Genomic DNA, 55,969 nt, shown 5'->3' on the forward strand with positions numbered 1-55,969 from the left:
GAGCCCGCTGCCGTCATCGCATGGTCAGCTTGGAGACGATGCCATCAGGCCATCGCCAACCAAGCCCACAAGCGTAAGGCGCAACTGTAATGCTAACCCGTCCACCGAGCCGGGGCAACTCCCACCGGCGGGTCCCCCCAGTCGGTGGGGACAGAATGGCGGAGTCCCTGACGGAGGGCACGACAACGGAGCTTTCCCGTTCCGCACCCTCGATCGAAGGGAGGCACGCCCTCCGTTGGAGGTGGGAACTCTTGGAAGGCTCCCGAGTTGGGCTTTGTTGCGATGCAACATTGTCCTGCAAGTGTGACGCACCGACAGGTTGGGAGGATGCGATGACCATCACGCAATTGCTTCAAAACAGTCCCGCTAAGGCAAACGAGCTGTTCGCCAAACTGTCCGACACCTCCAGCGGCGCGGTGAAAACCCGCGAGAAGCTGCTGTCTGAGTTGAAGGAAGAGTTGGAAGTTCAAGCGCGTCTGGAAGAGCAGCATCTCTTTCCAGTCCTAAAGAAACACAAAGAAACCAAGGACTTGGTGGCGGACGCAATCAACGACAACAAGCAGGTCCGCGCGCTGCTGACCGACCTGGAGCGTACGCCCAAGGACGATGAGGGCTTCGCTCAAAAGGTTACGGCACTGAAGAAGGTCTTTCAGCAGCACGTTCGAGACGAACGTAAGGAGTTGTTGCCGGCCGTGCGAAACGCGCTGAGCGAGGAAGAGGCGAAGGCGGTCACCGAGAAGCTGGAGGCCGGTCGGGCCAGGATCGAAGAAGCCAAGCGCGACGAAGCCGAAGAACGTCGCGCCGCCGCACGCCGCGAACGCGAGGAGGCGGAGCGCGTGGAGGCTGAAGCGGAGGCCGAAAGGCAACGCATCCGTGAAGCGAGTGCCGCGCTGACGCGCCCAGCGGAGGCGATGACGGAAGGCAGCGTGCAGGCGCTGACGACCAGCGGGACGATGGCGCGGGCCGGAGCCGAGGCCGCTACGGAAGCTTCGCGCCAAGCGGCGGGCCTCATCGGCCAAGCGGCCCAACAGACGACCTCAACCATGGCTCGCACGGCCAGAAGCTACGCCGATGCGGCGCTGCCGTCTCGCGGCGCCATCCAGACCATGGCCGCCCTGCCGATGGCGACCGCCGATGCCACCCGTGAAGTGGTTGATGCCTGGATGGACTGGATGAACAAGTCTGTTGAAACGAGCAAACGGGCGTCTCAGGCCTTCGCGCATAGCATCACCCCGATGCAGATCGCCGAGGTGCAGAGCCGATATGTGCAGGAGAACATGCAGGCCATGATGGAAGTGGGCGAGCGGTTGAGCCAGATCGCCATGCGAGCCATGCAAGGCATGACGCGCAACGCTCATGACGCTGGGGAGCGGGCACAAGAAAAGGGTAACGGTCTGCGCTCACGGCGATAGGCGCGCAGACTATCACGGCGGCTTTCCAACGGGGGCGAGCCGCCGTGTAAGGCAAAGCTGTTTGGCGAGACGGCTCACGGTATCCCAAATTTGAAGCGGGGCTCAGCGTCTCGCTATTCCCCCATCCACTACGGGCCGGAACTGGATCACTTTCGCCATCACCCCCGGTCCGCCGTGCGGCACGAAGAACCGGGTGGCACCGGAGATCATCTCCTGGATGACCCCCACCTTCTTCATATCCTGATAATAGTCCCCCACGATGGTCCCTTCATTTCGATGCGTGCCTCGCCGGAGACCTTGGCCCGCACCACCCGCCAGCCGTTGGCGAGTTGGAGGTCATGCCCGGCCAGCACCGTCTCGATGGCCTCCTTCGGTGGTGCCGTAGTCGAACAGCAGGTCGGGGCAGGTGGCGAGCACCACCTCGACGTTGGCGGTGTCGCCGCGCCCGGTCAGCCTCCCGAGTTCCGGTAACGTCGCGTAGCGCTTCGGCATGAAGGCCGCCTCGGCCTTGGAGTTCGCCCGTGGCCAGCCGAGCATCATGTCGAGCGCCAGGGTGTAGAGCAGGATGGCGGCGGGCGGGCCGGCGGCGAACACGCGGCCCACCCGCTCCGGCACCGCCACGACGCGTCCGACGTCGTCTCACATCTCGCGCGCTGTGGCCGGCGCCGCGGACAGCGTGGCGAGGACGACGAGCAGGCAGACCCATGGACGCATCCAGCGCACCCAAGCCCCGACCTTCTCCATGCGTCCTCCGATCACAGTCATGTCTTCAGCGATAAGCGACGGAGCTGCGCCGCGTCATGGCTTTGCGAAGCCGTAGCGCTCGAGCACCGCCTGGCCGGCCGGCGCGAGGATATATTCGGCGAACGCCTCCCCGCGCGCCGCGTCCGCCACCTTGACAACGGTGAGCCCGTACTCGGCCCCGACAGCCAACTCCGCCGGCACCGCCACGATCCTCAACGCCGGCACTTCCGCCGCCGCGAGGCGGGCGTTGGTGCAGTATGTGAGGAACAGATCGGCCTGCCGCTGCTCCATGACCCAGGCGTACGGGTTGCGGCCCTCCGGCGGCTTGGCCGAATCCGGCCCACCGGTGAGCTTGAGCGCCTTGCCGTCGAGCGTGGTCAGGCTGCCCGGCCGCACGGCGTCGGCCTTGCGGAACAACTCCCAGGAGTAGTCACCGGCGGGGTCGGCCTTCGGTGTCGACGTGCCGACGCGCACCTTCGTGTCGAGCAGGCGCTCCAGCAGCGTCGCCGGGGTCACGTTCATGTCGGGCTGGGCCAACGCGCAGAGCTGGTTGCGGGCGAATAGGCGCACCGGGCCGGACTTGCCGGCCATGCTGAGCGCTCTGGGATGCTCCATGTTGGCCGAGGCGAAGACGTCACCGGGCTCCCCCTTCTCCAGCCGCTCCTTAAGCAGGCCGGACGGGCCGAAGGTGGCCTCGACCGGGACGCCTTTGGCAGCCTGGTACTCCTTCGCCAGTTCGGTGAAGGCAGCCTTCAGGCTGCCGGCGGCGTAGAGCTTCACGGCGTCCGCGGCGGCGGCATCGCCACCGAACAGCACGCCGAGGGCGACGGCGGCCACCGCGCCCCTCCGCTTCGTCCGATGCTCCATGATCGTCCCCCCTTAGGCGCCGGGCTCGTTGGCGTTGGGGAAGAACAGCGGCTCGCCACCGATCTTGTAGGACGCGATGGCGCCCTGGCCCTCCGGCGAGCGCAACCAGTCGATGAACGACTGCCCCTCGGTCTTCTTAACGTGCGGGAACTTCGCCGGGTTCACCAGCATGACGCCGTACTGGTTGAACAGGCGCTTGTCGCCCTCGGCGACGACCTCGAGATCGCCGCGGTTCTTGAAGCTTAGCCACGTGCCGCGGTCGGCCAGCGTGTAGGCATTCATCGCAGCAGCAGCGTTCAACGTCGGCCCCATCCCTTGACCCAGCGCCTTGTACCAGTCGCCCGACTTCGGCTCGACGCCGGCGGCTTTCCACAGGCCGAGTTCGGTCTTGTTGGTGCCGCTGTCGTCACCGCGCGAGGCGAAGGGAGCCTTGGTCTCGGCAAGCTTCTTCAAGGCCGCGGTGATGTCCTTGCCGCCCTTCACACCAGCCGGGTCGGCCTTCGGACCGATCAAGGCGAAATCGTTGTACATGACGGGGAAGCGCTGCACCCCGAAGCCCTCGGCGACAAACGCCTCCTCCGACGGTTTGTGGTGGACGAACAGCACGTCGGCGTCGCCGCGCTTGGCCTGGTCGATAGCCTGCCCGGTGCCCTTGACGACGACCCGCACCTCGGTTCCGGTCTTCGCCTTGAACAGCGGCAGGATGTGCTTGAACAGCCCCGAGTCCTCGGTCGAGGTGGTCGAGGCGACGGTGATGAACCGGTCCTCGGCATCTGCCGGTGCCGCAGTCGTCATGACGGCCGCAAGAATGGCGACCGTCGCCAGAATCGATCGGCGGGATAGCAGGGACATGACGGCGAATTCCTCCCAGGTGTTATGACAATTTCACCATAACGGGGATCCCATCGCGCCCAAAGCGATCATTCGCACGTCGCGCCTATGCGGAGGCCGCGGCGCAAGCCATGAGATAGCCGATCGGCCTCAACGTTCCAGCCGGACCATGGCCTGCGCTCGCGCTACCTCACTTCCCAATGATCACGTCCGAGGCCTTGATGATCGCGACGACATCGTCCCCCGTCGAGAAAGCGAGATCCTCGATGGTTTCGGTCGTCACGGTCGAGGTGATGATCATGCCGTTGCCCACGTCGATCTTCACCTTCGACGACACCAGCCCTTTTTCGATACCGGCCACTTTGCCTTTGAGCTGATTGCGTGCGCTTAGTTTCATGTCCCCCCTCCCTCGGAAGCGCGAACGTTGGGTCATGAGGTCGTTCGGGATGGAGAGCGATCAAGGGCGCCAAGCCCGTCCACTGGACGATGGTGGCTCTTGGCGACAGGCGGCCATCCTCATCGGGCGAAGCCCTTCAACAGCTGAACCGGACGATAGGACTGTATTGCTTGTAGCTCTCTCCTGCTACCAGCTTCGCCCGTTTCGACGGGCATCGAGTTGCAGCGGAGCTTTGGTCGCTCCTCATCCCGCGGGGATAGTCATGCCGGTGGACGACCGGCCCGCTGCATTCAGTTCTGCCCGCTTCGGCGGGCGCCGAGTTGCGGCGGAGGGACGGTCGGTGACTCCAGACACCGGCCCTGGCGGATTGGACACCCGCCCCGCCGCAAACCTACCCCTCGACGGGGGACAGTGCTGATGGTCTGAAGGTAGCCGCCACAGAGAGGGTGGCGGTGAAGGTCGGGCCGGAGCTGAGCCCCCGGCTTTCCCGAGTGCTGCCGCGCTGGGCACCGGAGGAGGCGGATTACAGCGCGGGAGGCGGGGCGGCGCCGATAGCCGGACGAGCGTCCGACACCGCCCATAGCTGCCTTGGCTGAATGGCGAGGCAGCGGGCTTCCGACCCGCATAAGGTGGGTTCGATTCCCCCAGGCCGCTCCATTGCGTGGTCATCTGCGCAAACTGTCTCTGGCTGTCTTGTATGGTGTGCGTTAGAGACTTGGGTCGATGACCGCAAATCGGAGGTCTTGTGCCGTCGCGTCCAGGACGAGGATGCTGTCTCCGCCTCCGAGAGCGATGTGCACGCTTCCTCCCAACTCGATGACGTGCTCCGCCCGCCATGCCACCGTACCGATGTCCTGCTCGAATCCCTTCAGAATGATGACGTCCAGCAGCGGGTCGAAGGCGGTCAGCACATCAGCGCCGCTGCCTGGGGCAAAGAAGAACTGGTCGCTTTCGCCGTCCCGCTCGGCAAGCAGCACATCATCGCCAACGCCGCCATCCACGATGTCGCGCCCAGCACCCGACACGAGGACATCCCGCCCGGACATGCCATAAAGGCGATCGGCGCCTTCCGCCCCGTCGATGAAATCTGCGCCGGCCCCGCCGTTTAGCCGGTCGTCCCCGGCACCGGCCAAGATGCGATCATCACCACCCAATCCATGAATCCGGTCCGCACCATCTCCGCCTAGCAACGTGTCGTTGCCTTCAGATCCTCGGTGGATACCGTCCGGTGCTGCGATGACACCGAGCAGCTTGGCCGTGTGATCCCAATAGTCGTTTGCTATTCCAGGGGGAAGCTCCGCGAGTACGATGGTGCCGTCCGTCGTGCCGTCGGACAGGAAGAATCGATCGGTCTTGGCGGCGTAATCACGATCGAACCCCAGCATGTGGCCATCAAGATCCCCGAGGAGCTTGTCGCCGAAGGCTCCCCCCGACGTGTTATGCACCTTGTGTGTGCCTTCGGGCGTGCCATCGGTCACCCACAGAGCAGCCGGATCGGCTCCGCTCTGATCCGTCAGGAAGAAGGCCCGGTCACCGGCAATCTCAATGTCCTGGTACATCCAATCATTCTGATGGAGCTCGGCGGTCCCGCCAGGTATTCCATCGCTCGCCAGCAGGCGTTGCGAGCCCGACCAATAGCTTTCGTCCAAGAAGAGAAGGCGATCTCCATCATCGCCGGGCGGTCCCTTATCGAGCCATCCGAGCGGGTTGGCGAGTTCCTGGCTCGGCAGAAAGCTCACCTTGCCAGTAGCCTCTTCCAAAATACCAATCAGCGAGGCAGAACCTTGTTCCACCCGGTAGGTATCCAGGTCGGTCGTGAACACCACATGGCCGTTGCGCACGCCGGCGATCCGCTCAAGGTCCCAACCCTGCATAGTCAGGTCGCCAAGGTAGCGCGTGCCCTCGGGCGTGCCATCGGTGATCCAGAATGTTGAATGACGGACGGCGGTAGGCCATTCCATGCTCCCGGTCCAGTCGATGACATTTGTGACTGACACCACAAGCCCCTCAGGCGAGGGGGAATAGCGGACGGCCCCGCTGTCGGGGATGAGGTTCGCAAAGGCCGTCGCGGTGCCGTTGGGATTGACGAAGGTAAGCTTGGAAGGCCAGGACGCCGCCCCCTCGTGAAAGGCAACCCCACCGTCATTCATGCTGACCAGTGTGATGCCGTAGGACCAGGAGGGGAGCGGCGTCATCTCATGGAAGAGGACAGTTCCGGCGGCGGTGCCATCGGAGCTCCAGATCCCATCCTGAGTGTCACCGTCTGCGTGCAGGTAGATCCGGCCGTGTGCAGCGGTCAACGCCGATGGGGAAGACCCATGTATCCCCTGCATGACGTCGGCAACCATTCGGGCCCCCCCCGCGGTTCCGTCGCTTACCCACAGCTCACGGCCGTGAATCCCGTCATCCGCAGTGAAGAACAGTCGGTCGCCGACCACAGTCAGATCGTCCGGGGCGCCTGATGCGGCGCCGGCCGCGGCGTCGAACATCCGGGTCCCGCTGCTGGTGCCATCCGTGACCCAGAGTTCGCGTCCGTGCAGGCCGTCGTCGGCGGTGAAGAATATCTTACCGCCGGCGACGACGGCGTCTTGAGGGGCGCTCCCCTCCTCGCCGGATCTGATGTCGGCAATAAGGCGCGTTCCCGACGGCGTGCCGTCGGTGACCCAAAGTTCAGCGCCTGTGTTTTGCATTGTGGCTGTGAAAACAGCGATCTTCGTTAGTGACATGCCCCCTCCAATCGGATGAAGCATTGACCAAAAAATCGCGCATCGCAGAATGACAATTTTAGGATGAGCGGAATCCAAGCGTATTCAGAATATTTTATTATCACTATCTTGATAATTTTATACTGCATATGGGGATTGATGTTATTTGCTTCCATTGAAAACACAGAAGCGTGTAATGGTATGAAGATACTCTGGTCATGCCACTCGTCATCTTAAATGATGGATCCAAGTATCGCATCGCCGAGCTATATTAGGGCGCTTCTGCAAACCGGTGGCGGGTTGTGGATGCATTGGCCTGGAAGGCCCATTAGCGGTTGAGCGCCACTGTTAGCCTACGGGCTTTCCTTAAAATTCAGTATGCGCAAGTAGGCCATTATTACACCTACCAAAGCGAGAAAATCTGCTGAATCCTAGCGGGGATAGATGGTAGCTACGGCGAGGGGAGGAATGGGCAACTCATCAGTTGAAAGCGTCAGGTGGATGCTGTGCCTCGGGGTCCTGGCCGCCTTGCAGGGGATGGCTGGCTATGCGGTAGCAGCGAGTCAAAGTCAGTCTTTCACGTTTGAGAACTACAAGGGGCAAGACAACGATACAGCAAAGAAGCTTGCAGGAAGCGAGCTATCAAGCCGCTTTCCAACCGGATCAAAGCTTGATGATGCAATTAAAATCCTAAATGAAGCTGGCGCAGAATGCCGAATTTTAGAAAAGTATCCGGATTTTATATATTGTACCTATGAACATGCTGATGCTGGTTTGAGAGGTATGTTTGTAACGGTCGAGTGGAAGGTGCTCGTTTATTTCGATAAGGCGACCAGCACGACGACGCGCATAGAGGTCAACCGAGGACTCACCGGGCTGTGACCCGATTGCTCCTCATAAGGTTCTGTTGCAAAGTCTGGCCTGGGATGATCGCGCCTCCGGTTCAGCAACTTCAGACGGCAACACCGAACCGGCTGGCGATGAAGGTCGCCTGGGCGGGCATATCGTTGGCGGGAATGGCGGCGACCTGCCCCTTGCGCACCATCGCCAGGATCTCGTAGCCAGCGATCGTCCGGCGCGCGGTGTGGAAGCCCTTGAACCCGAGCCCCGGCCGCACCAAGCGTTATGCGGCGGTGATCCTGTTCAACGATGTTGTTCAGGTACTTGACTTGGCGCAGCTTGGTGAACTGCCAGAGCTCGCCGCTCTTCTTCATCGCCTTGGTCGCGTTCGGATACGCGGCGTTCTTGTCCACGGTCACGGTGCGCGGGTTCACCGTGTGCGCCTGCTTCAGCGCCTTGCGGAAGAAGCGCCGGGCGGCGGCGGCATCGCGCTTGGCGCTGAGCAGGAAGTCGATGGTCTGCCCGCGCGCATCGACGGCGCGGTACAGGTACATCCACCGGCCCTTCACCTTCACGTACGTCTCGTCCACCCGCCAGGAGCCGGCCGTCGTGCGCAGGTGCGGCCGGAGGCGCTTGTCCAGCTCCGGCGCATAGGCCTGGATCCAGCGGTAGAGGGTGGTGTGATCGACCGTTACGCCGCGGTCGGCCAGCATCCGTTCCAAATCCCGGTAGCTGATCGGAAATTGCAGGTACCAGCGCACCGCCCACAAGATCACCGCCGCCGTGAACTGCCGGCCCTTGAACGGGCTCTTCCCGCTGCGCATCACCGTCTCACCCCAGCCGCCGAAAGCAGCCGGGTTTTACCCGATCTCCGCCCGCCGGCAAACTTTGCAACGGAACCACATCGATCCCGCCCTTTAAATCGCCGACCACCAGGCGCAACCGGTCGTCGGCATGGAACATCCAGAAGATGCTGCCGGGAATGCAGCCGAGCGTCCGTTTTGCGGCGAGATCCTTGAGCACCGCGTTGTTGGGCATCGCCTCCGCCAGCAGACGCTTCAGGCGGGGCGTTCCCGTCCTCCAGCGTCTTCAATTCCCCGCCAGAACCGCCAGACAGGCTGCGGGTGGTTCGGGAATGGCCTTGGGTGGCCGGGGCCCCGGCGGCTCCTTCGGTGGCTCGAACCAGCTCAGAAGCTCCTGGCCGCAACCGTCGCCCGGCGGAATGGGGGCTTGCGGGATGCAGGCCAACGATCCGGCTGGGCAGTTCATCCGCACATGGAAGTGCGAGTCGTGCCCGCCCCAGGGGCGCACGGCGTTGAGCCAGGAGCGGTCGCCCTGCTCGCTCTGGCACAGCGCCAGCTTGATCGCCGGGTTTACGAACACCCGCGCGACCTTCGGGCTCGTCGCCGCCAGTTGCAGAAGGCGGGCCTGACGGGGGCCGAACCGCTCCGGCAGAACGCGCTGGGTCTGCCGGTTCACCATGGTCGGAAAGTCCGTCCGCTCCCGCGCGTCGCGCGCGAGCGGCGGCTGGTCGAGATCGAACCACACATCCACATCGAGGCCGATCTGATGACTGGCGTGCCCGCTTTCCATGCGGCCGCCATACCGCTTGGAGAGGTCGCCGATGGCCAGCCGCCCGAGCCGCTCCGCCTGCGCCCGGCGGGCGAGGTCCTGGACGAAGGCGATGGCGTCGGGATGACCGTGGTTCCGGTTCCGTGACAGATTGACCGCCTGGTAGCCGGGCCCCTCGGGAGGCAGCGTCTGCGCGCCGCGGATGCAGCCGTTGGCGTAACCGCCGATCGGCTGCGCCAAGGAGGACGGGACCGGCAGCGGCAAGGCCGCCTTGCCGAAATCCGTTGGAATGGCTCCGAAAGCCGAGGGTGCCGACCGGAGGACCGAATCGGCCGCGGACGCGTCACCGGTGAACCAGACGCCGCAACAGATCATCGCCACAGCGAAAGACCATCGTCGAGCCATGACCAGCCTGGACCCCTTCAACGTTGACCAGGTTCGACCTTAGCACGCCGCCCGCGGTCTGGGCGTTGCATCGGTTGGGCGACGCCGGCCGCCATCAAAGGCCATGCTGGTCAAGCATCAGCTGCCCATCGCGCGCCACATCGTCACCATGGTCGAACAGGTTGCGCCAGGACGCCACGCCCGCGGTGATGTCCGGGTGGGACACGGCGGAGGAGAAGGCTTCGACACCGATCAGCCCCTGATAGCCGGCCGCCTTCAACCGGCGCAGCATCGGGGCGAAATCGATGGACCCCTCCGTCAGGCGGCCACGGTGGTTCTGGTCGATCTCGAAATAGCCGAGATAGGGCATCGCCAGTTCGAGCGCGCCCAGCAGGTCGTTCTCCTCGATGTTCATGTGGAAGGTGTCGAGATGGATGCGGACGTTGTCGGCGCCGATCAGCTTGACCATCCGAACGGCCTGTTGCGCCGTGTTGATCAGGTTGCTCTCGTAGCGGTTGACCACTTCGAGCGCCAGCAGCATTCCGTAGGACGCGGCCCGTTCGGCGACGACCCGCAGCCCGTCCGCCGCCGCCTGGAAGTTGGCGTCGCTCGGCACCCTCGACGCCTTGCCGAAGGCGCTGTAGAGGATGCCGCCCATGCGGTCCGCGCCCATGTCGCGCGCCAGGGCAAGCGCCGCGCAATGCCGCTCGATCCCGCGCCGGTGCACGTCCGGGTCGGTGCTCGAAATGTCGTTGTCGACCTGGAGCGGCGAGGTCGCGACGGGGCGGACCCCCGCCCGCTCGCACAGCGCGGCGATGGCCGCCGGTTCGATGCTGTCATGGTCACGGATCGGCACGACGAGCTGGCCATAGCCGAAGGCCGCTGCGCGCTCGGCCGCATAGGCACCGTCCTTGGTGGACCATTTCGGGATCCAGGTGTAGCTGTGGATCGACCGTCTGTTCATCTCGTTTCCTCCCGATTGCGCCCCGCGTGCGGGGTCGTTGGTTTTGCCGACGGCTGGCAAAGGGCAAGCGGCCCCCGTTCCGACCGGTGGTCCGACCGGCCTGGGTCTGCGTCCGTCAGCGATGCCCGGTTAAACCGCCCGGCGAAGGTCCCCTCGGCAGGGTCCCGGACGGGCTCTATTCGAAGAGAATGTCGTGACGCTTGAGGATGTCGTCGCGCATCGCCTCGATCATCTTCAAATGGGCCAGCAGGAGGGCTTGGGTTCCCGCGACGTCGTTCGCCATGATCGAGCGCATCAGCTTGACGTGGTCGGCGATCGCATCATCCTCATGATGGGCCTCCTGAAGTTCAAGGAAGCGCACCCGTGTCAGATGCGTCCTCACGTCGCTCAGCATCTCCAGCAGCATGGCGTTTCCCAGAACCCCGATGACGGTGTCGTGGAACGCCACGTCCAGTTCGGTGAAACCGACATAGTCCTTCTCCCGCACGACCTGTCTTTGCTGCTCGATCAGTGACAGCGCCTTGCTCTGCGCCGCGCTGTGATCGGCGGTTTTGTTCCAGATGCGCGCCACCTCGCCGAACGCCGAGACCTCCAGCGCCTCCCGGATGAACTGGGCCTCCTTCACCTTGGCCACCGACAGGTGGGACACCTGCGCCCCGCGCTGCGGCAGGATGCTCAGCAACCCTTCGTTCGCCAGCCGGGAAAAGGCCTGACGCACCGGTGTCCGGCTGACGCCGTATTCGTCGGCGACGGCGTTTTCGTAGATCATCGAGCCGGGCTGGAACGACAGCGAAATGATCCTTTTCCGCAGCTCCTTGTAGATCACGCTGTCCAGCGTGTTGCGTTCCAACACCAGCCGTTCGTTCTTCACCGTGTTCTCCCAGCCGCCGTGCAGGCGGACTTCGCCCTTTCCGATCCCAGAATCGCGATTATCGCCGGATCGGATTGGCCCACGCAAGGTCGCAGCACCGCTGAACACAGTCCGGGATGCGTGTGAAACCGAACCGATGTCTGGTGCCACCGGTCGATCACTTTGACATTATTGGTTGCACCCCCCCTCCATGACGCCACTCCCGCGCAGCGGTATCCCATCCGGATGTGGATTTGATTTGTCACCAATCAAATCGCCTTCATGATGATCCGTACCATCTTGCATCCTTGGATACAAGTGTGCAAGATAACCGAACGTTGCACGGATTGGCCCGTTCGCCATCCGCGCATCGCCTGTCCGCTCCGCACGGGCGAACAGAAAAAAACAGTGCAAGGGCAGTCTCAGGCTCCACGCTCAAAGCAACGGGCGCCCTCGACCTCCGAACTCATAAGAAATTCTAGGGAGTAGGAAGTGACCAACATGTCCAAGCGCCTTGGCGCTCTTCTCGGAGCCACCGCGCTGACGCTGATCGCCGGCATGGGGATGGCCCAGGCCCAGACGCAGAAGCACATCCTGCGCATGAACCACGTCCACAGCCCGGTCGAAGCCTATCATTCGGCGTTCCAGGAATGGGCCAAGCGCGTCGAGGAGCGGACCAACGGCGGCCTGAAGATCGAGGTCTTTCACAGCGCCCAGCTCGGCAACGAAGAGGACATCATCGAGCAGATCCGCCAGGGCGCCAACATCGGCCAGAACACCGACGCGGCGCGCCTCGGCAATTACGTCCGCGAGATCGCGGTCCTGAACGGCCCCTATTTCATCGAGACGCTCGACGAGGCCTTCGCGCTGTCGAAGCTCGACACCGTCAAGACGTGGAAGACGGAACTGGCGGACAAGCACGGTCTCCAGGTCGTCTGCTTCGACTTTGTGCAGGGCAAGCGTCATGTCTTCGCCAACAAGCCGGTCCGCAACCCGGGCGACTTGTCCGGGCTGCGCATCCGCACCCCGCCCGCCCCGATCTGGCAGGAATCGGTGCGCGCGATCGGCGCGGCCCCGACGGCGATGAGCTTCGGCGACATCTACCCCGGCCTTCAGCAGCGGGCCGTCGACGGTGCGGAGCTGACCTACGCCAACATCCGTCCGGGCAACCTCCAGGAAGTCGTTCGGAACGTCAGCGAGACCGGCCACATCCTGCTGATCAACTTCGAGGTCGTGAGCGCCTCCTGGTTCAAGAAGCTTCCCGCCGACTACCAGACCGCGCTGGTCGAGGAATGCAGCGCCGCCGGCCAGAAGGTGTCGAAGGTGCTCGCCGACGCCGCGGAAAGCGAGAAGGCCGCGCTGGTCAAGGGCGGCATGAAGGTGACCGAAAACGTCGACCTGGAGGCCTTCCGCAAGGCCGGCGACGCCGCCTACCAGGCGCTCGGCCTCACCGAGGTGCGCGCGGCCATCTACAAGGAAATGGGACGCTAAATCGTCCGAAGCCGGCGAGGCCTGCCAATGAAAACTTTCTATGACTATGTCCTGAAGCTGGAGGCGATCCTCGCCGGCTTGTTCCTGATGCTGATGGTGGGGTTGCTTCTGCTGGGCGGCGTGGCGCGGATGATGCAGCACCCGCTCAACTGGACCATCGATCTGGCGACCTGCTTCTTCGCCTGGGCGGTCTTCCTGTGCGCCGATATCGCTTGGCGCAAGGACATGCTGATGTCCCTCGATCTGGTGACCGCAAAGCTGTCCGAGCGGTACCAGCGGACCCTGCTGTTCGTGAACTACGGGCTGATCTCCCTGTTCCTCGTTTACGCCATCTACGGCGGCACCCAACTCGCCTGGGTCAGCCGGTCCCGCACCTTCAACGGGATTCCCGGCGTCAGCTATTCCTGGGTCACCGCCAGCATCGCCGTCGGGGCGGCCCTCATGCTCATCACCACGCTTCTCAAGATACGGGCCCTGATGCGGTCCGACGGCGTCCCGTGCGCCGCTGCCGCCAGCGGGGAGATCGCCTGACCATGCTGCTTGTCGTTCTGGCCTTCGCGGTCCTCCTCCTCATCGGCATGCCGGTCGCCTTCGCGATCGGCATCTCCGGCGTGCTGTTCTTCCTCCAGCATCCGGAGCTGCCCTTCACCATCCCGCTCCAGGTGACGGTGTCCCAGACCCAGAATTTCGCCCTGCTCGCCGTTCCCCTGTTCATCATGGCGGGCAACTACATGAACCGGTCCGGCATCACCGAAAGCCTGCTGAATCTGGCGTCGGTGGCCACCGGACACTTCAAGGGCGGTCTCGCCCAGATTTCCATCGTCCTGTCGGCGCTGATGGGCGGCGTGTCGGGATCGGCCATCGCGGACGCGGCGATGCAGTCGCGCATCCTCGGCGAGGAGATGACGAAGCGGGGCATGTCGCGCGGTTTCACCGCCGGCGTGATCTCCTTCACCTCGCTCCTCACCCCGCTGATCCCGCCGGGCATCGGCATGATCCTCTACGGGACCATCGGCCAGGTGTCGATCGGACGGATGTTCGCGGCGGGCTTCGCCCCGGCGCTCCTGCTCGGCATCGCGATGAGCGCCGCCGTCTGGTACACCTCCAACAAGCGCGGATACCCCGCCGAGCGCGAGAAGCGGGCGTCGCTGGCCGAAGTCGGCAGCGCCCTGAAGGGTGGAGTCTGGGCGCTTCTGTTCCCGGTCATCCTGCTCGTCGGCTTGCGCATGGGCATCTTCACGCCCTCGGAGATCGGCGCCTTCGCAGTGCTCTACGCCCTGTTCATCGGCTTCGTGGTCTACCGACGGCTCAAGGCGAAGAGCTTCGTCGAGGCGCTGGAGGTCAGCCTCGCCGACGTCGGCTCCGCGATGTTCCTGATCAGCCTGTCGGCGATCTTCAGCTACGGCATCGTCTTCGAGCGCATTCCGGAGGTCATCGCCTCGTCCCTGACCAGCCTCACCGACAACGTGCAGCTGGTGATGGTGCTGATCGTCCTCCTGGTGCTGGCGGCCGGTCTGTTCATCGATGCGACGGTCATCATCATCATGATGACGCCGATCTTCCTGCCCGCCGTGCGGGCGATGGGCGGCGATCCGGTGCATTTCGGCATCGTCTTCATCGTCGCAGCGACCATCGGCAACTTCACGCCTCCGGTCGGGGCGGCGATGTTCACCGTCTGCTCGATCCTGAAGGTATCGGTGGGGGCCTATGTCCGGGAGTCCCTGCCCTTGATGATCGCCATCGGACTGACAACCATCCTTCTGATCTTCGTGCCCGAGTTCATCCTCCTGATCCCGAACCTGCTCTTCGGATGATGGCGGCGCTCCGGGAGTGGCGGCGGAAACGCCGCCCTCCCGGCCCTTGGGCACCTCGAATCCCAGCGTCCAATCCGGCGCCCGTGCGGCGCCGACTGGTGGAGTTCCAAACACGATGACCGGCAGACTAGACGGGAAACGCGCGCTGGTGACCGGCGCGGGACAGGGCATGGGACGGGCCATCGCGCTCGCCTTCGCCCTGGAGGGGGCCAGCGTCGTCGCGGCCAGCCGCACGCTGTCCAAGATGGAGGATCTGCCCCGGATCGATTCCGCGATCACCCCGGTCGCGCTCGACGTGACCGATCCGGCGGCGGTTCGGCGCGTCGTCGCCGAAGCCGGGCCGTTCGACATCCTCGTCAACAACGCCGGGTGGGTCCACAACGGCACCATCCTGGACTGCAGCGACGAGGATTGGGCGCGCAGCCTGGAGCAGAACGTCACCTCGATGTTCCACACCATCCGCGCGGCGCTTCCCGGCATGATCGAGCGGCGCCAAGGCTCCATCGTGAACGTCGCCTCGGTGGCGTCGAGCCTGACCGGCGTCGCCAACCGCACCGCCTACGGGACCAGCAAGGCGGCGGTGATCGGCCTGACCAAGGCCGTGGCCCGCGACTTCATCGGCGCCGGCGTCCGCTGCAACGCCCTGTGCCCCGGCACCACCCACTCGCCGTCGCTGGAAGAGCGCATCCAGTCGAGCGCCGATCCGGAGGGCATGCGGGCGCAGTTCATCGCGCGCCAGCCGATGGGCCGCCTGGGCACCGTCGAGGAGATGGCCGCCGCCGCGGTGTATCTGGCCAGCGACGAGTCCGGCTTCATGACGGGCAGCCTGCTCGTCGCCGACGGGGGGCAGACGCTGTGACCGGACCGGCTCAGCCGACCGCGCGCTACGACGCGGACGCCCTGGACTCCTTCTGCCGCGCGGTGTTCCTGGCCGTCGGCGCGGACGAGGCGACGGCGCACGCCGCCACCCGCGCGATGATGCACGGCTCCCGGCTGGGGGTGGACAGCCACGGCGTCCGCCTGCTCGGCCATTATGTGTCCACCATGACCCAGGGACGGGTGAATCCACGCCCCGCCTTGCGCATCCTGTCCGAGTTCGGCGCCGTCGCCACGCTGGACGCCGACAACGCCCACGGCGCGCTCGGCGCCTACCGCGGCCAGGAGAAGGCGGTCGAGCTGGCCGGCCGGTTCGGCATCGGCGCGGTCGCCATCCGCAACAACTCCCATTTCGGCCCGGCCGGCGCCTTCGCGCTCGCCGCGGCGGAGGCGGGCTGCATCGGCATGGCCGTCTGCAATTCCGACAGCTTCATGCGGCTGCACGATGGCGCCAAGCGCTTCCACGGCACCAACCCGATCGCCATCGCCGTTCCGGTGGAGGACGGCGATCCGTGGCTGTTCGACATGGCCACCAGCGCCATTCCCTACAACCGCGTCCAGCTCTACCGCAGCCTCGGCATACCGCTTCCCGAAGCCACCGCGTCGGACCCCGCGGGGCGCGACACCACCGATCCCGAGCGGGCCGAGATGCTGGCGCCGCTGGGCGGCGAGTTCGGCTTCAAGGGGGCCGGGCTTGCAGGCTTCGTGGAAATCCTGAGCGCCGTCCTGACCGGCATGAAGCTGAGCTTCGAAATCCTGCCGATGCCGGGGCCGGACCTGAGCACGCCGCGCGGCATGGGCGCCTTCGTGATGGCGATCCGTCCGGAGGCCTTCCTGCCGCGGGAGAGCTTCCAGGACAACATGGCGCGCTATCTGGCGGCTCTGCGCGGTTCGCAGGCCGTGCCGGGCCGAACGGTCATGGCGCCCGGCGACCGTGAATGGGCCGAGGCGGAGCGCCGCCGGTCGCTTGGCATCCCCGTCGACCAGACGACCATCGACTCCTTCAATCATCTCGCCCACGCTTATGGCATCCCCGCTCCGGTTCCGGTGCGCTCGCCCGTGTAAGGCGGCCCTCCGGACACGGTATGCGGTTTTGGCGGGGCGGCACGGCTCCGCCTTTTTCTTGTTGCCCGCGCCCCGTAAATGCAGAATCCCTCTCATAATTGAAAAGAATGGGAAGGGAGAGTCCCCCGCCATGAAACGTCGTTCCTTTCTGACCAGCGCCGGAGTCGGGCTGGCCGCCAGCACCGTGATCGCCGCCCCGGCCATCGCGCAGAGCCAGCCCGAGATCAAGTGGCGCATGGCGTCGAGCTACCCCAAGAGCCTCGACACCATCTTCGGCGGGGCGGAGCTGATCGCCCGCCGGGTCGCCGCCGCCACCGACAACAAGTTCCAGATCCGCACCTTCGCGGCGGGCGAGATCGTTCCGGCGCTCCAGGTGCTGGACGCGGTGCAGAACGGCACGATCGAGTGCGGCCAGTCCGCCGCCTATTTCTACATCGGCAAGGACCCGACCTTCTGCTTCGACACGGCCATGCCCTTCGGCCTGAACACGCGCCAGCACATCTCCTGGATGATGCACGGCGGCGGGCTGGAGCTGATGCGGGAGCTGTTCCGCGAGCACAACATCTACAACATCCCCGCCGGCAACACGACGGCCCAGATGGGCGGCTGGTTCCGCAAGGAAATCAAGACGGTGGAGGACCTGAGCGGCCTTAAGATGCGGGTCGGCGGGCTGGCCGGGCAGATCATGGGCAAGCTGGGCCTCGTCCCGCAGCAGATCGGCGGCGGCGACATCTACCCGGCGCTGGAACGTGGCACCATCGACGCGGCGGAGTTCGTCGGCCCCTACGACGACGAGAAGCTGGGCTTCCACAAGGTCGCCAAATACTACTACTCGCCGGGCTGGTGGGAAGGCTCCGCCCAGATCCCGCTGATGATCAACATCACCGCGTGGGAGCAGCTTCCGGAGTCCTACAAGACCATCCTGGAGCAGGCCTGCTGGGAGGCCAACACCTGGATGATCGCCAAGTACGACGCCGTCAACGCCGCGGCGCTGAAGCGTCTGGTGGCCGGCGGCGCCCAACTCCGCGCCTTCCCGCGCGACGTCATGATGGCCTGCGAGAAGATCGCCAACGAACTGTATGACGAGCTGTCGGCGAAGAACCCGCGCTTCAAGAAGGTCTACGAGGCGTGGAAGCCTTTCCGCGACGAGGAGCGGCTGTGGTTCCGCGTCGCCGAGAACAGCTTCGACTCCTACGTCTACTCCCAGTCGGCGCAGCGCCGCTGAGGAAAGCGCGGCCCCTCCCCGTCCAATCCCAGGATGGGGAGGGGCCGCTCCTCCGGTCGCGCGGTCAGTGCGAGACCGCGCCAGCCGCCCCCAGGCCGGTTTCCGACCGGATGTACTGGTACTCGTAGGCCTTCGCCTCCGCCGCCGCCCGCACGCTGCGGTCGGTGACCGAGAAGAGCCAGGTCGTCGCGAAGGCGATGACCATCGAGAATAGCGCCGGATGCTCATAGGGGAAGATCGGCGCCGGGAACTTGAAGACGCTGACCCACACGGTCGGCCCCAGCACCACGAAGGCGACGCAGCTCACCAGACCGGCGAAGCCGCCGATGAAGGCGCCGCGCGTGGTCAGGCCCTTCCAGAAGATCGACAGGATCAGCACCGGGAAGTTCACCGACGCCGCCAGACCGAAGGCGAGGCCGACCATAAAGGCGATGTTCTGGTTCTCGAACAGCAGGCCCAGCGTGATGGCGATGACGCCCAGCGCCAGCGTGGCGAGGCGCGACACCCGCATCTCCGACGCCTCGGTGGCGTTGCCCTTCTTGAGGACGCGGGCGTAGAGGTCGTGGCTGACCGCCGACGCGCCGGCCAGCGTCAGGCCGGCGACCACCGCCAGGATGGTGGCGAAGGCGACCGCCGAAATGAAGCCCAGGAAGATGTTGCCGCCGATGGCCTTGGACAGGTGGATGGCCGCCATGTTGCCGCCGCCCAGGATCTTGCCCGCCGCGTCCAGATAGGCCGGATTGGTGCCGACGATCACGATGGCCAGGAAGCCGATGGTCACCGTCAGGATGAAGAAATAGCCGATGAAGCCGGTGGCGTAGACGACCGACTTGCGCGCCTCCTTCGCGTCGGGGACGGTGAAGAAGCGCATCAGGATGTGCGGCAGGCCCGCCGGTCCGCACATCAGCGCGAGGCTGAGCGACACCGCGGCGATGGGGTCGGCCATGGCGGCGCTGGGGCGCAGGATCGCGGCGTTCGCGGCATGGGCGGCGACGGCCTGCTGGAGCAGCCGCTCCGGGTTGAAGCCGAACTGCGCCAGCGCCAACCCGACCAGCACGGTGCAGCCGCCGAGCAGCATCACCGCCTTGATGATCTGCACCCAGGTCGTGGCGAGCATGCCGCCGAAGGTCACGTACAGGATCATCAGCACGCCGACCATCACCACGGCGTAGGTATAGTCCAGCCCGAACAGGAGCTGGATCAGCTTGCCCGCCCCGACCATCTGCGCGATCAGGTAGAAGCAGACCACGGTCAGCGAGCCGACCGCCGCCAGCGAGCGGACCGGGGTCTGCCCCAGCCGGTAGGACGCCACGTCGGCGAAGGTGAAGCGGCCCAGGTTGCGCAGCCGCTCGGCGATCAGGAACAGCATCAGCGGCCAGCCGACCAGGAAGCCGATGGTGTAGATCACCCCGTCGAAGCCCTTGGCGAAGACCATGCCCGACAGGCCGAGGAAGGCCGCCGCCGACATGTAGTCGCCGGCGATGGCCAGCCCGTTCTGGAAGCCGCTGATGCCGCCGCCCGCGGTGTAGAAGTCCGACGCCGAGCGGGTGCGCTTCGACGCCCAATAGGTGATGCCCAGCGTGCCCGCGACGAACAGCAGGAACATGGCGATGGCCGTCACATTGACCGGCTGGCGCTCCACCGCGCCGTCGATGGCGGCGGCGAAGGCGGGTCCGACCGCCAGCGCCGGCAGCAGCGCGGCGGAGGCGGACACGAGACGATGCGCGGCGCTCATCGGCCCACCTCGTTCAGCAGGTCGCGGTTCATCGCGTCGTAGCGGCTGTTGGCGCGCAGCACATAGACGCCGGTCATCAGCGAGCAGAAGACGGTGATGACGATGCCGGCGGCCAGCCCGACCGGGAAGGTCATGCCCTCGGCCAGCGGGCGGGCCATCAGCTCGGGCGCCAGCGCCGAGGCGAACACGAAGGCGTAGTAGACCGCCAGGACGATCAGCGCCAGCCGCCAGCTGAAGCGCGCGCGGCTCGCCGTCATCGCGGCGAACTTCGGGTTGGACAGCACCCGCTCGTAAATCTCGTCGGACATGATTGTTATCGCTTTTTTCTTGGAGCCCAGGCATTGCGCATCGCAGCAATACCTTGGGTGCATGGCAGCAAAAAGCGAAATTAAATTTCTTAGAACGCAAAATGACGAAATATTCGCTCAGAATCGTCGCCGTTTAACCGGAAGTCGGTTCATCATCAGCCGAGAATCGGTTGATTCAGGGGGACGGAATGCGACAACCGGTCGCGCTGCGTCGCAACATGAGTCAACGCTGTTATCCCGCTGTCCGCCCCTTCAGACGGGCATCCTTCAGCCGGACATGGATCAGGCCGCTGCCGGTGGGGTCGGAGCGGTCGGGCTTGACCATCGCCTCCAGCAGCTTCTCGTCACTCGACCAGTAGGGGACGTACCACAGCCGGTCCACGTCCATGACCAGCACCCGGTGGGTTTCGGCGTCGTAGGCGCCGAGCGGCGCGATGTGCCCCACCGTGGCGTCGCCGGTCAGCGTGCCCTGGTCGTAGGCCAGCAGGATGATGTCGCTGTCGTCGCGCTCGTTCTCGTCGAGGATGCGCCGCAGTTCGCTCAGCGTCTCCGGCGAGGTGTCCTTCGGGCTGAAGACCTCCACCGTGGCGTCCAGCCCGAAGGCCTCCACCGACCTTTGGACCAGCCCGGCGAAGTCGGCGAAGGACACGCCGTCCCCGTTCTCCGCGGTGGCCGCCTTCCAGCCGTCGTCGTCCACCTCGTTCAACACCCGCGCCTGGGTGACCAGCCGGTTGGACGAGAGCGGCGGCAGGCCGCGCAGCGCGTTGATCATCATCGCCACGCTGGCCACCGAACAGGCGCTGCCGGTCTGCTGGGCCGCGTAATAGGGCATCATCGCCCAGAAGTCCGGCGCCCCGGCCTTGCGCAGATAGTCGCGGTCCTCGGTCATCGGCACGGCGTCCGGGCCGAACTTCGGCTTCGTCTCGCTCTGCGCGTCCTGCGCCGCGGCGGGCGAACCCGCCAGACACGCGACGGTGCACAGGGCCAGCAGAGCCGAGCGGAACGGTGCCTTCATCACCGGCGTCTTCCTCGATGGTGTCACGGTCGATGCCTCTGCCGGCTCTAGCCGGACGGGGTGGGCCTTGGCGGAAGGCTCTGCGGCACGAGCGCCATGCAATTCTGCACGACGGCGGCGCAGGCGCCCAGCGACGACGCCCGGTAGACCAACTGCTCGACGGCCCCGTTCCTCAAGGTGAAGGTCGCCTCGCACCGGTTGTCCACCACGTTGCCAGCGCGCGGAGGATAGTAGTCCCACGGGTCATAGTCGAGCCCGCGATGACGCCAGCCGGGATAGCCCCACGGATAGCCCCATCCATAGCCGACCGGCGGCGGCGGTGGAGCGTAGTAATCGACGGAGCCCGCTTGGTAGGCGAAGAACTCCAGGGCACCGCTGGCCGCCTGCCGATGCGGCACCCCGGCACAGGACAGCAGCGTTCCCTTGGGCATGCCGACCAGCGCGCTCTGGGCGGCGAGCGCGACGTCGGCCCGCGGATCGGCGCACCCCGCCAGCCCCCCGGCCACGGCGAGCAGAAGGACGGCGGCGGACCGCCGCAAGGCGTGTGGACACGGGAGCACGGGCGGAGACTCCTTCCCCGGGAACCTATCCCGGAAGAACAAGCCTCCGCCCGCTTTTGATCCCGCTCAGTCCCTGGCTGGGCCGGCGATCAGGCGTCCCAGAAGTGCGGCATGCCGTCCGACGCCGTGTAGCCGCTCTGGCCGATCATCGCCCAGTCCAGGTCATGGATGCCCATGGCCAGCGCCGGGGAGTTCGCCTGCAGCGAGTAGTCGCCCCAATAGGGGTTGTTGAACAGCGGCTTGCCCGTCACGTCGTTGTCGCCGTAGCGCGGCACGTTGTGGACGAGGTTGCCGTCGATCACCGGGTTCCCGGCGGTCAGCAGCTCCATGTAGTCGTCCAGCGGCAGGGTCCCGCTGACGACGTTGCCGGTGATGGTGTTGTTGCGCGGCAGGCCCGGATCGCCGTGCTTGGGCGCCCAGCCGACGCGGATGAACTCCTCCGCGTTGCTGGCGATGATCGAGAAGTTGTTGGTGACGAGGTTGTTATCGCCGCCGTGGATGTGCACCCCGGCCAGCCCGGTGTCCTTCAGGAAGTTGCCGGTCACCGTGACCCCGCCGGCCATGTCGTCCAGATAGATGCCGAAGCCCTTGTGGTCGGTCAGCCATTGGTCGGTGTTGCTGGTCGCCAGCCCGCCGACATGCTCCACCCAGTTGCCGCGGATGATCGTGCCGGTGTCGACGCTCGACCGGCCCAGCACCTCGATGCCGCCGCCGTCCGCCGTCTCCAGGTTGGTGTTGGTGACGCGGTTGTACTCGATGACGTTGTTGCGGTTGATGTTGCTGGAGTCCCAGTTCTTCAGCGAGATGCCGTAGCGTGCGCTGGAGTCCACGTCGTTGTGGGCGATCAGGTTGTTGTCCACCCCGGTGCCGATGATCCCGGCGACGCCCTTGCGCACCTCGCCGACGTGGGAAATGTCATTGGCGTAGATGGTGTTGCCGTTGCTGCGCCCGTCCAGCTCGATGCCGTTGACCGCCAGATGCTCCAGCGTGTTGCCGCCCACCAGGTTGTTGGAGGAGGCCGCGGTCAGCTTGATCGCCGTGCCGACGTTGAGGAAGCTGTTGTTGCCGATGCTGTTGCCCGACGCCCCCTTCAGCTCCACCGCGTAGCCCCAGGTGGTGGTGTTGGTGAAGCCCAGCCCCTCGATGGTCACGTCGCTGCTGCCGTTCAGGCGGATCAGCGTGCCCAGCCGCGCCACCTCGACGCCGTCCTGCGCCAGGGTGGCCGGGTTTTCCGGCTTGAACACCAGCGCCTTGTCCGACGCGCGCCACGCGAACTCGCCCGCCTGGTCGACGAAGGACGGGTTGTTCAGCAGCTTGTAGGTCGTCCCCTCGGCGAAGGGCAGCGAGGTGCCGTTCTTCAGCGTGATGGTGCGGGTGGCGTCGTTGACGCCGGCGATCTCGGTCAGGGTGTCGGACAGCCGCTCGGCGTCCATCAGCTGGATCTTCATGCCGGGGATGATGTCGCCCGACGACATGTCGCCGGTGTGGTAGCGCACCGACCAGCCGCTGGGACCGCCGTTGGCCGCGTCGGCGAAGTACCAGCCTGTGGTGTACGGGCTGTCGGCGTCGACGATGCCCTTGCTGGCCAGTGTCTGGCGCACCCCACCGATGGTCAGGTCGAGGTCGGTGGCCTGCGACAGCTTCGCGGAATAGATCCCGTTGCCCTCGCTGACGATGTTGGTGACCTTCTCCGCCCCGTTCAGCACCGGCGTCTCGCCGGGATAGTTGCGGAAGCTGTGGCCGTTGTCGGCGCCGGTCAGTTCCAGCGTCTTGGTCAGGCGGTAGGTGCCCTCGCGCACGTAGGTCGTGTCGACGTCGCTGTCCCGCATGGCGTCGCGGGCGCGCTCCAGCGAGGCGAAGGGACCGTCGGTGCCGTCGGCGTTCGGCGCGGACAGCTTGCCCGACCAGCTGTCCTTGCCGTTGGCCGCGACGTAGAAGGCCGGGCCGGTCGGCGGCGGCGGGGGCGGCTCGGCCGCGGGCTGGAACAGCGACGCCGGGGCGTCCACGTTCAGAGCACCGCCCCAGAACAGCCCTTCCTGCCCCTTCACCACGTCCTTTCCGTCCACCGCGCCCTTGTCATAGGTGACGATGGAATCGGTCGCCGCGACGGTATGGCCGTTGATGGAGACCGACTTGACGTACAGGTTGCGGTCCTGGCCGTTGACCACGGAATCGTTGTCGTAGTGGATCTGGATCTTATGGGCTTCCTTGGCGTCCAGATCGACGGTGAAGCGGAAGGGCTGCGGATCGCTGGAGGTGGCGCGGCCCTCGCCGACCACCTTGCCGTCCACCAGCAGCTTGAAGTGCGGCGCCACCCCGCCGGCCGACTGGCCCCAGGCGTTGACGACGATGTCCGTCGGGGTCAGCGTGACCGGCGGCGGAGGCGGCGGCGGCGGGACGTAGGGGCCGTCGAAATACTCCTCCGGCACGCCGAAGGTGAGCGCGCCGCCCCAGAACAGCCCTTCCTGGCCGGCGACCACGAACTTGCCGTCCACCGGACCCTTGTCGTAGGAGGCCATCGGGGAGGTCGATTTGATCTCCTGCCCGTCGATGGTGATGCCCTGGACGAACAGGTTGCGGTCCTGGCCGTTGACGGTGGCGTCGTTGTCGTAATGGATCTGGATCTTGTGGGCCTCGTTGGGGTCCACATCGACCTTGAAGGTGTAGCCGGTCGGGCTGGTCGCGCTGACCCAGGCGTCGCCGACCACCTTGTCGTCAACCAGCAGTTTGAAATGCGGCGGCGTGCCGTTGGCGGCGGCGCCCCAGGCCTTCACGACGATCTCGGTCGTCATGGTGGCCGGCGCCTCGGGCTCCGGCTCCTGCGCGCTGGCGAACATGGTCTTGGGCAGATCGACGTTCAGCGCGCCGCGCCAGTACATCTCGGTCTGCCCGGCGATGACGTTCTTTCCGTCGATGTCGCCGGTGTCGTAGGTGACCAGCGGGTCGATGCTGAGGATCGGTTTTCCGTTCACCTCGAACGACTTGACGAAGAGGTTGCGATCCTCCCCGTTCACGGAGCCGTCGTTGTCGTACTGGAGTTGAAGCTTGTGGGCCTTGTCGGCCGGAACGCGGGCGTTGAAGGTGTAGCGGCCCAGCGACGCCGACGCGACGGTCGCCTGCCCGATGTCAACCCCATCCAGCCGCAGCACGAAATGCGGCCACTTTCCGCCGGCGGGAGCGCCCCAGGCGTTCACCGTGAAGGTGACGTCCATCAGTTCGGTAGTTTCGGCAGCCATCTCGAACCTCATTGAACTCTAGACCAATGTCTTAGCCCAAAGGTTGAGGTTCCCGACTTAACGGAAAAATAAGAATCTTGGTAAAGATTTTACTAACGATGCTGATTCCTGTGACATAAACTGGCAATTTGGAGCTTCTTGAAAATGTTTTAGCATTGAAAAGAAAGTCTTTGCGTTGATGAAGTTGCTTTCTTGTGGTCTAGCTTGAGCTTGGTCTCAGATGATCGGCATCCGTTTCCTTCGCCGCCTGCTCTGCCCTCCGGTCGATGGAGGGACAAGACCTCCCCCGGAACTGGCGCAGGCCCTATTCTTGTTCATGACGGGACAGAGAACACGGGTGCTGGTTCAATAGGGCAACCGCTGACCGTCCCAGGCGAACAGCCCCCCGCTGTCCCTTGGCGTCAACCCACCAAGGACGTGGAGGAGGTGCTCGGCGGCGACCGCGGGGGCGAACAGCCGGTCCTTGGTCACGGCGGCTTGGAACGGTTGCGATAGGGGGGTGTCGACGGTACCCGGATGCAGCGCAACGCAGATCGCGTCCGGTCGCGAACGCGCCAGTTCGATGGCTGTGGTGCGAATGATCTGATTGAGCGCCGCCTTGGACGCCCGGTAGCCATACCAACCGCCAAGCCGGTTGTCGGTGATGCTGCCGACTTTTGCGGAGAGAGCCGCGAAGACCGCCCGTCCGTGCCGTGGCATCCGTGGCAGGAAGTGCTTGGCGACCAGCGCCGGGCCGATGGCGTTGACCTGGAACAGCCGCGCCATGGCGATCGGATCCAGCGTGCGCCAACTCTTCTCCGGTTGCACCGCATCCTGGTGCAGCAGGCCGCTGGCAATGAACACGAGATCGACCGCTTCCGCCAAAACCGCCGCATCAATGATGGAGGACTCATCGGCAAGGTCGAGGAAGCCGGTGCACAGCTTGCCTCCCGGCACGACCGGGCGGCGGGACAGGGCCAACACCTCCGTCACCCCGGGATCGGCGAGCAATCGGTGCGTCACGGCGGCGCCAATGCCGCCGCTCGCCCCGATCACAACCGCCCGGATCGAGCCGGCGAAGCCTGCAATGCCACTCATGACCCACCCCTCTTGCGGAGAGTGACAGCAGACCGGTCTCGCGGTCGGTTCGCTCGTGTTGCCTGGGGAGGGAGCCGCAGTTCCAAGCCGGGAACTGCGGCCGCGTCCTACGCCGCCCTGAAGGCACGCATGTTGATGTCGCCCTCGGCGAGTTGGTTGAGTTTCTGATCGGTTGCCTTTTCCTCATCGAGGGTCTGTTCGAGCAGACGGGCGATGTCGGTCATGCCGCAGGTTTCGGCCAATGTCCTCAGCGAACCGTAGCTGGCGATCTCATAATGCTCGACCTTTTGCGCCGCCATGATGAGCGCGACATCGAGCACTTCCGCCGGGAGACCCTCGCCGATGATCTCCTCGGCCTCCTCGATCAGGCCCTGGGTCGCCTCGCATGTGTTCCCGCCCGGTTCGGCCTGGAGGATCTGGAATATCTGCTCCAGGCGCCTGACCTGACCGTCGGTCTCGCGCAGATGGGTTTCGAAAGCCTGCTTGAGCTGAGGCGACGAGGCGGCTTCGACCATTGCCGGCAGGGCCTCGATGATCTGCGTTTCCGAGCTGTAGGTGTCCTGCAACTCCTTGATGAAGAGTTCCTTCAGTGCTTGTTCCGACATGAGCGCCTTCCCCGTGGGATGATGGTGCTGCCGATGACTGGAATAGCTCGGCCATCATCCTGCAACAGGAATTGGAGGCGGTTCTCGCAACGCAAAGATCCGCCCATCGAGGATTCTGTTGCCGCTGGGACCAAAGGGGAGCAAGGCGATGCCTTCGCCCCGCAATTGGACGACGTCGGAACGGAGGCGTATCCTCCCATCGTCAGCCCGCCGAGGTTGATCCGTCGCCCTGGAGAGACGCTGTCATGGCTGACCACGACCAACCCCGTGCCGCATTCGCCAACCTTCACCAAGCCGGCTGCTTCGTCATTCCCAATCCGTGGGATGTCGGAAGCGCCGTGATGCTGAAGCATCTCGGATTCCGCGCGTTGGCGACCACCTCGGCGGGCTTCGCCTTCGCGCGGGGGCTTCCCGACACCGATTGGGCGGTGCCATGCGGCGATATGCTGGCCCACATCGCCGACATGGTCCGGGCAACCGACCTGCCGGTGAACGCCGACTTCGAGTCCGGCTATTCCCATGACTGCGAGGGGCTGACCCGCAACGTACGCCTGTGCGCCGACACCGGCGTGGCGGGCCTGTCCATCGAGGACGCAACGGGCGACCCGGCAAAGCCGTTGTACGCGTTCCATCACGCCGTCGAGCGGGTGGCTGCGGCGGCGGAGGCGCTGCGGGGAACCGGCGTCCTCCTCACCGCCCGCTGCGAAGCCCTTTTGGTAAACCAACCGGCGGCCGTCGAGGAGGCGTTGCGCCGCCTGCCGGCCTACGCCGCGGCGGGCGCGGATGTCCTTTACGCGCCCGGCCTGCGGAGTCCGGACGTCATCAAGGCGGCGGTCGACGCCGTCCGCCCGAAACCGCTCAACCTGCTGGTCTCCTCACCGATCGGCCTGACGGTGGAGCAGATCGCCGCTCTGGGCGTGCGGCGCATCAGCCTGGGGAGCGGGCTCAGCCGCGCCGCCTGGGGCGGATTCCTGCGGGCGGCGCGGATGCTCGCCGATCACGGACGCTTCGACGCCTTCGGCGAGGCCGAACCCTTCGATGCGCTCAACGGGTTTTTCCGGTCGCAGAACCGGAAAACACCCTAAGCCGGAAAGCGCCCTGAGCGGCCCGCAAAGGGCGTGGGCAAAACGCACATGCGGGCTGGCACCGCCCTGACGCCGCCGTGGCGCCGAAGCAGACTGAAGCGGTCAATAGGACTTCGGCAGGTCCAGCACATGCTCCGCGACATAGGCCAGGATCAGGTTGGTGGAGACGGGCGCCACCTGATACAGCCGGGTCTCGCGGAACTTGCGCTCCACGTCGTACTCGCTGGCGAAGCCGAAGCCGCCATGGAACTGCAGGCAGGCGTTCGCCGCCTCCCATGACGCCTTGGCGGCCAGATACTTCGCCATGTTCGCCTGGGCGCCGCAGGGCTCCCCCGCGTCGTAGAGGCGGCAGGCCTCGAAGCGCATCAGGTTGGCGGCCTCCACCTCGATGAAGCTCTCGGCGATGGGGAACTGCACGCCCTGGTTCTGGGCGATCGGGCGGCCGAACACCTGACGGTCGCGGGTGTAGTCGCAGACCTTGTCGACGAACCAGTAGCCGTCGCCGATGCACTCCGCCGCGATCAGCACCCGCTCGGCGTTGAGGCCGGTCAGGATGTACTTGAAGCCCTGGCCTTCCTCGCCGATCAGGTTCTCCGCGGGGATTTCCAGATTGTCGAAGAACAGCTCGTTGGTCTCATGGTTGACCATGTTGCGGATGGGCCGGACGGTCATGCCCTTGGCCATCGCCTCCTTGATGTCGACGATGAAGATCGACATGCCTTCCGACTTCTTGCGCACCTGGTCGAGCGGCGTGGTGCGGGCCAGCAGGATCATCAGGTCGGAATGCTGGACGCGGGAGATCCACACCTTCTGCCCGTTGATGACGTAGCGGTCGCCCTTCTTCTCCGCCCGGGTCTTGATGCGGGTGGTGTCGGTGCCGGTGGTCGGCTCGGTGACTCCCATCGACTGGAGGCGCAGCTCGCCCGCCGCGATCTTCGGCAGGTAGCGGCGGCGCTGCTCCTCCGAGCCGTGCCGGATCAGCGTGTTCATGTTGTACATCTGGCCGTGACAGGCGCCGGAATTGCCGCCCGAGCGGTTGATCTCCTCCATGATCACCGAGGCTTCGGTCAGGCCGAGGCCCGAGCCGCCGTATTCCTCCGGGATCAGGGCGGCCATCCAGCCGGCCTTGGTCAGCGCGTCCACGAACTCCTCGGGATAGCCGCGCTCCTCGTCGATGCGGCGATGGTACTCGCTGGGGAATTCGGCGCAGAGCGCGCGCACGGCGTCGCGGATCTCGTCGAAGCCCTGACCGATGCTGCTCTTCATGTCTCGTTACTCCGCATTCTTAGTCGTGGGAGCGCTGCGCGCCAGGATGGCCTTCGCCCGCTCGGCGACGGGACGGTCGACCATGCGCCCGTCCACCGACACGGCGCCGCGCCCCGCCGCCTGGGCCTCGTCCCACGCCGCGACCACCCGCCCGGCCCAGGCCACGTCGGCGGCGGAGGGGGCGAAGACGTCGCGGACCACGGCCAGCTGGGCCGGATGGATGCACAGCGCGCCGGTCATCCCGACGGCCCGCGCCTGCGCCACCATGGCGCGGTAGGCGTCGAGGTCGCGGAACTCGGCCAGCGAACCCGGCAGGCCGATCGCCGCGAGACCACGGGCGGCGGCGGCCAGCGCGATCTGGCGGCACGGCAGGGCGAGCAGCGCCTCGGTCGGCTCCACCCCCAGCGTCAGCGCGAAATCCTCGCTGCCCAGCGCCAGCGCCGCCACGCGCGGAACGGCGGCGATTTCGGCCAGACGCTCCAGCCCCAGCGGACTCTCGATGAGGGCGACGAGGCCGAGGACGCCCGGCGTCAGGCCGCGCTCCGCCTCCCACTCCGCGATCATGGCCGACAGCACGCGCAGCGCCCCGGCGTCCTCGGCCTTGGGCACCACCAGGGCGGCCACGCCGGGGCGCACGGCGGCCTCCAGATCGGCGACGGCGTCGCGCCAGCCGCTGTTGATCCGCACCAGCACCGGCACGCCCAGCCCGTGCAGCCGGTCGATCGGCGCGGGGAGCCCGCGCCGGGCCTCCGGCTTGCCAGCGGGCAGGACGGCGTCCTCCAGGTCGAGGATGAGGGCGTCCGCCCCGCGCTGGTGGGCCTTCTCCAGCAGCTTGGCGTTGTCGGCCGGGACGAAGAGATAGGATCGATACGGCAGGGACATCAGACGTTTCCTCCAACCGAGCCGCGATGCGCCGCCGTCATGACCGTTCGGCCTCCAGTTCGGCGGACATCGCCACGAAGCCCTCGTGGTCGGTCACCCACAGCGTGGCGCCGGTGGCGGTCGGGGCGCCGCACAGGGTCAGCGGATGGATGTCGAACAGCGGCCGCTTCGCCCGGAAGCGGAAGCCGGTCACGCGCGCCCCCGGATTCTCGCGCAGGAACAGGTCCATCAGCATGGTCGCGCTGAGCGGGCCGTGGAACACCAGCCCCGGATAGCCCTCGACGTCGCGGCAATAGTCGCGGTCGTAATGGATGCGGTGGCCGTTGAAGGTCAGGGCGGAGTAGCGGAACAGCAGCACGGGATCGGGCTGGATGCGCCGCTGCCACACCGCCTCGCCCGCCGGTCGCTCGCCGGGGACGGGGGCGTCGCCGGGCTTGGCGGCCTCGCGGTAGACGATGTCGTGGAATTCGGTGATGGCGACGCCGGCGGCGGTGCTGATCTCGTGCCGGACCTTCACGAAGACCATCCGGCCCGACCGCCCCTCCTTCGGGGTGACCTCCTCGATGGTCGAGCGGCGGGTGATCGCCTCGCCGCTGCGGATGGGGCGGTGGAAGGTCAGGGTGTCGCCGGCCCACATGCGGCGGGGCAGCTCCACCGGCGGCAGGAAGCCGCCCTTGTGCGGGTGGCCGTCCTCGGCGATGTCGCGCTGCAGCGCCTTCGGCAGGAAATACAGCCAATGCCCCAGCGGCGGCACCTCGCCCGCCGGCCAGGGCGGGTTGTCGTGGTCGAGCATCGCCGCCAGCCCGGTCAGCGCCGCCGGCGCCGCGACGTCCTCGGCGCTTTCCGACCGGCCGATCCAGTCGCGCAAATGGTCCATAGTCATGCTCCCCCCTTTATTGTTCGAAAACTTCACGCCGGACGGCGTCGGTGTGCTGGCCCAGCGCCGGAACGGCGCCGGAGGCGTAGGGCCGGCCGCGCACCTGCACCGGCGGCGCCACCACCTCGACCGGTCCGCCCGGCGTCTCGGCGGTCACGCGGCGCAGCTGCGCGTGGGTGGACAGGTCCGCCACCTCGTTCAGCGAGCCGAAGGCGGTGCGCGCGCGGTTCAGCCGGCGCACCGCCTCGGCGTGGTCCATGGTCCGGAAGATGGCGGCGACGAGCGCGTCCAGCTCCGGCCGGTTGGCGACGCGGCGGTTGTTGGTCGCGAAGCGCTCGTCGGTCGCCAGCTCCGGCCGCAGCAGAACGTCGGCGCAGAAGGCGACCCATTCGCGCTCGTTCTGGATCGACAGAACCACCTGCCGGCCGTCGGCCAGCGTGAAGGCGGAATAGGGGGCGATGCTCGGGTGCATCAGCCCGACCCGACCCGGCGCCTTGCCGCCATGGTCGTGGTGCATCAGCGGCACCATCATCCACTCCGCCAGCGAATCGAACAGGGAGACCGCTACCGCCGACCCCTCGCCGCTGCGCTCGCGCTCCAGCAATGCCTGGAGGACGCCGGTGTAGGCGTTCATGCCGCAGGCGATGTCGGCCGCCGACACGCCGACGCGCCCCGGCTGGTCCGGCGATCCGGTGATGGAGGCCAGCCCGGTTTCGCTCTGCACCAGCAGGTCGTAGGCCTTCATGTCGCGGTAGGGACCGTCGTCGCCGTAGCCGGAGATGTCGCAGGTGATCAGCCGGGGATGGCGCCGCCGCAGCGCGTCCGAGCCGAATCCGGCCCGCTCCGCCGCGCCGGGCGCCAGATTTTGCACGAAGACGTCGGCGCGGGCGATCAGCCGCTCCAGCAGCTCGGCGTCCTCGGGCGTCTTGATGTCGAGGACGACGGATTCCTTGCCGCGGTTGAGCCAGACGAAATAGGAACTCTGCCCGTGGACGACGGCGTCGTAGCCGCGGGCGAAGTCGCCCTCCGGCCGTTCGATCTTGATCACCCGCGCCCCGGCATCGGCGAGGCGCGACGTGCAGAGCGGTGCCGCCACCGCCTGCTCCAGCGAGACGACCAGCCGTCCCGACAGGGGCCCCGACAGAGGTGAAGTCATCGTGCAAAGCCTCCGCTGTGGGCCAGGGCCGATCATCCGTGACCGCGATGGTAAACAGCCGGACCGGCCCCGATCCAATACAGATGGGGCATGCATCGCATAACGAAGCGCTATGAGGGCAAAGCGCTAGGATGCCGCCGCTTCCTCGTCCAGCAGGAGGGTGCCGGGCCAGTCGCCGCCGCCGACCAGATCGCGCACCACCCGCAGGAAGGTCTCGCGCACCGCCGCCGCGGCCTCGGTCACCGGGGCGCCGCGGGGCCGGCAGAGATGGACCGAGCGGCGCAGCGACGGCGAGACGATCAGCCGGGCGGAGACCTGACCCGTCCGCCATTCCTCCATCACCGCCGAGATCGGCAGGACCGAATAGCCCACCCCCTTGGCGACCAGCGCCTTGATCTGGGGGAGCCCGTTGATCTCCACCGCCACGGTGACGATCGTGCAGGTCTCGCGCGCCACCCGTTCGATGCGGTCGCGCAGATTGTGCGGGCGGCTCGGCAGGATCAGGTCCTTCCCGGCCAACTCGTCGAAGGCGATGGCGCTGTCCCCGCCGCCCGGCGGCCCGATCAAATAGAGGTCCTCGCGCACCAGAGATTCGGCCAGCAGGGTGCGCGACCGCGTCACGTCGTAGATGCAGCCGAAGTCCAGCCGGTCGTCGTTCAGCCATTCCAGGATCGTCCCGCTGAAGGACTCGACCACCCGCAGCGACACCTGGGGCAGCTCGGCGCGGACCGCCTGCACAAGGGGAACCGCCGCCACCAGCGCTACCGAGGAGGTGAAGCCGACGGTCACCAGCCCACTCGGCGTGCCCGAGCAGTTGCGCACCTGCTCGGTCGCCTGGGCGACATGGCGCAGGATGATCTCCGCATGCTCGTACAGCCGGGTGCCCGCGGCGGTCGGCTTGACCCCATGGACGCCGCGGGTCAGCAGCTTGACCCCGAGGCCCGCCTCCAGGTTGCGGATGTTGTGGCTGAGGGCCGGTTGGGCGACGTTCAGCTTCTGAGCCGCGGCCGTGAAGGAGCCTTCATCGACGATGCCGATGAAATACCGCAACTGACGCAGATCCAACGCTCACCTTCCTTTGCCCGGCCCTTTGCCTGCGGGAGCGACAATCCCCCGCCTCGGCCAATCATGTCGGTGCGTCGCGGGCGGATCAAGGCAAGTGGATGAGGAAGCGCCGGGCAAACCCGGTTCAACCATCCATCGGACCGTTCCGTTCCATTGACCCGTTTCATAAGACTTATCAGAGACTGGCGGGTAATCACCGGACCGGCACGGCCTAGCTTTTCCCCATCCGCACAAGCGAATGAGCCGTCCGCACGCCTGTGCTCCGCCCTGCGGGGCCGGGATCACAGCCAGGAAGGGAAGAGGATTTCACCGATGCACCATTCCGGCGACCTCGACATGACGCGGCGCGGCCTCCTGCTTGGGACCGCCGCCACCGCCGCGCTGACGGCGGCGCCGTTCCGGGCGCCGGCGCGGGCGGCCACCGTTGGAGAGACCGCCATGCCACCCCCCGCGACCGGAGCCGACGCACCGTCCCTGTCGCCCGTACTGTCCAAGGTCACCTTCACTGTGAACGGGCAGCGCCGCGACCTCGAACTCGACACGCGGACGACCCTGCTCGACGCGCTGCGCGAGCACCTGCACCTCACCGGCACCAAGAAGGGCTGCGACCACGGCCAGTGCGGCGCCTGCACCGTCATCGTGGACGGGCAGCGGATCAATTCCTGCCTGTCGCTCGCCGTGATGCACGAGGGCGGCGACGTCACCACCATCGAGGGGCTGGGCCTGCCCGGCAAACTGCACCCCATGCAGGCGGCCTTCGTCGAGCATGACGGCTACCAGTGCGGCTACTGCACGCCGGGCCAGATCTGTTCGGCGGTGGCGATGCTGGACGAGATCAAGGCCGGCGTGCCCAGCCACGTCACCGTCGACCTCAACGCCGCGCCCCAGGCGACCCCCCCTCAAACAATGGCGGACGAGTATCGCGAGCGGATGAGCGGCAACATCTGTCGCTGCGGCGCCTATTCCAACATCGTCGATGCGATCTCGGACGTCGCACGGAGGGAGGCATGAGACCCTTCACCTATGAGCGGGCGGATTCCCCCGCCGCAGCGGCCGCAGCGGTCCAGCGCCGGCCCGGCGCCAAATTCATCGCGGGCGGCACCAACCTGCTCGACCTGATGAAGCTGGAGATCGAGACGCCGGCCCATCTGATCGACGTCAACGGGCTGAAGCTCGACACGCTGGAAGCGACGCCGGACGGCGGGCTGCGCATCGGCGCGCTGGTGCGCAACACGGCGCTCGCCGCCGACCCGCGGGTGCGGCGCGATTACAGCGTGCTGTCGCGGGCCCTGCTCGCCGGGGCGTCGGGCCAGCTGCGCAACAAGGCAACGACGGCGGGCAACCTGCTCCAGCGCACGCGCTGCCCCTATTTCTACGACACCAACCAGCCCTGCAACAAACGCCAGCCCGGCAGCGGCTGCGCCGCCATCGGCGGCTACAGCCGTCAGCTCGCCGTGGTCGGGTCGAGCGATGCCTGCATCGCCACCCACCCCAGCGACATGGCCGTCGCCATGCGCGCGCTGGACGCCACGGTGGAGACGGTGCGGGCCGACGGGACGACGCGGACCATCCCCATCGCGGAGTTCCACCGGCTGCCCGGCGACACGCCGCACATCGAGACGGCGCTGGTGCCCGGCGAGCTGATCACCGCGGTGACGCTGCCCAAGCCGGTCGGCGGCACCCACGTCTACCGCAAGGTGCGCGACCGCGCGTCCTACGCCTTCGCCCTGGTCTCCGTCGCGGCGGTGGTGCAGCGCGACGGCAGCGGCCGGGTGGCGGTCGGCGGCGTGGCCCACAGGCCGTGGCGCGTCGAGGCCGCCGAGGCCGAGATGCCGCGCGGCGCCAAGGCGGTGACCGCCGGGCTGCTGGCCGATGCGAAGCCGACGCACGACAACGCGTTCAAGCTGACCCTGGTCGAGCGGACGCTCGCCTCGGTGCTGGCCGAAGCGAAAGGGTGAGACATGAAGTTCGACACTCCCGCGACCACCAACCCGATCGACCAGCTCAAGGTGGTGGGCAAGCCGACCGACCGCATCGACGGCCCGCTGAAGACGACGGGAAAGGCCACCTACGCCTATGAATGGCACGACGTGGCGCCGAACGTCGCCTATGGCTGGGTCATCGGCTCGGGCATCGCCAAGGGGCGCATCGCGTCCATGGACCTGGAGGCGGCGCGCAAGGCCCCCGGCGTCGTCGCCATCGTCACGGCGGAGAACGCCGGACCGCTCGACAAGAGCAAGCGCAACACCGCGACCCTGCTCGGCGGGCCGGAGATCGAGCATTACCAGCAGGCCGTCGCGCTGGTGGTGGCGGAGACCTTCGAGCAGGCCCGCACCGCCGCGGGGCTCGTCCGCATCGACTACACCCCCGCGGACGGCGCCTATGATCTGGCGGCGGTCAAGGACAAGGCGGAGAAGACCAAGGACGGCGATTCGGTGGTCGGCGATTTCGCGGGCGCCTTCGCGGCGGCTCCGGTGAAACTCGACGAGACCTACACCACGCCGGACGAGAGCCACGCGATGATGGAGCCGCACGCGACCATCGCCGCCTGGGAGGGCGACCGGCTGACCGTCTGGACCTCCAACCAGATGATCGACTGGATGGTGACCGACCTGTCGGCGACGCTGAAGATGCCGAAGGACAAGGTGCGCGTCATCTCCCCCTTCATCGGCGGCGGTTTCGGCGGAAAGCTGTTCCTGCGCGCCGACGCGCTGCTGGCGGCGCTGGGCGCGCGGGAGGCCGGAAGGCCGGTCAAGGTCGGGCTGTCGCGGCCGCTGATGATGAACAACACCACGCACCGCCCCGCCACCATCCAGCGCGTCCGCATCGGCGCCACGCCGGACGGCACGATCACCGCCATCGCCCATGAAGGCTGGTCGGGCAACCTGCCCGGCGGCTCGGAGGAGACGGCGACCGACCAGACGCGGCTGCTCTACGCCGGGGCGAACCGCCTGATCGGCAACCGCATCGCCACGCTCGATCTGCCCGAGGGCAACGCCATGCGCGCGCCGGGCGAGGCGTCGGGCATGATGGCGCTGGAAGTGGCGATGGACGAGATGGCGGAGAAGCTGGGCATGGACCCGGTGGAGTTCCGCATCCGCAACGACACCCAGACCGACCCCGCCGATCCCAACCGAGCCTTCTCGCAGCGCCAGCTCGTGCAATGCCTGCGCCTGGGGGCGGAGCGCTTCGGCTGGGCGAAGCGCAACCCGCAGCCGGGGCAGGTCCGCGACGGGCGCTGGCTGGTCGGGCTGGGCGTGGCAGCGGCCTTCCGCAACAACCTGCTGACCAAGTCGGCGGCGCGGGTGCGGCTGGACCAGCGCGGGATCGTGACGGTCGAGACCGACATGACCGACATCGGCACCGGCAGCTACACCATCATCGCCCAGACCGCGGCCGAGATGATGGGGGTGGGCCTGGACAAGGTGGCGGTGCGGCTCGGCGATTCGAGCTTCCCCGTGTCCGCCGGGTCGGGCGGCCAATGGGGCGCCAACAACGCCACCGCCGGGGTCTACGCCGCCTGCGTGAAACTGCGCGAGGCGGTGGCGCAGAAGCTGGGCGTCAACTCCGCCGACGCGCAGTTCGCCGACGGGCAGGTCGTCGCCGGCAACCGCAAGATCCCGCTGGCCGAAGCGGCGGGCGCCGACGGCCTGTCCGCCGAGGACGGCATCGAATACGGCGACCTCGACAAGAAGTACCAGCAATCGACCTTCGGCGCCCATTACGTGGAAGCCGCGGTGGATTCGGCGACGGGCGAGATCCGCGTGCGGCGGATGCTGGCGGTCTGCGCGGCGGGCCGCATCCTGAACCCGAAGTCGGCGCGCAGCCAGGTGATCGGCGCCATGACCATGGGCGTCGGGGCGGCGCTGATGGAGGAGCTGGCGCTCGACAAGCGCACGGGCTTCTTCGTCAACCACGACCTTGCCGGCTACGAGGTGCCGGTCCACGCCGACATCCCGCACCAGGAGGTGATCTTCCTCGACGAGACCGACCCGATCTCCTCGCCGATGAAGGCCAAAGGGGTGGGCGAGCTGGGCCTGTGCGGGGTCGGCGCGGCGGTCGCCAACGCGGTCCACAACGCGACCGGCCTGCGGGTGCGCGAGTACCCGATCACGCTCGACAAGTTCCTGGACCGGCTGCCTGCCATGGGGTGAGAGGCGGCGGTGTCCGGGGCACGTCCCGGACACCGCCCCTTCTTTTTCACAGGGTCCGTGACGCTCGATGGACCCCCGCCCTCTCCAACGCCGTTGCTCCTGTTTCCCAAGCGCCATAGAACACGCCCGCCATCATATCCACGTATGGCGCACATCAGGCTGAGGGACGCGAGGCATGACACGACGGAGAGGCGGAGGAGCACCACGGGGAGGCCGGAAGGGCCGTCCCATGACGCTGGGCGGGCTGATCGCCGTCCTGCTGGTGCTGGCCGCGGTCTATGCCGCGGAGCGCTTCCACCTCGTCCCGCCGGGCACGCTGGACTCCATCTTCGGCGAGGAGAAGGCCCCGCGCCCCCGCCCGATCCCGCGCCCCGTCCCGGACGCCAGCATCGACTACGCCGCCGTCGCCGCCCAGCTCGACCGCATCCGGGTGGAGGAGGAGCGCCGCCGCGGCTATGTGCGGGACGAGTGGCCGCACTGGCTGACCATCGACTCCAAATGCCTGAACACGCGGGAGCAGGTGCTGATCCGCGATTCCGCGAAGCCGGCGAAGCTGTCGGCCAACGGCTGTTCGGTGCTGTCCGGCGTGTGGAACGATCCCTACACCGGCGAGACCTTCACCGAACCGAAGCAGGTGGACATCGACCACCGCGTGCCGCTGGAGGAGACCTACGCCAGCGGCGGCTACGACTGGCCGCGCGAGAAGCGCGCCGCCTACGCCAACGACCTCAGCGACCCGCTGACCCTCGTCACCGTCTCGGCGGCGGCCAACCGCGCCAAGGGGTCGAAGGGGCCGGAAGACTGGCTGCCACCGCGCGAAGAGTACATCTGCGCCTATGTGGCGGGCTGGATCGCCGTGAAGGCGCGCTGGGAACTGACCATGGACGAGCGGGAGCGCGTCACCGTCGGCAACATCCTCTCCGATTGCCGCCGCACCGCCGTGGGAGCGCGCCCTGCCCGCTGAACCGGCCTTTCCAACAATTCCATACGCTGGTATGCCTCGTCCGCGGTCAATGTCACTTTTGAAACCTGGCCGAAATTGGTAGAACCTTCGTAAGCGGTCTTTCTGACGGAACGACGGCGGGGTGTTGAAGGGAGCGGCCGGACGTCATGGCGAGGGAACGCGGTCTGCGGACGACGGTGGCTCTGACCGGCGCCGTTCTGGTCCTTGGCGTCTCCGTCGTGCTGGCGGCGCTGACCGGCCTGCGCTCCCGCGAGCGGATCGAAAGCGAGATCGGTCATTCCCTGGCGGAGGCCGCGCACAACATGGCCGACCGGCTGGACCGCTCCATGTGGTCGCGCGCCAGCGAGATCGGCATGCTGGCCAAGCTCGGCATCACCCCCGCCATGGACGATCCGGTCCGGCTGCGCTGGCTGCTGGAGCAATTCCAGGCGTTCTTTCCGACCATGTCCTGGATGGGTGTGACCGACACCAAGGGCAAGGTGCTCGCCGCCACCGGGGGGTTGCTGGATGGCGTGGACATTTCCAAGCGCCCGGTCTTCCAGAACGGCCAGAAAACGCAGTTCGTCGGTGACGTGCACGACGCGGTGATGCTGGCCTTCCTGCTGCCGAACCCGACGGGCGAGGCCATGAAGTTCGTGGACATCTCCACCCCCGTGCACAACGCGCGGGGCGAGGTCGTCGGCGTGCTGGCCACGCATCTGAGCTGGGAATGGACGCGCGAGATCCGCCGCTCCCTGATGGACACCATGCGGGGCCGCGCGGAGCTGGAGCTGATCGTAGTCGCGGCCGACCGCACGGTGCTGCTCGGCCCGCGCGAACTGCTGGGCACTCCCCTGGACATCGCGGCGGTGCGCAGCGCGCAGAAGAACGAGAGCGGCTGGGTCGTCGAGCGCTGGCCGGACGGGGAGCGCTACCTGACCGGCTACGCCTACGGCAACGGATATCTGAATTACCCGGGCCTGGGCTGGAGCGTGGTGGCCCGCCAGCCGCTGGCCGTCGCCTACGCCCCGGCCACCGCCCAGATGGTCGAGACGGTGCTGGCCGGCGGGGCCATGGTGCTGCTGTTCAGCGTGCTCGGCTGGATGGCCGCCGGGCGCGTCACCCGGCCGCTGCGCCGCATCGCCCAGGCGGCGGAACGCATCCGCAGCGGCGAACGCGGGGCGGAAATGCCGGTGCTGGGCGGCAGCGCCGAGATCACCTCGCTGTCGGCGACTCTGCGCGATCTGGTGGACGGGCTGACCCACCGCGACGCCGCTCTGGTGCGGCTGGAGGACATCGCCTATCAGGACCGGCTGACCGGCCTGCCGAACCGCCGCTATTTCGAGCAGTATGTGGAAGCCACGACCGCCGGCAACGGTTCCGCCGCCTTCCTCTACATCGACCTGGACGGCTTCAAGCCGGTGAACGACCGGCTGGGCCACGAGGCCGGCGACCTCGTGCTGCGTCAGGTGGGGGAGCGGCTGGCCGCCTGCTTCCGCGGCGACGACGTGGTGGCCCGGCTGGGCGGCGACGAGTTCGCGGCGGTGCTGCCGCAGCGCGCCGGCGCCGAACCGCCGGACCTGGACGGGCTGGCCCGCCGCATCATCGAGGCGGTGAACGAACCCGTCAGCATCGAGGGCGAGGCGGTGCGGGTCGGCTGCTCCCTCGGCATCGCCCTGTGGCCCGAGGATTCGCCCGACGTGACGGAAACCCTGCGCCGCGCCGACCAAGCGCTCTATCAGGCCAAGCGGGCGGGCCGCAACCGCGGCATCCGCTGGACGGCCGATCTGCCGCCCGCCCCAGCCGGAAGCCAGGGCATAGCCGCGCAGGCGATGAAAAACTCCGCGTCCTAGGCCCCGCGGCCAAGCCCCCGCCAAGCGGGGAACCGCGTCCGGCAGGCTCCCGGCCAGCGGTGGGTAAGGCGGTTGCACGCTGGAGCCTTGGACCTCTTCTGCCGTTTCATGTCCATCGGAGCACGACTCGGACGGCCATGGCGGGAGATTGGAAAATGAGCCTCGACACCAAGGGACAGCGTGCCCGCATGCTGCGTCTGCTCGCCGTCGTCGAGCATTACGAGCGCAACAGCGCGGCGGGCGCGCAATTGATGCGGGGCACGCGCTACGAGTTGGCCGTGCAGGCCACCGACGTCAACGGCGACCGCTGCCTGTTCCCCGCCTGCGGCTGTGCCCAGGCCGACTGCTCCCGCCAGCCCCCCGCCGGCCCGCAGCTCAGCTGGTGCGGCCCGCGCGGCGGCTGGAAGATGCGCTGAGGTCCCGACGGCTAAGGCCCCGACGGATGATCAGTAATGGGGCGGGGGCGGCTCGTCCTGCGGCGCGCGGGACACGCCGGATTCCAGCTCCGCGATCCGCTCGCGCAGGCGGTGCATCTGCGCGGTCATGAGGTCGATGGTCCGCCCCTGCTCGAACAGGACGGCGGACATCTCCTCGGCCATGCGCTCGTGATGGGCGAGGCGGGATTCCAGCTCGGTCAGGCGGCTTTCGGCGTCGGCGTCCATGGATGGCCCTGCGGTGTCGCGGAAGGGACAGAGCTTTAGAACCGCTCCGCCGGCCAAGGCAAGATCAATGCGCCATCAACACAGCCGGCACAGCCGGCATCAATGCAGCCGGTCCCCAGCGATCACCCAGCGCTCGACGATCTGAAGCGCCTGCGGCACGTCCAGTTCCGGATGATGCCAGCGCAGCACCACCGTGGCGGCCTCCAGCGCGTGGCGGTCGGGTCGCCCGCAATCGACCAGCTCGCGGTAGGCGCGCTCCACCACGGGACGGCAACCGCAGACCGCCGCCTCACAGGCGGCGAAGCGCTCCGCCGGGTCGCGCTCCGGCTCTGTTCTCCGCTCCGCCGCCATCAGGCCGTCTCCGGGCCTTTGCGCTGGATGCGGCGCCCGAAGATCTCCAGCCGCTGCCCGATCATGTCGAAGCCGAGATGACGGGCGATCCGGGTGACGGCGGCCTCCAGCTCCGGATCCTGGAACTCCACCACCTCGCCGGTCTCGATGTCGATCAGGTGATGGTGGTGGTCGCCACGCGCCTCCTCGTAGCGGGCGCGTCCATCGCCGAAATCATGGCGCTGGATGATCCCGATCTCCTCGAACAGCCGCATCGAGCGATAGACGGTCGCCAGGCTGATGCCAGCGTCGATCGCCGCCGCACGGCGGTAGACCTCTTCCACATCGGGGTGATCGGCGGCTTCCGACAGGACGCGGGCGATGATCCGGCGCTGGCCGGTCATCTTCAACCCCCGCTCGGCGCAGGCGCGTTCCAGCCGCGACGGCAGGGCTTCTTCGGGCGTGGTCACGGGGCCGGTCCTTTCCGATGCCTAACCCATGGAGTCAAGAGATGGAGAGGAAAGGCCAAAAGGACAACGGTCATCCGCAAGACCTGAACGAATGGCTGGGACGGACGGCCGCCCCCAGCCCAAGGCATCGGGCGGAAGTTCATCGCAAGAGCAGACGGACACCCCCATCCCGCAACCGCATCACCGCCCGATACCCCGGATGACCCGGACGGGTTCCCCCACCGGGACGCCCCACCCCACCTTCCGCCACAGCGTTTTTTGTCACAGTCGTCCGTACATGATGCAGACGCAGAAGCACAGGATAGATCGGATGAGATCAAAGTTTTCGAAACGTCGATCCAATCCCATTTTTTTTACGTAGACATTTGAAGCCGCCCCTTCATCAACATCCCCCAGGGAAGACCGAGCCCATGGACATGAGGACTCTTGTTGAGGACGACGGCGACACCATCGACATCACGTTGCAGCCTGTAGAAAATCCCAGCAAACTTGAAGAGCTTTGGACCGATCTGGAGCGACGCGCCGACGGCTCCTTCTTCCTGAGCTGGCAGTGGATCGGCAACTGGCTGGCTTCCCTGCCCCACGGTACGCGGCCCCACGCGCTGGTGGCGCGGCGCGAAGGGGACGTCGTCGGGCTGGCGCTCCTGTGTCCGCGCACGCAGTGGCGCTTCGGCCTGCTGCGCACCCGCTGCTGGCTGCTGCACGAAACCGGAGAGCGGACCTTCGACCGGCTGTTCGTCGAATACAACGGCATCCTCGCCGACCGGCGCTGCGCGGACGCGGTACTGGCCGCCTGCTTCGACTGGCTGGGGGGCCGCCTGACCAACTGGGACGAGCTGGTGCTGGGCGGACTGGAGCCGCAGGCGGAAGCGGCGGTGCGGCTCGCCGCGGCCCGGCAGGGCCACACGCTGCAAGTCCGGATGGCCGACAGCTGCCAGTGGGTGGACCTGGAAGGCGTGCGCCGGCAGGGTGCCGGCTACCTCGCCAGCCTCGGCAAGAACACCCGCGCCGCGGTGCGCCGGGCGATGCGGCTCTACGCCGAGCGCGGCCCCCTGACCTACCGCGTCGCCGTGACGGCGGAGGAGGCGCTGACGGATTTCCACGCCATGGAGGTCCTGCATCAGGCGAGCTGGAACGCCCGCGGCCAGTCCGGGGCCTTCTCCAACCCGGCCTTCCGGCCCTTCCACGAGCGGCTGATCGCCAACGGCGTTCCCGCGGGCACGGTGCGGCTGTGCCGGGTCAGCGCCGGGGACGCGGTCATCGGCTATCTCTACAACTTCGTCCATCGCGGGCGGGTGATGAACTACCAGGGCGGTTTCGCCTACGAGGCCGACAACCGGCTGAAGCCCGGTCTCGTCGCCCACGTCCTGGCCATCGAGGACACGCTGACCCGCGGCGAGGACTGCTACGACTTCATGTCCACCCCGGCGGGGCACAAGCCGCTGCTCTCCAACACCGAGCAGCCGATGAACTGGATCGCGCTCGGCCCCGACCGGCTGAGCCGCCAGATCGACGCCCGCCTGCGCCGCGTCAAGGCTGGGCTGGCTGACCGGATGAGGCGGCTGATCCGCAGCCCGCTGCCCCTGATGAACCGCTGACGCCGCCGGAACCGAAGCCGCAACCGCAGGGCCGCCGACCGGGCGGTTGGAGGATGCCGAGAATGAAGAATACTTCCGCCGCCACGACCCCCGCCTTGGCCTGCGTGATGGGCGACATGGACATGGTGCGCCCTCTGGGGCTGGCCGGGCTGCGTTGCGCCGTGGTCACCCATCCCGGCGCCCCCGCCCTGCATTCCCGCTTCACCAGGGACGCCATCCTGTGGGACGACCCGGCGCGCAACCCGGACGGGCTGGTCGAGGTGATGATGGCCTTCGCCAAGGGCCAGCCCGAGAAGCCGGTCCTCTATTTCCAGGACGACACCCAGCTCCTGCTCGTCTCGCGCAACCGCGACCGTCTGGCCGAGGGCTTCCACTTCGCCATCGCCGACGCCGAGCTGGTCGAGGATCTGGTGGACAAGGGCCGCTTCCAGGCGCTGGCCGAGCGGCTGAACCTGCCCGTCCCGGCGACCCGGCGCCTTTATCCGACCCGCGAGGCCGCACCCGACGTGGTGGACCTGCGCTTCCCCCTGATCGTCAAGCCGCTGACCCGCCGCCGGGTGTGGGACGAGGCGGACGGCTTCGCCAAGGCCATCCAGGTCGATTCCGCGGAGGAGCTGCGCGCCCTGTGGCCGCGGCTGGCGGCGGTCGGGCTGGACCTGCTGGTCCAGGAGATGATCCCCGGCCCGGAGACCCGGATCGAAAGCTACCACGTCTATGTCGACGAGGGCGGCGGCGTGGCCGGCGAGTTCACAGGCGCCAAGATCCGCACCTACCCGCTCGCCTACGGGCACAGCACCGCCCTGACCATCACCGACGCGCCGGACGTGGCGGCGCTCGGCCGCTCGCTGACCGAACGGCTGGGGCTGCGCGGCGTCGCCAAGTTCGACTTCAAGCGCGCCCCGGACGGCTCGCTGCACCTGCTGGAGGTCAACCCGCGCTTCAACCTGTGGCACCATCTGGGGGCGGTGGCCGGAGTGAACCTGCCGGCGCTGGTCCACGCCGACCGGCTCGGCCTGCCGCGCCCGGCGGTGGGCAAGGCGCGGGCCGGGGCGCGCTGGTGCCACATCACCAAGGACCGGCTGGCCGCCAAGGACAGTGGCCTGTCGATGGCCGCGTGGCTGCCCTGGGTGCTCGGCTGCGAGGCCAAGGCCATCGCGCTCGACGACCCGATGCCCTTCCTGCACAACCAGCTCGCCCGTTTCCTGCCGTCCCGTGCGCACCACGATGCGCCCGGCGGCGCGATGAAGGCCCAGTGAGGGTGCTGCCGCGATGAGGATCGGCATCCTGTCGGACATCCACGCCAATCTTGAGGCGCTGGAAGCCACGCTGGCCGACATGGGCGGCGCGGGGGTGGAGCGCGTCGTCTGCCTGGGCGACGTGGTGGGCTACAACACCGACCCGTCGCCCTGCATCAGGCTGCTGCGCGAGGCCGGGGCGGTCTGCGTCGCCGGCAACCACGACCGCGCGGTGACCCGCCAGATCCCCACCGACGGTTTCAGCGTCCGCGCCATCCGGGCCATCGCCTGGACGCGCAAGCGCCTGCCGCCGGAGGACGTCGCGTGGCTGTCCGCCCTGCCGCTGAAGACCAATGTCGGCGACCAGCTCGTCGCCGTTCACGGGGCGCTTCATGTGGACCGGGGCTGCGAGCTGGTTCGGCTGAACAGCGAGGACCGGATGCGGCGCACGGCGCAGGCCCTGCTCGCCCACCCCTCCGGCGCCCGCGTCTGCGCCTATGGGCACACGCACCGGCTCGGCATCCACGAATACCGCAACGGCGAGCTGTGGGAACACGATCCCGACAGCGAGGTCGCCCTGCGCGGCGGTTCCTGCTACCTGCTCAACCCCGGTACGGTGGGGGAACCGCGCAGCGAGGAACGGCGGGCGACCTGGATGCTGTTCGACACCGGCCGACGGACGGTGAGCGTGCGGCGAGTCGCCTACGACGACCGCGCGGCTTTCGAGAAAACGCGCCGGGCGGGGATTGAGCCGCGGCGCCTGCTCGCCATCCCGGCACCGGTGCGCGCCGCCCTCCAGGGGGGGCTGCGGCGGATGGGGATCTACGAGATGGTGCGGCGGGTCATCAACTCGTGACCCGTTTCCTCGCCGGCTCGGATCACTGAACCGTCGCCAGCATCAGCAGCGACGCGCCGAGCGGCAACAGGGCGAGCAGCAGCTTGAGCATGGGTCCGGCCATCGGGGTCTCGTAAGGGGGGCTTCCAACGCGCGCGACTGTAGCCGGACGGGCGGCGATTTTCTGTGACAAATCCCACAACCCAGCCATCCCTTCCCGCTTCCTGAAAAATTTTCCTTTTGATCCAATCTCTCGGAAAATCCGTATCAACTCTTTGGTGCTATCGTCGGTTCCGCCGCAGGGCAGGCTTTCGGCGACCGGCGGCATCCAACGAGTCTTCGACGACACGGACCGGCGGGAGTGTGGACAATGAATTGGTTCCGAAACGCCAAGGTCGGCCTTCGGCTGATGCTGAGCTTCTCCAGCATCCTGGTGCTGATGGTCGCGCTGGCGGCCATCGCCATCTACAAGGTCAACAGCATCAACAACAGCCTTTCCACCATCAACGACGTCAACAACGTCAAGCAGCGCTACGCCATCAACTTCCGCGGCAGCGTGCATGACCGGGCGATCAGCCTGCGCGACGTCACGCTCCTGTCCGACGCCGCGGCGCTGAAGGCCGAACTCGCCACCATCGACCGTCTGGCCGCCGACTACGCGCGCTCGGCCGAACAGATGGACCGCATGTTCGCCGCCGGCACCCACATCACCCCCCGCGAACGGGAAATCCTCGCCTCCATCAAGGAGACCGAGGCCAAGACCCTGCCGCTGGCCCGCGGCGTCATCGAGGCGCGCCAGGCCGGCGACGCCGCCCGCGCCGTCAAGATCCTGGTCGAGCAGGCCCGCCCCGGCTTCACCGAGTGGCTGGCCCGCATCAACGCCTTCATCGACCTCCAAGAGGCCGAGAGCCAGGCGGTGGCCAAGCACGCCCGGACGGTGTCCGAGAGCTTCCAGGTGCTGATGATCTCGCTGTGCGCGGTGACCGTTCTGCTCGGCGCCGGGCTCGCCTGGTGGTCGATCCTGACGGTGCGGCCGCTGCGCCGCCTGACCGACACGACGCTGAAGCTGGCCGAGGGCGACCTGAGCATCGCGGTGCCGCAGGCGACCAGCCGCGACGAGGTCGGCGAGATCATCCGCGCCGTGCAGGTCTTCAAGGACAACATGGTCCGCGCCCGCCGCATGGAGTCGGAGAAGGAGGAGACGGAACGCCGCGCCGAAGCGGAGAAGCGCGAGGCGATGAACGGGCTGGCCGACCAGTTCGAGCGCAGCGTCGGCTCCATTGTCGAGCTGGTGTCCCACGCCGCCGCCGAGTTGGAGGGCGCCGCCCAGACTCTGAACGCCACCATGGAGCGCGCCAACGATCAGGCCGGCACCGTCGCCACTGCGGCGACCCAGGCGACGGCCAACGTGGAGTCGGTGGCGGCGGCCTGCGGCCAGCTCGCCGGGTCGGTCAGCAGCATCGGCCAGCAGGTCCGCCAGTCCGCCGACATCGCCAACCGCGCCGTGCGCAACGCCGAGGACACCCAGGCGACCGCGGAAGGTCTGGTCAGCACGTCGCAGAAAATCGGGGAGGTGGTGCAGCTCATCAACTCGATCGCCCAGCAGACCAACCTGCTGGCGCTGAACGCGACCATCGAGGCGGCGCGCGCCGGCGAGGCCGGCAAGGGCTTCGCCGTGGTGGCGAGCGAGGTGAAGAATCTCGCCAACCAGACCGCCAAGGCGACCGAGGACATCACCGCCCAGATCGCCGGTGTCCAGGACGTGACCCTGCGCACGGTTCAGTCGATCCGCGAGATCGCCCAGGTCATCGGGGAAAGCAGCCAGATCGCCGACGACATCGCCCAGGCGGTGGAACAGCAGGGCATCGCCACCCAGGAGATCGCCCGCAACGTCCAGCAGGCCTCGGCGGGCACCGCGGAGGTGTCGGGCGCCATCGTGCAGGTCAGCGGCGCCGCCTCGCAGGGCGGGACCGCGGCCGGCCGGGTGCTGGGCAGCGCGCAGGAACTGAGCCGTTCCGCCGCGCGCCTGCGGACGGAGGTCAGCGGCTTCCTGGCGAAGGTCCGCGCGGCGTAAGGAGGCGAATATTCCCTCTCCCGCCCCGGGAGAGGGTGCCCGCGGCAGCGGGCTCTCGCGCTGGCTCGAAGCCAGCGCTGACGCGGCAGGCGGACCTTCGGTCCGCCGAGAGCGGGTGAGGGTCGTCCGAGGATCAAGCCCTGATCCTTGCCTATACCCTCACGCTTCCCGCGCGTTGCGCGGGTCCCTTCCCTCTCCCGGGGCGGGAGAGGGAGCAGGATGCGATGGTCGTGTCAGGACCTCACGCCGGATAGCGGTCCTTGTACTTCACGATGACGTACAGCGCGTGGATCATGCCCGGGATGTAGCCGAGCAAGGTCAGCAGCACGTTGATCCAGAACTGGGCGCCAAACCCCACCTGGAGGAAGACGCCGACGGGCGGCAGCAGAAGCGCCAGGATGATGCGTATGATGTCCATGCCGCGATAACGCTCCCGCCCCGCCCCCGGTTCCATGCGTCCTTCCGCGATCCTCAGCCCAGCAGGCCGATCTGGTCGAAGGGCAGGTGGTCGAACCCGTGCTGGTACACCGCCGAGCCCGCCGCCGGCGCGAAGTTGTCGTGCGCGGCGTCGGTGAATTGCGGGTCGAAGGTGAAGGACCCCTTGTCATAGCCGGCGGCCTGCCACTGCGCCAGCGTGCCGGTGGCGCCGTTCGCCATCACCTGCGGCCAGGCTTGGAACAGCGCCTCGTTGGGGTCGAGGGCGGCGTAGAAGTTGCCGGTGAAGGTCCCCGCCGTCTTCGGCCCGTCGAGGGCCACCGCCCGGCCGTCGCCGGCGTCCACGATGTTCTGGGTGATGGTGTTGTTCGCCATCGGTGTGCCCTTCCAGCCGCCCCAGCCGACGCTCTGCTGCAGGCCGATCTGGGTACCCAGATTGTCGGCCAGGATGTTGTCGGTGACCGTGTTGTTCCAGCCGCCGTGCAGGAAGATACCGCCGACGTTGTCGTGGACGACGTTGCCCTTCACCGTGGTGCCGCTGGTCCAGTCGTCCAGATAGATGCCCCAGCTCACCAGCTTCGTCGGGTCGAGGAAGGTGGGGGAGACCTTGCCGTCCCAGGTCACGTTGCCGAAGGCGGTGGTGCCCGACACCTCGTTGTAGGCCACCGTGTGCCCGGCCAGATCCTGCTGGCGGTTGATCAGGTAGATGCCGCCGCCGTCGCTGGTCTCCTGGTTGGCGCCGACGATCTTGTTGTGGGTGATGGTCGCCCGGTAGGTGGCGTCGCCCGAGGCCTGGACGGAGCCGACCGCGATGGCCTTGCCCGGCGTGTCCTCGATCTGGTTGTGGGTGATGGAGACGTCGTTGCTGCCGTTGACCCACAGCGCGTCGCCGCCGTGGTCGACGGCGCTGGCGTGCTGGATCAGGTTGTCCGACACCTTGGTGAAGTTGGACCCCGCCTTGACGTAGACGGCTTCGCGCCCGGTCTCGGCGAAATGGTTGCCGGTGACGGTGCTGTTGGCGCTGCCCTCCACCGTGATGCCGTAGCCGGTGTTGGTGACGGTGTTGTTCTTGAAGGTCAGGCCGGCGGCGTTGTTGGCGTAGACCGCGTGGCCGTCCGGCGCGCCGTCGGTCAGGGTCAGCCCCTCGATCGTCACGTTCTTCGCACCACCCAGCCCGATCAGCACGGGAAGCTGCGCCGCGACGACCTTGTGCCCGGCGACCGCCCCGCCCTCCGGCTTGAACAGCACCTGATTGGAGGCCTTGTCGAAGAACCACTCCCGCGGGGCGTCGAGCTGGTCCTTGCCGTTGAACAGGTAGAAGCGGCTGCCGGCGCCGAGCGCGTCGTAGGTGCTCTGGGCCAGCGTGATGGTGTTGCTGCCGTAGTCGATGCTCTTCACCGGCACGGTCATGTTGTCGTAGCCGTGCTGGGTGAAGACGCTGACCATCAGCCCGTCCGTGCTCGAATAGGTCGGGATCGCCCCCGCCTTGAAGCCGAACTGGGTGTAGGCGTTGGCCCCGGCCTTGGTGGCGATCAACCAGCCGCCGTCGATCGGGTGGCTGGGGTCGGCGTTGGGCGTGCGGGCCACGGTCTGGCGGTCGCCGTCCATCGACAGGTCGAGCACCCCCTTCGACCCGCCGGGAAGCTGCGCGCTGTAGAGGCCGTTGCCGCGCGACACCCAGTTGTCGACCAGCGAGCCGCCATGGAAGACCGGCTTCTCGCTGCCGTAGGCGGCGAAGCGGACCCCGCTGTCCTGGCCGTCCAGCCAGAGCATGTCCTTCATGGTGTAGTCGCCGCCGCGGACGTAGGTCACGTCGATGTTCGGGTCGGCGCGCATGGCGTCGCGGGCGGCGGTCAGCGTGGCCTTCGGCCCGTCGGTGCCGTTCGCGTTGGGAGCGGCCAGCTTGCCCGACCACTTGTCGTTGCCGTTGGTCGCCACGAAGAAAGCCGGCCCGGTCGGGGCGGGGGACGGCGTGGGAGTGGGGTTCGGAGCCGGGGTCGGCGTGGACCCGCCGGTGGCGAAGAAGCTCTTGTCGGCGTCCACCACCAGCGTGCCGTTCCACCACAGTCCGGACTGGCCCTTGACCACGTCCTTCCCGTCCAGGGCACCCTTGTCGTAGGTGACGATGCTGTCGGTGGCGGCGACGGACTTGCCGTTGATGGTGACCTTGTTGACGATCAGCGAGCGGTCCTGGCCGTTCACCACGGCGTCGTTGTCATACTGGATCTGCACCTTGTGTGCTTGGTCGGGCGCCACGTTGGCGGTGAAGCTGTAGTCCTTTGCCGCGGTGCCGACCGTGCCCTCCCCCACCTTCTTGCCGTCGACCAGCAGGTTGAAATGCGCGTTGGTGCCGCCCGCCGCGATGCCCTGCGCGTTCACCACGAAAGTGGAGGAGGTCCCGGCGACCGGCGCCGCCGGTGCGGGGAAGTCGGAAGCCGGGGTGTCCACCACCAGCGTGCCGTTCCACCACATCCCGGACTGGCCCTTGACCACGTCCTTCCCGTCGAGCGCGCCCTTGTCGTAGGTGACGTTGGCGTCGGTCGGCTTGTGGGTCTTGCCGTTGATGGTGACCCCGCTGACGATCAGCGAGCGGTCCTGGCCGTTCACCATGGCGTCGTTGTCGTATTGGATCTGCACCTTGTGCGCCTGCGCCGCGGTAACCGGCACCGTGAAGCTGTAGGCGGTCGGGCTGCTGGCGTTGACGGTTGCCTGGCCCACCTCGACGCCGTCGATCAACAGGCGGAAATGCGGCCAGATGCCTCCGGCGGACTGCCCATAGGCGTTCACGACAATCTTGGCGTCGGTCTTGCCCGTGGTGGTCGAAGCCATTGGATGGTTCCCTCGCTCTTATGCTCAACGGCCGCGAGCATGGCGGGGCCGGCCGGACATTTGTGCGCCATTTTGATAACAGGCGAGGGCCACCGGGTCCGTGCTTGTATCCGCCACCGCCTATGACGGGAGAGGCGGTTGAACGGGAGTGATACGCACCAAAGCGCAGGCTCCCCCGGATTAAAGCGAAGCCTTACGTGTTGATGGCTTATACGGAACCAAGAGGCAGAGACCCCATGAAGAAGATCGCTGTTACCGCCTTCGTCGCACTGTCGCTGGCCGCCTGCCAGAGCGGCGGCAGCGGCATCGGGACCAAGCAGACGGTCGGCGCGCTCGGCGGCGCGGCGGCCGGCGGCGTGATCGGTTCGCAGTTCGGCGGCGGCACCGGCAAGCTCATCACCACCGGTGTGGGCACGCTGCTCGGCGCCTATCTGGGCAGCGAGCTCGGCCAGTCGCTCGACCGTGCGGACGAAGGCTATGCCCAGCGCGCCGCCACCCAGGCCTATGCGGCGCCGATGGGCTCGACCATCCAGTGGAACAACCCGGAGTCGGGCAACCGCGGCACCATCACCCCGATCCGCGACGGCCGCGACAACTCCGGCAACTATTGCCGCGAGTACCAGCAGACCGTCTATGTCGGCGGCAAGGCCGAGCGGGCCAACGGCACCGCCTGCCAGCAGCCGGACGGCAGCTGGCGCATCGTGTCCTAACATCCGGCGCGCCCCCTGCCCTGGCCGACCCCTCCGCAAGCTGCGGGGTCGGCGGCCGGGGCGGGAGCCCCATCACAACGCCGGGGTCATGACTCCGCAAGCGCGGTCAGCCGGATCGCCACCTGCTTGGTGTGCGGGCTGACGGCGATGATCTCCCAGGCCGCCCCGGACTCGGCGGTGTATTCCAGGAAGGCGCGGTATTCGTCCTCGCGCCACGTCCGGTTCCCGATGAACTCGTCGAAGACCAGCACCGTACCCGCCCGGAAGCGCGGCGCCAGGGCGGTCAGCACCGTTCGGGCCGACGAGTAGATGTCGCTGTCCACGTTGACGAAGCGCACCGCGCCGCCGTGGGCCGACAGGAAGGGCGGCAGCGTGTCCTCGAACCAGCCCGCGTGCAGCACCGCGTTGCCGCGCACCGGCGGCAGGCTCTTACCCGTGCTGAGCACGCCGCGCGGCGCGTTCACCCAGCCCTCCGGCAGCCCCTCGAACGAATCGAAGCCGTGCACGGTCTGCCCGGCCACGTCGGCGATCTGGTTCAGCGAGGTGCCGCGGCGCACGCCGAACTCCAGCACCAGACCGGGCACCTCCGCCCGCTCCAGCGCGAAACGCAGCAGCTCCGCCCCCACGCCGAACAGCCGGACGTCCCGCGCCAAGTGCGGGCGAATCGCCGTCACCGCCTCGACCAGCGGCAAACGCTTCGGCTGACCGGCCAGCTTCTCGGCGTGCAGCGCCCCGGCCTCCGCGTCGCGGCCCAGCAGCAGCAGGTAGGCGCACAGGAAGCCCCAGTATTTGCCCGCCGCCCCCGGACAGTCCGCGGCCCGGCGCAGGCGGCGCAGCGCGTCCTCCACGCCGTTCAGGCCGAGTGCTGCGGCGTGGCTGCCGAACCAGGCGGCGGCGTGCTCCGGATCGTCGGCCAGCCGCTCGTCGAAGACCGCCAGCGCGCCCGCGGCGTCGCCGAGATGGGCGAGGCTGACCGCCCGCTCGTAGAGGATGTCCGCCGACCGGTTCCCGGCGGCCAGCGCTTCCCCGGTCACCCGCAGCGCCTCCTCATAGAGGGCGTCGCGGCGGTAGGCGCCGGCCAGCGCCTCGTACAGGCCGGGAAAGGCAGGATCGGCCGCCGCGACCCGCTCCAGCCAGCGCACCGCCCGCAGGCGGTCCCCTCCGGCCAGCACGGCCTGGGCCAGATGGTGCAGGGTCTCCGCATGCGCCGGCTCGCGCGCCAGGGCGCGGCGTAGCGCGGCGGTGGCGGCCGCGGCGTCACGCCGGCCGAGCGCGGCCATACCGGTCAGCCGGTCGCGTTCGGCCCGGTCGCGTTCGGCGGAGCCGTCGGACTCCGGCGCCGTGTCCCGCAGCAGGCGCACCGCCTGCCGGTAATGCCGCGCCGCGATCAGGCGGCGCGCCTCGGTCAGAACCTCATCCACGGGGAAAACCTGTCGGTCGGCATGGTCGGAATGGAGCATGAGATGCCGCGCGGAAGCGGCGGGATGCAAGCCCCGCCTGCGGCCCTCGCCGGGGTGAAAAGAAAGAAATGCCCCCTTCGATATTTTTCCCTTTGACAGGGGGCCGCCTGGATTGCTATTCACCCGCTCCCGCCGGACGCTGCCGTAGCTCAGTGGTAGAGCACTCCCTTGGTAAGGGAGAGGTCGAGAGTTCAATCCTCTCTGGCAGCACCATGGGGCCGTAGCTCAGATGGGAGAGCGCCTCGTTCGCAATGAGGAGGTCAGGGGTTCGATCCCCCTCGGCTCCACCAACTTCTTCGGCGGTTGGTTGGTTGACTTGAGTAAGTTGGGTAAGGTTGAATTTAGTGCTTGCTTCGGCGGTCTTTGTTCTTTAAAAGGTCGCCAACGACGCGGGTGTAGCTCAGTTGGTTAGAGCGCCGGCCTGTCACGCCGGAGGCCGCGGGTTCAAGTCCCGTCACTCGCGCCACTTTCTTGTGGTTAGGTTAAGTTAGGTTCGGTATCTCGCGGTTTGGTCCTGTAGCTCAGCGGGAGAGCACTACGTTGACATCGTAGGGGTCACTGGTTCAATCCCAGTCGGGACCACCATTGGGGGATCGTCTAGCGGTAGGACTCCAGACTCTGACTCTGGCTACCTAGGTTCGAATCCTAGTCCCCCAACCATCTTCCTTTTCATCATCCACCGTTTTCTGGGTTTGTCGGCCATGCGCATCGCGTGGCTATACCCTTTTGCGCCGCCGCACGAAGCGCGCGCTCATCGCCCCGTCAGGACGGAAGCGACGGTACGGCGGCGATCAGCCGGCGCGTGTAGGGATGCTTCGGAGCGGCGAACAGATGGTCGCCCGGCCCCTCCTCTATGATCTTGCCGGCGGCCATCACCACGACCCGGTCGGCGATGGCTTCGACCACGGCGAGATCGTGGCTGATGAACAGGTAGGTCAGCCCGTGCCGCTCCTTCAGCGCCGCCAGGAGGCGCAGCACCTGCGCCTGCACCGACATGTCCAGGGCGGACACCGCCTCGTCGAGCACGATGATCCTCGCCCCGGCGGCGAGCGCCCGCGCGATGGCGACGCGCTGCGCCTGCCCGCCCGACAGCTCGTGCGGGTAGCGGTCCAGAATGGCGGGATCGAGGTCGACCGACCGCATCAGCTCGGCCAGCCGCCCCTCCCGCACCCCGGCGGGCACACCGGCCAGGAAGCGCAACGGCGCCGACAGGGTGCGCCGGATCGTCTTGCGCGGGTTGAGCGAGGACAGCGGGTCCTGGAAGACATACTGCACCGTCCGGCCCAGCGCCCGCGGCCCTCCGGCGGCCAGCCCGGCGAGGGGGCGCCCGTCGAGCCGGACGGTCCCGCCGGTCGGACGGCTCAGCCCGACGAGGCTGCGGGCGAGCGTCGACTTGCCGCTGCCCGACTCCCCGACGATCCCCAGAGTCTCACCGGATGCCACCCGCAGCGACACGGCTTTCAAGGCCATGACCGCCAGGCGCGAGCGCCCGAACAGGGAACGGCGCGCGGCGTAGGTCTTGACCAGACCGCGGACCTCCACCGCCCAGCCCGCCGCTGACGGGGCCGCGCGCGGCGGCGTCTCCGGGCGCCGTGACCGCCCGAGCACCGGCACGGCGGCGAGCAGGCGCCGGGTGTAGTCGTGCCGCGGCCGGGTGAGGACGCTGCGGGTGTCGCCCTCCTCGACGATTTCGCCCCGGTGCATCACGGCGACCCGGTCGCAAAGGCGGGCGATGACGCCGAAATCGTGGCTGATGAAGACAACGGCGAGGCGACGGCGTCTGCGCAGATCGTCCAACACGTCCAGAATCTCCGCCTGGACGGTCACGTCGAGCGCGGTGGTCGGCTCGTCGGCGATGATGAGTTCCGGGTCGTTGGCGAGCGCCATGGCGATGCCGACCCGCTGGCGCTGCCCGCCCGACAGCTCGTGCGGGTAGGCGTGGACGAGGCCGGCCGGGTCGGGCAGCTTCACCGCCGCGAACAGCTCCACCACCCGCCGGTCGGCTTCGGCCCGCGGCACCGGGCGATGCGCGCGCAGCGCCTCGGCCACCTGCGCGCCAACCGGCATCAACGGATGGAGCGTCGTCAGCGGGTCCTGAAAAACATAAGCGATCCGCCCGCCGCGCAACCGTTGCAGCGCCCCGACCGGCAACGCCAGCAGGTCGTCCCCATCGAACCGCACCGCGCCCCCGCGCACCACGCCCGGCGGCGAGGCAACGAGGCGCGCGATGGACAGCGCCGTGACCGACTTGCCGGACCCGGACTCGCCGATGATGCCCAGGCATTCGCCGGGAGCAACGCGCAGGTCGACGCCCTTCACCGCGTCCACCGGCCCGTTCGCCGTGTCGAAGGCCGTGCGCAGGCCGGTGACCCGCAGCAGCGCGCCGGCGTCCGGCGCTGCGTTCCCCGCATCGCTTCCGGCGGTCCGCACCACCCGCGTGGCGGCGCCCGGCGCGCCGGGGATGCCGGAGCGCAGGCGCGGGTCGAGCGCGTCGCGCAGCCCGTCGCCGATCAGGTTCATGCTCATCACGATCAGGAAGACGACCAGCCCTGGCACCGCCGCGACGTGCGGCGCGGTGATCAGCGCCTTGCGCCCCTCGCTCAGCATCGAGCCAAGGTCCGCCTGCGGCGGCTGCGACCCCAGCCCCAGGAAGGACAGGCCGGCGGTCTCCAGGATCATCCAGCCTACGGTGGTCGAGGCGGTGATGACGATCACCGGCAGGACGTTGGGCAGCACCTCGCCCAGCAGGATGCGCGTTCCGCCCATGCCGGACAGGCGCGCCGCGTCGACGAACTCCCGGCGGCGCAGGCCGGCGGTGGCGCCGCGGACGTTGCGGGCGAAGAAGGGAATGTTGGCGACCACCACGGCGTACAGCGCGTTGAGCAGCCCCGGCCCCAGCGCCGCCACGATGGCGAGCGCCAGCAACAGATAGGGAAAGGCCATCAGCACGTCGATGCCACGCATCAGCACGCCGTCCGTGCGCCCGCCCGCATAGCCGGCGACGAGGCCGATGGCCGACCCGACCAGCGCCGCGAGAAGGGAGGCCGCGACGCCGACCCCCAGGCTCAGCCGCGTCCCCCAGACCAGCCGGGCCAGCACGTCGCGCCCCAGCGTGTCGGTGCCGAGCCACGCCCCGGCGCTGAAAGGCGGCAGCAGGCGCCGCGCGGGGTCGATGGCGTCCGGGTCGGCCAGCGGCAGGACGGGCGCGGCGAGCGCGACCAGGACGATCAGCGTCAGCAGCACGAGCCCCAGCGCCGCCAGCCGGTTGCGCATCACGCGGCGCAGCAGGGCCAAGCCGTCCCTTACGGCGCCCCTCATGGCGCGATCCTCGGGTCGAGCAGCCGTTGCAGGATGTCGGCCAGCAGGTTGAACAGCACGTAGCTGGCCGTGACCACCAGCACGCCGCCTTGGACCAGCAGCACGTCGCGCGTCGCGATGGCGTTGACCAGCATGCGGCCGATGCCCGGCCACTGGAAC

General features: G+C 67.6%; 51 protein-coding genes, 6 tRNA genes and 1 pseudogene (1 of these 58 cut by a window edge). 26 read left to right on the plus strand and 32 right to left on the minus strand.

Going from position 1 to position 55,969, the window contains the following annotated elements:
* The first annotated feature begins 332 nt into the window (after positions 1-332).
* Complete coding sequence (locus FHW79_RS24115; protein ID WP_183181256.1) at positions 333-1,412, plus strand: hemerythrin domain-containing protein; 1,080 nt, start codon at positions 333-335, stop codon at positions 1,410-1,412.
* A 336-nt stretch (positions 1,413-1,748) separates the two neighbouring features.
* Here FHW79_RS24115 and FHW79_RS24120 read toward each other — a convergent pair whose 3' ends face one another.
* The 5 genes from FHW79_RS24120 to FHW79_RS24135 all read right to left on the minus strand — a co-directional run bounded on the left by FHW79_RS24120 (position 1,749) and on the right by FHW79_RS24135 (position 4,251).
* On the minus strand, positions 1,749-2,027 hold the full coding sequence (locus tag FHW79_RS24120) for a hypothetical protein (RefSeq protein WP_183181257.1): 279 nt from the start codon (positions 2,025-2,027) through the stop codon (positions 1,749-1,751).
* 24 nt (positions 2,028-2,051) lie between these two features.
* Complete coding sequence (locus tag FHW79_RS33340) at positions 2,052-2,177, minus strand: hypothetical protein (protein WP_282184023.1); 126 nt, start codon at positions 2,175-2,177, stop codon at positions 2,052-2,054.
* Positions 2,178-2,210: 33 nt separating this feature from the next.
* On the minus strand, positions 2,211-2,993 hold the full coding sequence (locus tag FHW79_RS24125; RefSeq protein WP_348984261.1) for a molybdate ABC transporter substrate-binding protein: 783 nt from the start codon (positions 2,991-2,993) through the stop codon (positions 2,211-2,213).
* Positions 2,994-3,035: 42 nt separating this feature from the next.
* Positions 3,036-3,875: a substrate-binding domain-containing protein gene (locus tag FHW79_RS24130; protein WP_183181259.1), complete on the minus strand. Its 840-nt coding sequence runs from the start codon at positions 3,873-3,875 to the stop codon at positions 3,036-3,038.
* Between the two features lie 169 nt (positions 3,876-4,044).
* Entirely contained in the window at positions 4,045-4,251 is a 207-nt protein-coding gene (locus FHW79_RS24135) for a TOBE domain-containing protein (RefSeq protein WP_183181260.1), read from the minus strand.
* 582 nt (positions 4,252-4,833) lie between these two features.
* Between FHW79_RS24135 and FHW79_RS24140 the strand changes: the two genes are divergently transcribed.
* A tRNA-Gly gene (locus FHW79_RS24140) sits at positions 4,834-4,908 on the plus strand.
* Between the two features lie 50 nt (positions 4,909-4,958).
* On the opposite strand, the gene FHW79_RS24145 is transcribed toward FHW79_RS24140, so the two are convergent.
* Positions 4,959-6,977: an ELWxxDGT repeat protein gene (locus tag FHW79_RS24145; RefSeq protein ID WP_183181261.1), complete on the minus strand. Its 2,019-nt coding sequence runs from the start codon at positions 6,975-6,977 to the stop codon at positions 4,959-4,961.
* Positions 6,978-7,424: 447 nt separating this feature from the next.
* Here FHW79_RS24145 and FHW79_RS24150 point away from each other — a divergent pair, with 447 nt between their 5' ends.
* On the plus strand, positions 7,425-7,838 hold the full coding sequence (locus FHW79_RS24150; RefSeq protein ID WP_183181262.1) for a hypothetical protein: 414 nt from the start codon (positions 7,425-7,427) through the stop codon (positions 7,836-7,838).
* A gap of 70 nt (positions 7,839-7,908) precedes the next feature.
* On the opposite strand, the pseudogene FHW79_RS24155 reads toward FHW79_RS24150, so the two are convergent.
* The 5 genes and pseudogenes from FHW79_RS24155 to FHW79_RS24175 form a co-directional block, all read right to left on the minus strand.
* A pseudogene (locus FHW79_RS24155) lies at positions 7,909-8,620 on the minus strand (IS6 family transposase).
* A 7-nt stretch (positions 8,621-8,627) separates the two neighbouring features.
* On the minus strand, positions 8,628-8,834 hold the full coding sequence (locus tag FHW79_RS24160) for a hypothetical protein (RefSeq protein WP_183181263.1): 207 nt from the start codon (positions 8,832-8,834) through the stop codon (positions 8,628-8,630).
* A gap of 51 nt (positions 8,835-8,885) precedes the next feature.
* Entirely contained in the window at positions 8,886-9,632 is a 747-nt protein-coding gene (gene mepA, locus FHW79_RS24165; protein ID WP_183181264.1) for a penicillin-insensitive murein endopeptidase, read from the minus strand.
* A 235-nt stretch (positions 9,633-9,867) separates the two neighbouring features.
* Positions 9,868-10,716, minus strand: coding sequence for a sugar phosphate isomerase/epimerase family protein (locus tag FHW79_RS24170; protein ID WP_183181265.1), 849 nt, complete (start codon positions 10,714-10,716; stop codon positions 9,868-9,870).
* A gap of 175 nt (positions 10,717-10,891) precedes the next feature.
* Positions 10,892-11,737, minus strand: coding sequence for a GntR family transcriptional regulator (locus FHW79_RS24175; RefSeq protein WP_348984262.1), 846 nt, complete (start codon positions 11,735-11,737; stop codon positions 10,892-10,894).
* A gap of 330 nt (positions 11,738-12,067) precedes the next feature.
* On the opposite strand from FHW79_RS24175, the gene FHW79_RS24180 reads away from it, so the two are divergent.
* From FHW79_RS24180 to FHW79_RS24205, 6 genes are all read left to right on the plus strand, one after another.
* Positions 12,068-13,057: a C4-dicarboxylate TRAP transporter substrate-binding protein gene (locus FHW79_RS24180; RefSeq protein WP_183181266.1), complete on the plus strand. Its 990-nt coding sequence runs from the start codon at positions 12,068-12,070 to the stop codon at positions 13,055-13,057.
* Between the two features lie 27 nt (positions 13,058-13,084).
* On the plus strand, positions 13,085-13,588 hold the full coding sequence (locus tag FHW79_RS24185; RefSeq protein WP_183181267.1) for a TRAP transporter small permease subunit: 504 nt from the start codon (positions 13,085-13,087) through the stop codon (positions 13,586-13,588).
* A 2-nt stretch (positions 13,589-13,590) separates the two neighbouring features.
* On the plus strand, positions 13,591-14,871 hold the full coding sequence (locus tag FHW79_RS24190) for a TRAP transporter large permease subunit (RefSeq protein ID WP_183181268.1): 1,281 nt from the start codon (positions 13,591-13,593) through the stop codon (positions 14,869-14,871).
* 115 nt (positions 14,872-14,986) lie between these two features.
* Positions 14,987-15,730: an SDR family oxidoreductase gene (locus tag FHW79_RS24195; protein WP_183181269.1), complete on the plus strand. Its 744-nt coding sequence runs from the start codon at positions 14,987-14,989 to the stop codon at positions 15,728-15,730.
* Positions 15,727-16,812 (plus strand): Ldh family oxidoreductase, encoded by a 1,086-nt coding sequence (locus FHW79_RS24200; RefSeq protein WP_183181270.1) that lies wholly within the window; start codon positions 15,727-15,729, stop codon positions 16,810-16,812. The genes FHW79_RS24195 and FHW79_RS24200 overlap by 4 nt, the downstream gene beginning before the upstream one ends.
* Positions 16,813-16,942: 130 nt before the next feature.
* Positions 16,943-18,037, plus strand: a complete 1,095-nt coding sequence (locus tag FHW79_RS24205; protein ID WP_183181271.1) for a TRAP transporter substrate-binding protein — start codon at positions 16,943-16,945, stop codon at positions 18,035-18,037.
* A gap of 64 nt (positions 18,038-18,101) precedes the next feature.
* Here FHW79_RS24205 and FHW79_RS24210 read toward each other — a convergent pair whose 3' ends face one another.
* The 7 genes from FHW79_RS24210 to FHW79_RS24240 form a co-directional block, all read right to left on the minus strand.
* Positions 18,102-19,772: a cation acetate symporter gene (locus FHW79_RS24210; RefSeq protein WP_183181272.1), complete on the minus strand. Its 1,671-nt coding sequence runs from the start codon at positions 19,770-19,772 to the stop codon at positions 18,102-18,104.
* A complete protein-coding gene (locus tag FHW79_RS24215; protein WP_109071062.1) occupies positions 19,769-20,080 on the minus strand; it encodes a DUF485 domain-containing protein in 312 nt (103 codons plus the stop codon). The genes FHW79_RS24210 and FHW79_RS24215 overlap by 4 nt, the downstream gene beginning before the upstream one ends.
* Positions 20,081-20,312: 232 nt before the next feature.
* On the minus strand, positions 20,313-21,095 hold the full coding sequence (locus FHW79_RS24220) for a phytochelatin synthase family protein (RefSeq protein WP_183181273.1): 783 nt from the start codon (positions 21,093-21,095) through the stop codon (positions 20,313-20,315).
* Between the two features lie 47 nt (positions 21,096-21,142).
* Positions 21,143-21,655 (minus strand): hypothetical protein, encoded by a 513-nt coding sequence (locus FHW79_RS24225; RefSeq protein WP_183181274.1) that lies wholly within the window; start codon positions 21,653-21,655, stop codon positions 21,143-21,145.
* 89 nt (positions 21,656-21,744) lie between these two features.
* Positions 21,745-24,891 (minus strand): carbohydrate-binding domain-containing protein, encoded by a 3,147-nt coding sequence (locus tag FHW79_RS24230; RefSeq protein ID WP_183181275.1) that lies wholly within the window; start codon positions 24,889-24,891, stop codon positions 21,745-21,747.
* 345 nt (positions 24,892-25,236) lie between these two features.
* Positions 25,237-25,968: an SDR family NAD(P)-dependent oxidoreductase gene (locus FHW79_RS24235; protein WP_183181276.1), complete on the minus strand. Its 732-nt coding sequence runs from the start codon at positions 25,966-25,968 to the stop codon at positions 25,237-25,239.
* Positions 25,969-26,075: 107 nt separating this feature from the next.
* Positions 26,076-26,573, minus strand: coding sequence for a ferritin-like domain-containing protein (locus FHW79_RS24240; protein ID WP_183181277.1), 498 nt, complete (start codon positions 26,571-26,573; stop codon positions 26,076-26,078).
* Between the two features lie 245 nt (positions 26,574-26,818).
* Here FHW79_RS24240 and FHW79_RS24245 point away from each other — a divergent pair, with 245 nt between their 5' ends.
* Positions 26,819-27,658, plus strand: a complete 840-nt coding sequence (locus tag FHW79_RS24245) for an isocitrate lyase/phosphoenolpyruvate mutase family protein (RefSeq protein WP_183181278.1) — start codon at positions 26,819-26,821, stop codon at positions 27,656-27,658.
* Positions 27,659-27,760: 102 nt separating this feature from the next.
* Here the strand turns inward: FHW79_RS24245 and FHW79_RS24250 are convergent, their stop codons facing one another.
* The 5 genes from FHW79_RS24250 to FHW79_RS24270 all read right to left on the minus strand — a co-directional run bounded on the left by FHW79_RS24250 (position 27,761) and on the right by FHW79_RS24270 (position 32,904).
* Positions 27,761-28,924, minus strand: a complete 1,164-nt coding sequence (locus FHW79_RS24250) for an acyl-CoA dehydrogenase family protein (protein ID WP_183181279.1) — start codon at positions 28,922-28,924, stop codon at positions 27,761-27,763.
* A gap of 6 nt (positions 28,925-28,930) precedes the next feature.
* Positions 28,931-29,806 carry a CoA ester lyase gene (locus tag FHW79_RS24255; protein WP_183181280.1) on the minus strand — a complete coding sequence of 292 codons (876 nt, stop codon included), beginning with the start codon at positions 29,804-29,806 and terminating at the stop codon, positions 28,931-28,933.
* Positions 29,807-29,843: 37 nt separating this feature from the next.
* Complete coding sequence (locus FHW79_RS24260) at positions 29,844-30,683, minus strand: MaoC family dehydratase N-terminal domain-containing protein (RefSeq protein WP_183181281.1); 840 nt, start codon at positions 30,681-30,683, stop codon at positions 29,844-29,846.
* A gap of 16 nt (positions 30,684-30,699) precedes the next feature.
* Complete coding sequence (locus FHW79_RS24265; RefSeq protein ID WP_183181282.1) at positions 30,700-31,839, minus strand: CaiB/BaiF CoA-transferase family protein; 1,140 nt, start codon at positions 31,837-31,839, stop codon at positions 30,700-30,702.
* A gap of 126 nt (positions 31,840-31,965) precedes the next feature.
* Entirely contained in the window at positions 31,966-32,904 is a 939-nt protein-coding gene (locus FHW79_RS24270; RefSeq protein WP_183181283.1) for a LysR substrate-binding domain-containing protein, read from the minus strand.
* A 312-nt stretch (positions 32,905-33,216) separates the two neighbouring features.
* Here FHW79_RS24270 and paoA point away from each other — a divergent pair, with 312 nt between their 5' ends.
* From paoA to FHW79_RS24300, 6 genes are all read left to right on the plus strand, one after another.
* Positions 33,217-33,915: an aldehyde dehydrogenase iron-sulfur subunit PaoA gene (gene paoA / locus FHW79_RS24275; protein WP_183181284.1), complete on the plus strand. Its 699-nt coding sequence runs from the start codon at positions 33,217-33,219 to the stop codon at positions 33,913-33,915.
* The gene (locus FHW79_RS24280; protein WP_183181285.1) at positions 33,912-34,862 is read left to right on the plus strand and encodes a xanthine dehydrogenase family protein subunit M; all 951 of its coding nucleotides are present in this window, start codon (positions 33,912-33,914) and stop codon (positions 34,860-34,862) included. Before paoA ends, FHW79_RS24280 begins: the two co-directional genes overlap by 4 nt.
* A 3-nt stretch (positions 34,863-34,865) precedes the next feature.
* On the plus strand, positions 34,866-37,058 hold the full coding sequence (paoC, locus tag FHW79_RS24285) for an aldehyde oxidoreductase molybdenum-binding subunit PaoC (RefSeq protein ID WP_183181286.1): 2,193 nt from the start codon (positions 34,866-34,868) through the stop codon (positions 37,056-37,058).
* A 229-nt stretch (positions 37,059-37,287) separates the two neighbouring features.
* Positions 37,288-38,022 carry an HNH endonuclease family protein gene (locus FHW79_RS24290; RefSeq protein WP_247884585.1) on the plus strand — a complete coding sequence of 245 codons (735 nt, stop codon included), beginning with the start codon at positions 37,288-37,290 and terminating at the stop codon, positions 38,020-38,022.
* A 146-nt stretch (positions 38,023-38,168) separates the two neighbouring features.
* Positions 38,169-39,854 (plus strand): GGDEF domain-containing protein, encoded by a 1,686-nt coding sequence (locus tag FHW79_RS24295; RefSeq protein WP_183181288.1) that lies wholly within the window; start codon positions 38,169-38,171, stop codon positions 39,852-39,854.
* Between the two features lie 155 nt (positions 39,855-40,009).
* Positions 40,010-40,270, plus strand: coding sequence for a hypothetical protein (locus FHW79_RS24300; RefSeq protein WP_109469616.1), 261 nt, complete (start codon positions 40,010-40,012; stop codon positions 40,268-40,270).
* 30 nt (positions 40,271-40,300) lie between these two features.
* Here the strand turns inward: FHW79_RS24300 and FHW79_RS24305 are convergent, their stop codons facing one another.
* The 3 genes from FHW79_RS24305 to FHW79_RS24315 all read right to left on the minus strand — a co-directional run bounded on the left by FHW79_RS24305 (position 40,301) and on the right by FHW79_RS24315 (position 41,295).
* On the minus strand, positions 40,301-40,516 hold the full coding sequence (locus FHW79_RS24305; RefSeq protein ID WP_183181289.1) for a SlyX family protein: 216 nt from the start codon (positions 40,514-40,516) through the stop codon (positions 40,301-40,303).
* A gap of 99 nt (positions 40,517-40,615) precedes the next feature.
* Complete coding sequence (locus tag FHW79_RS24310) at positions 40,616-40,867, minus strand: hypothetical protein (protein WP_183181290.1); 252 nt, start codon at positions 40,865-40,867, stop codon at positions 40,616-40,618.
* The gene (locus tag FHW79_RS24315) at positions 40,867-41,295 is read right to left on the minus strand and encodes a Fur family transcriptional regulator (RefSeq protein WP_035677391.1); all 429 of its coding nucleotides are present in this window, start codon (positions 41,293-41,295) and stop codon (positions 40,867-40,869) included. Before FHW79_RS24315 ends, FHW79_RS24310 begins: the two co-directional genes overlap by 1 nt.
* A gap of 437 nt (positions 41,296-41,732) precedes the next feature.
* Here FHW79_RS24315 and FHW79_RS24320 point away from each other — a divergent pair, with 437 nt between their 5' ends.
* The 3 genes from FHW79_RS24320 to FHW79_RS24330 all read left to right on the plus strand — a co-directional run bounded on the left by FHW79_RS24320 (position 41,733) and on the right by FHW79_RS24330 (position 45,005).
* Positions 41,733-42,914: a GNAT family N-acetyltransferase gene (locus tag FHW79_RS24320; RefSeq protein WP_247884586.1), complete on the plus strand. Its 1,182-nt coding sequence runs from the start codon at positions 41,733-41,735 to the stop codon at positions 42,912-42,914.
* A gap of 62 nt (positions 42,915-42,976) precedes the next feature.
* Entirely contained in the window at positions 42,977-44,170 is a 1,194-nt protein-coding gene (locus FHW79_RS24325) for an ATP-grasp domain-containing protein (RefSeq protein ID WP_183181292.1), read from the plus strand.
* A 13-nt stretch (positions 44,171-44,183) separates the two neighbouring features.
* Positions 44,184-45,005, plus strand: coding sequence for a metallophosphoesterase family protein (locus tag FHW79_RS24330; RefSeq protein WP_183181293.1), 822 nt, complete (start codon positions 44,184-44,186; stop codon positions 45,003-45,005).
* 22 nt (positions 45,006-45,027) lie between these two features.
* Here the strand turns inward: FHW79_RS24330 and FHW79_RS24335 are convergent, their stop codons facing one another.
* Positions 45,028-45,312 (minus strand): hypothetical protein, encoded by a 285-nt coding sequence (locus tag FHW79_RS24335; RefSeq protein ID WP_183181294.1) that lies wholly within the window; start codon positions 45,310-45,312, stop codon positions 45,028-45,030.
* Positions 45,313-45,354: 42 nt separating this feature from the next.
* Here FHW79_RS24335 and FHW79_RS24340 point away from each other — a divergent pair, with 42 nt between their 5' ends.
* Positions 45,355-47,058 (plus strand): methyl-accepting chemotaxis protein, encoded by a 1,704-nt coding sequence (locus FHW79_RS24340; protein WP_183181295.1) that lies wholly within the window; start codon positions 45,355-45,357, stop codon positions 47,056-47,058.
* Between the two features lie 241 nt (positions 47,059-47,299).
* Here FHW79_RS24340 and FHW79_RS24345 read toward each other — a convergent pair whose 3' ends face one another.
* Positions 47,300-47,476 (minus strand): YqaE/Pmp3 family membrane protein, encoded by a 177-nt coding sequence (locus FHW79_RS24345; protein ID WP_014197684.1) that lies wholly within the window; start codon positions 47,474-47,476, stop codon positions 47,300-47,302.
* Positions 47,477-47,529: 53 nt separating this feature from the next.
* A complete protein-coding gene (locus FHW79_RS24350) occupies positions 47,530-50,322 on the minus strand; it encodes a carbohydrate-binding domain-containing protein (RefSeq protein WP_183181296.1) in 2,793 nt (930 codons plus the stop codon).
* Between the two features lie 236 nt (positions 50,323-50,558).
* On the opposite strand from FHW79_RS24350, the gene FHW79_RS24355 reads away from it, so the two are divergent.
* Positions 50,559-51,032 carry an RT0821/Lpp0805 family surface protein gene (locus FHW79_RS24355; protein WP_014197686.1) on the plus strand — a complete coding sequence of 158 codons (474 nt, stop codon included), beginning with the start codon at positions 50,559-50,561 and terminating at the stop codon, positions 51,030-51,032.
* A gap of 86 nt (positions 51,033-51,118) precedes the next feature.
* On the opposite strand, the gene FHW79_RS24360 is transcribed toward FHW79_RS24355, so the two are convergent.
* Complete coding sequence (locus FHW79_RS24360; protein ID WP_348984263.1) at positions 51,119-52,453, minus strand: class I SAM-dependent methyltransferase; 1,335 nt, start codon at positions 52,451-52,453, stop codon at positions 51,119-51,121.
* A gap of 177 nt (positions 52,454-52,630) precedes the next feature.
* Here FHW79_RS24360 and FHW79_RS24365 point away from each other — a divergent pair.
* From FHW79_RS24365 to FHW79_RS24385, 5 genes are all read left to right on the plus strand, one after another.
* Positions 52,631-52,705, plus strand: a tRNA-Thr gene (locus FHW79_RS24365).
* Position 52,706: 1 nt separating this feature from the next.
* A tRNA-Ala gene (locus FHW79_RS24370) sits at positions 52,707-52,782 on the plus strand.
* Between the two features lie 99 nt (positions 52,783-52,881).
* Positions 52,882-52,958: transfer RNA gene (locus FHW79_RS24375), tRNA-Asp, on the plus strand.
* 44 nt (positions 52,959-53,002) lie between these two features.
* Positions 53,003-53,077 (plus strand) — tRNA-Val (locus FHW79_RS24380).
* Between the two features lies 1 nt (position 53,078).
* Positions 53,079-53,152: transfer RNA gene (locus tag FHW79_RS24385), tRNA-Gln, on the plus strand.
* Positions 53,153-53,254: 102 nt separating this feature from the next.
* On the opposite strand, the gene FHW79_RS24390 is transcribed toward FHW79_RS24385, so the two are convergent.
* Together FHW79_RS24390 and FHW79_RS24395 are read right to left on the minus strand one after the other, a co-directional pair.
* Positions 53,255-55,810, minus strand: a complete 2,556-nt coding sequence (locus FHW79_RS24390) for a dipeptide ABC transporter ATP-binding protein (protein WP_183181298.1) — start codon at positions 55,808-55,810, stop codon at positions 53,255-53,257.
* Positions 55,807-55,969, minus strand: partial view of an ABC transporter permease gene (locus tag FHW79_RS24395; RefSeq protein WP_183181299.1) — the final stretch only. Its footprint extends 785 nt past the window's final position; 163 of the gene's 948 nt are visible here — the last part of the coding sequence; the start codon falls outside the window, past its right edge — the gene reads right to left on this strand; it ends in the stop codon at positions 55,807-55,809. The genes FHW79_RS24390 and FHW79_RS24395 overlap by 4 nt, the downstream gene beginning before the upstream one ends.

The organism is Azospirillum sp. OGB3 (assembly GCF_014192915.1).
Classification (GTDB): Bacteria; Pseudomonadota; Alphaproteobacteria; order Azospirillales; family Azospirillaceae; genus Azospirillum.

Bases quoted from the DNA above. Each gene is read 5' to 3' on its own strand.
- FHW79_RS24115 (WP_183181256.1), top strand. From the start codon at position 333: ATGACCATCACGCAATTGCTTCAAAACAGTCCCGCTAAGGCAAACGAG.
- FHW79_RS33340 (WP_282184023.1), bottom strand. From the start codon at position 2,177: ATGACTGTGATCGGAGGACGCATGGAGAAGGTCGGGGCTTGGGTGCGC.
- FHW79_RS24130 (WP_183181259.1), bottom strand. From the start codon at position 3,875: ATGTCCCTGCTATCCCGCCGATCGATTCTGGCGACGGTCGCCATTCTT.
- FHW79_RS24135 (WP_183181260.1), bottom strand. From the start codon at position 4,251: ATGAAACTAAGCGCACGCAATCAGCTCAAAGGCAAAGTGGCCGGTATC.
- FHW79_RS24145 (WP_183181261.1), bottom strand. From the start codon at position 6,977: ATGTCACTAACGAAGATCGCTGTTTTCACAGCCACAATGCAAAACACA.
- FHW79_RS24150 (WP_183181262.1), top strand. From the start codon at position 7,425: ATGGGCAACTCATCAGTTGAAAGCGTCAGGTGGATGCTGTGCCTCGGG.
- FHW79_RS24160 (WP_183181263.1), bottom strand. From the start codon at position 8,834: ATGCCCAACAACGCGGTGCTCAAGGATCTCGCCGCAAAACGGACGCTC.
- FHW79_RS24170 (WP_183181265.1), bottom strand. From the start codon at position 10,716: ATGAACAGACGGTCGATCCACAGCTACACCTGGATCCCGAAATGGTCC.
- FHW79_RS24180 (WP_183181266.1), top strand. From the start codon at position 12,068: ATGTCCAAGCGCCTTGGCGCTCTTCTCGGAGCCACCGCGCTGACGCTG.
- FHW79_RS24185 (WP_183181267.1), top strand. From the start codon at position 13,085: ATGAAAACTTTCTATGACTATGTCCTGAAGCTGGAGGCGATCCTCGCC.
- FHW79_RS24190 (WP_183181268.1), top strand. From the start codon at position 13,591: ATGCTGCTTGTCGTTCTGGCCTTCGCGGTCCTCCTCCTCATCGGCATG.
- FHW79_RS24195 (WP_183181269.1), top strand. From the start codon at position 14,987: ATGACCGGCAGACTAGACGGGAAACGCGCGCTGGTGACCGGCGCGGGA.
- FHW79_RS24205 (WP_183181271.1), top strand. From the start codon at position 16,943: ATGAAACGTCGTTCCTTTCTGACCAGCGCCGGAGTCGGGCTGGCCGCC.
- FHW79_RS24210 (WP_183181272.1), bottom strand. From the start codon at position 19,772: ATGAGCGCCGCGCATCGTCTCGTGTCCGCCTCCGCCGCGCTGCTGCCG.
- FHW79_RS24215 (WP_109071062.1), bottom strand. From the start codon at position 20,080: ATGTCCGACGAGATTTACGAGCGGGTGCTGTCCAACCCGAAGTTCGCC.
- FHW79_RS24220 (WP_183181273.1), bottom strand. From the start codon at position 21,095: ATGAAGGCACCGTTCCGCTCGGCTCTGCTGGCCCTGTGCACCGTCGCG.
- FHW79_RS24230 (WP_183181275.1), bottom strand. From the start codon at position 24,891: ATGGCTGCCGAAACTACCGAACTGATGGACGTCACCTTCACGGTGAAC.
- FHW79_RS24235 (WP_183181276.1), bottom strand. From the start codon at position 25,968: ATGAGTGGCATTGCAGGCTTCGCCGGCTCGATCCGGGCGGTTGTGATC.
- FHW79_RS24240 (WP_183181277.1), bottom strand. From the start codon at position 26,573: ATGTCGGAACAAGCACTGAAGGAACTCTTCATCAAGGAGTTGCAGGAC.
- FHW79_RS24245 (WP_183181278.1), top strand. From the start codon at position 26,819: ATGGCTGACCACGACCAACCCCGTGCCGCATTCGCCAACCTTCACCAA.
- FHW79_RS24250 (WP_183181279.1), bottom strand. From the start codon at position 28,924: ATGAAGAGCAGCATCGGTCAGGGCTTCGACGAGATCCGCGACGCCGTG.
- FHW79_RS24255 (WP_183181280.1), bottom strand. From the start codon at position 29,806: ATGTCCCTGCCGTATCGATCCTATCTCTTCGTCCCGGCCGACAACGCC.
- FHW79_RS24260 (WP_183181281.1), bottom strand. From the start codon at position 30,683: ATGGACCATTTGCGCGACTGGATCGGCCGGTCGGAAAGCGCCGAGGAC.
- FHW79_RS24265 (WP_183181282.1), bottom strand. From the start codon at position 31,839: ATGACTTCACCTCTGTCGGGGCCCCTGTCGGGACGGCTGGTCGTCTCG.
- paoA (WP_183181284.1), top strand. From the start codon at position 33,217: ATGCACCATTCCGGCGACCTCGACATGACGCGGCGCGGCCTCCTGCTT.
- FHW79_RS24280 (WP_183181285.1), top strand. From the start codon at position 33,912: ATGAGACCCTTCACCTATGAGCGGGCGGATTCCCCCGCCGCAGCGGCC.
- paoC (WP_183181286.1), top strand. From the start codon at position 34,866: ATGAAGTTCGACACTCCCGCGACCACCAACCCGATCGACCAGCTCAAG.
- FHW79_RS24290 (WP_247884585.1), top strand. From the start codon at position 37,288: ATGACGCTGGGCGGGCTGATCGCCGTCCTGCTGGTGCTGGCCGCGGTC.
- FHW79_RS24295 (WP_183181288.1), top strand. From the start codon at position 38,169: ATGGCGAGGGAACGCGGTCTGCGGACGACGGTGGCTCTGACCGGCGCC.
- FHW79_RS24300 (WP_109469616.1), top strand. From the start codon at position 40,010: ATGAGCCTCGACACCAAGGGACAGCGTGCCCGCATGCTGCGTCTGCTC.
- FHW79_RS24305 (WP_183181289.1), bottom strand. From the start codon at position 40,516: ATGGACGCCGACGCCGAAAGCCGCCTGACCGAGCTGGAATCCCGCCTC.
- FHW79_RS24310 (WP_183181290.1), bottom strand. From the start codon at position 40,867: ATGGCGGCGGAGCGGAGAACAGAGCCGGAGCGCGACCCGGCGGAGCGC.
- FHW79_RS24320 (WP_247884586.1), top strand. From the start codon at position 41,733: ATGAGGACTCTTGTTGAGGACGACGGCGACACCATCGACATCACGTTG.
- FHW79_RS24325 (WP_183181292.1), top strand. From the start codon at position 42,977: ATGAAGAATACTTCCGCCGCCACGACCCCCGCCTTGGCCTGCGTGATG.
- FHW79_RS24330 (WP_183181293.1), top strand. From the start codon at position 44,184: ATGAGGATCGGCATCCTGTCGGACATCCACGCCAATCTTGAGGCGCTG.
- FHW79_RS24335 (WP_183181294.1), bottom strand. From the start codon at position 45,312: ATGCCGCCGGTCGCCGAAAGCCTGCCCTGCGGCGGAACCGACGATAGC.
- FHW79_RS24340 (WP_183181295.1), top strand. From the start codon at position 45,355: ATGAATTGGTTCCGAAACGCCAAGGTCGGCCTTCGGCTGATGCTGAGC.
- FHW79_RS24345 (WP_014197684.1), bottom strand. From the start codon at position 47,476: ATGGACATCATACGCATCATCCTGGCGCTTCTGCTGCCGCCCGTCGGC.
- FHW79_RS24350 (WP_183181296.1), bottom strand. From the start codon at position 50,322: ATGGCTTCGACCACCACGGGCAAGACCGACGCCAAGATTGTCGTGAAC.
- FHW79_RS24355 (WP_014197686.1), top strand. From the start codon at position 50,559: ATGAAGAAGATCGCTGTTACCGCCTTCGTCGCACTGTCGCTGGCCGCC.
- FHW79_RS24390 (WP_183181298.1), bottom strand. From the start codon at position 55,810: ATGAGGGGCGCCGTAAGGGACGGCTTGGCCCTGCTGCGCCGCGTGATG.